This is a genomic window from Salinicola sp. V024 (genome assembly GCF_052645315.1).
In genome coordinates, this window is record NZ_JBQXYB010000005.1 from 57672 (window position 1) to 114923 (window position 57252).

General features: G+C 56.4%; 55 protein-coding genes (2 of these 55 running past the window's edge). 32 read left to right on the forward strand and 23 right to left on the reverse strand.

From position 1 onward, the window contains the following. From ACUN9V_RS09575 to ACUN9V_RS09650, 16 genes are all read left to right on the forward strand, one after another. On the forward strand, window positions 1–97 hold the end of the coding sequence (locus tag ACUN9V_RS09575; RefSeq protein ID WP_445511227.1) for a phage major capsid protein. The gene continues 1802 nt to the left of window position 1, outside the view; 97 of the gene's 1899 nt are visible here — the last part of the coding sequence; the start codon falls outside the window, past its left edge; the stop codon is at window positions 95–97. Window positions 98–199: 102 nt separating this feature from the next. Further along, window positions 200–1582, forward strand: coding sequence for a phage portal protein (locus tag ACUN9V_RS09580; RefSeq protein WP_445511228.1), 1383 nt, complete (start codon window positions 200–202; stop codon window positions 1580–1582). Continuing rightward, a complete protein-coding gene (locus ACUN9V_RS09585) occupies window positions 1582–1884 on the forward strand; it encodes a head-tail connector protein (RefSeq protein WP_445511229.1) in 303 nt (100 codons plus the stop codon). Before ACUN9V_RS09580 ends, ACUN9V_RS09585 begins: the two co-directional genes overlap by 1 nt. After that, complete coding sequence (locus ACUN9V_RS09590; protein ID WP_445511230.1) at window positions 1881–2225, forward strand: phage head closure protein; 345 nt, start codon at window positions 1881–1883, stop codon at window positions 2223–2225. Before ACUN9V_RS09585 ends, ACUN9V_RS09590 begins: the two co-directional genes overlap by 4 nt. Next, window positions 2218–2655, forward strand: a complete 438-nt coding sequence (locus ACUN9V_RS09595; RefSeq protein WP_445511231.1) for an HK97-gp10 family putative phage morphogenesis protein — start codon at window positions 2218–2220, stop codon at window positions 2653–2655. The genes ACUN9V_RS09590 and ACUN9V_RS09595 overlap by 8 nt, the downstream gene beginning before the upstream one ends. A 5-nt stretch (window positions 2656–2660) precedes the next feature. Then, window positions 2661–3050: a tail completion protein gp17 gene (gp17, locus tag ACUN9V_RS09600; protein WP_445511232.1), complete on the forward strand. Its 390-nt coding sequence runs from the start codon at window positions 2661–2663 to the stop codon at window positions 3048–3050. 48 nt (window positions 3051–3098) lie between these two features. Next, on the forward strand, window positions 3099–3581 hold the full coding sequence (locus tag ACUN9V_RS09605; RefSeq protein WP_445511233.1) for a phage tail tube protein: 483 nt from the start codon (window positions 3099–3101) through the stop codon (window positions 3579–3581). 69 nt (window positions 3582–3650) lie between these two features. Beyond that, window positions 3651–3995 (forward strand): hypothetical protein, encoded by a 345-nt coding sequence (locus tag ACUN9V_RS09610; RefSeq protein WP_445511234.1) that lies wholly within the window; start codon window positions 3651–3653, stop codon window positions 3993–3995. A gap of 74 nt (window positions 3996–4069) precedes the next feature. Next, window positions 4070–4297, forward strand: a complete 228-nt coding sequence (locus ACUN9V_RS09615) for a phage tail assembly protein T (RefSeq protein ID WP_445511235.1) — start codon at window positions 4070–4072, stop codon at window positions 4295–4297. A 220-nt stretch (window positions 4298–4517) separates the two neighbouring features. Then, window positions 4518–7286 (forward strand): phage tail length tape measure family protein, encoded by a 2769-nt coding sequence (locus ACUN9V_RS09620; RefSeq protein ID WP_445511236.1) that lies wholly within the window; start codon window positions 4518–4520, stop codon window positions 7284–7286. A gap of 24 nt (window positions 7287–7310) precedes the next feature. Next, window positions 7311–7664, forward strand: a complete 354-nt coding sequence (locus ACUN9V_RS09625) for a phage tail protein (protein ID WP_445511237.1) — start codon at window positions 7311–7313, stop codon at window positions 7662–7664. Next, the gene (locus tag ACUN9V_RS09630; RefSeq protein ID WP_445511238.1) at window positions 7661–8365 is read left to right on the forward strand and encodes a phage minor tail protein L; all 705 of its coding nucleotides are present in this window, start codon (window positions 7661–7663) and stop codon (window positions 8363–8365) included. The genes ACUN9V_RS09625 and ACUN9V_RS09630 overlap by 4 nt, the downstream gene beginning before the upstream one ends. Further along, on the forward strand, window positions 8295–9089 hold the full coding sequence (locus ACUN9V_RS09635; RefSeq protein ID WP_445511239.1) for an NlpC/P60 family protein: 795 nt from the start codon (window positions 8295–8297) through the stop codon (window positions 9087–9089). The genes ACUN9V_RS09630 and ACUN9V_RS09635 overlap by 71 nt, the downstream gene beginning before the upstream one ends. A gap of 32 nt (window positions 9090–9121) precedes the next feature. Then, window positions 9122–9697 carry a hypothetical protein gene (locus ACUN9V_RS09640; protein ID WP_445511240.1) on the forward strand — a complete coding sequence of 192 codons (576 nt, stop codon included), beginning with the start codon at window positions 9122–9124 and terminating at the stop codon, window positions 9695–9697. A 24-nt stretch (window positions 9698–9721) separates the two neighbouring features. Beyond that, a complete protein-coding gene (gene gpJ, locus ACUN9V_RS09645; protein WP_445511241.1) occupies window positions 9722–14107 on the forward strand; it encodes a TipJ family phage tail tip protein in 4386 nt (1461 codons plus the stop codon). A gap of 31 nt (window positions 14108–14138) precedes the next feature. Beyond that, window positions 14139–15410: a phage tail fiber protein gene (locus tag ACUN9V_RS09650; RefSeq protein WP_445511242.1), complete on the forward strand. Its 1272-nt coding sequence runs from the start codon at window positions 14139–14141 to the stop codon at window positions 15408–15410. 29 nt (window positions 15411–15439) lie between these two features. On the opposite strand, the gene ACUN9V_RS09655 is transcribed toward ACUN9V_RS09650, so the two are convergent. From ACUN9V_RS09655 to miaB, 9 genes are all read right to left on the reverse strand, one after another. Then, window positions 15440–16687 carry a hypothetical protein gene (locus tag ACUN9V_RS09655; RefSeq protein ID WP_445511243.1) on the reverse strand — a complete coding sequence of 416 codons (1248 nt, stop codon included), beginning with the start codon at window positions 16685–16687 and terminating at the stop codon, window positions 15440–15442. Window positions 16688–17102: 415 nt separating this feature from the next. Continuing rightward, complete coding sequence (locus tag ACUN9V_RS09660) at window positions 17103–17429, reverse strand: hypothetical protein (protein WP_445511244.1); 327 nt, start codon at window positions 17427–17429, stop codon at window positions 17103–17105. Then, a complete protein-coding gene (locus ACUN9V_RS09665; RefSeq protein WP_445511245.1) occupies window positions 17389–18300 on the reverse strand; it encodes an MFS transporter in 912 nt (303 codons plus the stop codon). Before ACUN9V_RS09665 ends, ACUN9V_RS09660 begins: the two co-directional genes overlap by 41 nt. A 128-nt stretch (window positions 18301–18428) precedes the next feature. Then, window positions 18429–19814: a 2-oxoadipate dioxygenase/decarboxylase HglS gene (hglS, locus tag ACUN9V_RS09670; RefSeq protein WP_445511246.1), complete on the reverse strand. Its 1386-nt coding sequence runs from the start codon at window positions 19812–19814 to the stop codon at window positions 18429–18431. A 189-nt stretch (window positions 19815–20003) separates the two neighbouring features. Then, the gene (gene lnt, locus ACUN9V_RS09675) at window positions 20004–21491 is read right to left on the reverse strand and encodes an apolipoprotein N-acyltransferase (protein WP_445511247.1); all 1488 of its coding nucleotides are present in this window, start codon (window positions 21489–21491) and stop codon (window positions 20004–20006) included. A 159-nt stretch (window positions 21492–21650) separates the two neighbouring features. Continuing rightward, complete coding sequence (locus ACUN9V_RS09680) at window positions 21651–22550, reverse strand: HlyC/CorC family transporter (protein ID WP_445511248.1); 900 nt, start codon at window positions 22548–22550, stop codon at window positions 21651–21653. A 288-nt stretch (window positions 22551–22838) separates the two neighbouring features. Further along, window positions 22839–23324, reverse strand: a complete 486-nt coding sequence (gene ybeY, locus ACUN9V_RS09685; RefSeq protein ID WP_445511249.1) for an rRNA maturation RNase YbeY — start codon at window positions 23322–23324, stop codon at window positions 22839–22841. Continuing rightward, window positions 23321–24388 (reverse strand): PhoH family protein, encoded by a 1068-nt coding sequence (locus ACUN9V_RS09690; protein WP_075561958.1) that lies wholly within the window; start codon window positions 24386–24388, stop codon window positions 23321–23323. Before ACUN9V_RS09690 ends, ybeY begins: the two co-directional genes overlap by 4 nt. 252 nt (window positions 24389–24640) lie before the next feature. Further along, entirely contained in the window at window positions 24641–25990 is a 1350-nt protein-coding gene (gene miaB / locus ACUN9V_RS09695; RefSeq protein WP_439286594.1) for a tRNA (N6-isopentenyl adenosine(37)-C2)-methylthiotransferase MiaB, read from the reverse strand. 296 nt (window positions 25991–26286) lie between these two features. Here miaB and ACUN9V_RS09700 point away from each other — a divergent pair, with 296 nt between their 5' ends. The 3 genes from ACUN9V_RS09700 (at window position 26287) to ACUN9V_RS09710 (ending at window position 28149) form a co-directional block, all read left to right on the forward strand. Continuing rightward, on the forward strand, window positions 26287–26616 hold the full coding sequence (locus ACUN9V_RS09700; RefSeq protein WP_075561960.1) for a DUF1820 family protein: 330 nt from the start codon (window positions 26287–26289) through the stop codon (window positions 26614–26616). 248 nt (window positions 26617–26864) lie between these two features. Next, a complete protein-coding gene (locus ACUN9V_RS09705; protein WP_075561961.1) occupies window positions 26865–27482 on the forward strand; it encodes a TIGR04211 family SH3 domain-containing protein in 618 nt (205 codons plus the stop codon). A 19-nt stretch (window positions 27483–27501) separates the two neighbouring features. Further along, window positions 27502–28149, forward strand: a complete 648-nt coding sequence (locus ACUN9V_RS09710) for a thiopurine S-methyltransferase (protein WP_445511250.1) — start codon at window positions 27502–27504, stop codon at window positions 28147–28149. A gap of 113 nt (window positions 28150–28262) precedes the next feature. On the opposite strand, the gene ACUN9V_RS09715 is transcribed toward ACUN9V_RS09710, so the two are convergent. From ACUN9V_RS09715 to ggt, 7 genes are all read right to left on the reverse strand, one after another. Next, on the reverse strand, window positions 28263–28856 hold the full coding sequence (locus tag ACUN9V_RS09715) for a YajG family lipoprotein (RefSeq protein WP_075561963.1): 594 nt from the start codon (window positions 28854–28856) through the stop codon (window positions 28263–28265). A 118-nt stretch (window positions 28857–28974) separates the two neighbouring features. Next, on the reverse strand, window positions 28975–30090 hold the full coding sequence (locus ACUN9V_RS09720) for a sulfate/molybdate ABC transporter ATP-binding protein (protein ID WP_445511251.1): 1116 nt from the start codon (window positions 30088–30090) through the stop codon (window positions 28975–28977). Continuing rightward, window positions 30087–30914: a sulfate ABC transporter permease subunit CysW gene (gene cysW / locus ACUN9V_RS09725; protein ID WP_445511252.1), complete on the reverse strand. Its 828-nt coding sequence runs from the start codon at window positions 30912–30914 to the stop codon at window positions 30087–30089. The genes ACUN9V_RS09720 and cysW overlap by 4 nt, the downstream gene beginning before the upstream one ends. After that, window positions 30914–31768 carry a sulfate/thiosulfate ABC transporter permease CysT gene (gene cysT / locus ACUN9V_RS09730; RefSeq protein ID WP_445511253.1) on the reverse strand — a complete coding sequence of 285 codons (855 nt, stop codon included), beginning with the start codon at window positions 31766–31768 and terminating at the stop codon, window positions 30914–30916. The genes cysW and cysT overlap by 1 nt, the downstream gene beginning before the upstream one ends. Beyond that, window positions 31765–32793: a thiosulfate ABC transporter substrate-binding protein CysP gene (gene cysP, locus ACUN9V_RS09735; protein WP_445511254.1), complete on the reverse strand. Its 1029-nt coding sequence runs from the start codon at window positions 32791–32793 to the stop codon at window positions 31765–31767. Before cysP ends, cysT begins: the two co-directional genes overlap by 4 nt. A gap of 149 nt (window positions 32794–32942) precedes the next feature. After that, complete coding sequence (locus tag ACUN9V_RS09740; RefSeq protein ID WP_445511255.1) at window positions 32943–34109, reverse strand: MFS transporter; 1167 nt, start codon at window positions 34107–34109, stop codon at window positions 32943–32945. Window positions 34110–34266: 157 nt separating this feature from the next. Then, a complete protein-coding gene (ggt, locus tag ACUN9V_RS09745; RefSeq protein ID WP_445511340.1) occupies window positions 34267–35946 on the reverse strand; it encodes a gamma-glutamyltransferase in 1680 nt (559 codons plus the stop codon). A 295-nt stretch (window positions 35947–36241) separates the two neighbouring features. Here ggt and rpe point away from each other — a divergent pair, with 295 nt between their 5' ends. The 5 genes from rpe to ACUN9V_RS09770 all read left to right on the forward strand — a co-directional run bounded on the left by rpe (window position 36242) and on the right by ACUN9V_RS09770 (window position 42231). Beyond that, window positions 36242–36928 carry a ribulose-phosphate 3-epimerase gene (gene rpe, locus ACUN9V_RS09750; RefSeq protein WP_075561969.1) on the forward strand — a complete coding sequence of 229 codons (687 nt, stop codon included), beginning with the start codon at window positions 36242–36244 and terminating at the stop codon, window positions 36926–36928. Window positions 36929–36934: 6 nt separating this feature from the next. Continuing rightward, the gene (locus tag ACUN9V_RS09755) at window positions 36935–37297 is read left to right on the forward strand and encodes a GIY-YIG nuclease family protein (RefSeq protein WP_445511256.1); all 363 of its coding nucleotides are present in this window, start codon (window positions 36935–36937) and stop codon (window positions 37295–37297) included. A 45-nt stretch (window positions 37298–37342) separates the two neighbouring features. After that, window positions 37343–38089 carry a ParA family protein gene (locus ACUN9V_RS09760; protein WP_075561971.1) on the forward strand — a complete coding sequence of 249 codons (747 nt, stop codon included), beginning with the start codon at window positions 37343–37345 and terminating at the stop codon, window positions 38087–38089. Between the two features lie 75 nt (window positions 38090–38164). Continuing rightward, window positions 38165–39904, forward strand: coding sequence for a VRR-NUC domain-containing protein (locus ACUN9V_RS09765; RefSeq protein WP_445511257.1), 1740 nt, complete (start codon window positions 38165–38167; stop codon window positions 39902–39904). Beyond that, a complete protein-coding gene (locus tag ACUN9V_RS09770) occupies window positions 39901–42231 on the forward strand; it encodes an ATP-dependent DNA helicase (protein ID WP_445511258.1) in 2331 nt (776 codons plus the stop codon). Before ACUN9V_RS09765 ends, ACUN9V_RS09770 begins: the two co-directional genes overlap by 4 nt. 198 nt (window positions 42232–42429) lie before the next feature. Here the strand turns inward: ACUN9V_RS09770 and ACUN9V_RS09775 are convergent, their stop codons facing one another. Together ACUN9V_RS09775 and ACUN9V_RS09780 are read right to left on the reverse strand one after the other, a co-directional pair. Then, window positions 42430–44082 carry a dihydroxyacetone kinase subunit DhaK gene (locus ACUN9V_RS09775; protein ID WP_445511259.1) on the reverse strand — a complete coding sequence of 551 codons (1653 nt, stop codon included), beginning with the start codon at window positions 44080–44082 and terminating at the stop codon, window positions 42430–42432. 40 nt (window positions 44083–44122) lie between these two features. Further along, window positions 44123–45421, reverse strand: coding sequence for an NAD(P)/FAD-dependent oxidoreductase (locus ACUN9V_RS09780; RefSeq protein ID WP_075571124.1), 1299 nt, complete (start codon window positions 45419–45421; stop codon window positions 44123–44125). Window positions 45422–45746: 325 nt separating this feature from the next. Between ACUN9V_RS09780 and ACUN9V_RS09785 the strand changes: the two genes are divergently transcribed. The 3 genes from ACUN9V_RS09785 (at window position 45747) to ACUN9V_RS09795 (ending at window position 48888) form a co-directional block, all read left to right on the forward strand. Further along, window positions 45747–46412: a phosphoglycolate phosphatase gene (locus ACUN9V_RS09785; protein ID WP_445511260.1), complete on the forward strand. Its 666-nt coding sequence runs from the start codon at window positions 45747–45749 to the stop codon at window positions 46410–46412. A gap of 222 nt (window positions 46413–46634) precedes the next feature. Beyond that, a complete protein-coding gene (gene trpE / locus ACUN9V_RS09790) occupies window positions 46635–48131 on the forward strand; it encodes an anthranilate synthase component I (protein ID WP_075562099.1) in 1497 nt (498 codons plus the stop codon). A gap of 136 nt (window positions 48132–48267) precedes the next feature. After that, on the forward strand, window positions 48268–48888 hold the full coding sequence (locus tag ACUN9V_RS09795) for a TVP38/TMEM64 family protein (RefSeq protein WP_445511261.1): 621 nt from the start codon (window positions 48268–48270) through the stop codon (window positions 48886–48888). A gap of 67 nt (window positions 48889–48955) precedes the next feature. Here ACUN9V_RS09795 and argF read toward each other — a convergent pair whose 3' ends face one another. After that, entirely contained in the window at window positions 48956–49873 is a 918-nt protein-coding gene (gene argF, locus ACUN9V_RS09800; protein WP_445511262.1) for an ornithine carbamoyltransferase, read from the reverse strand. A 410-nt stretch (window positions 49874–50283) separates the two neighbouring features. On the opposite strand from argF, the gene grxD reads away from it, so the two are divergent. After that, the gene (gene grxD / locus ACUN9V_RS09805; protein WP_075561978.1) at window positions 50284–50631 is read left to right on the forward strand and encodes a Grx4 family monothiol glutaredoxin; all 348 of its coding nucleotides are present in this window, start codon (window positions 50284–50286) and stop codon (window positions 50629–50631) included. A 114-nt stretch (window positions 50632–50745) separates the two neighbouring features. On the opposite strand, the gene rnt is transcribed toward grxD, so the two are convergent. Further along, a complete protein-coding gene (gene rnt / locus ACUN9V_RS09810) occupies window positions 50746–51411 on the reverse strand; it encodes a ribonuclease T (RefSeq protein WP_075561979.1) in 666 nt (221 codons plus the stop codon). Between the two features lie 211 nt (window positions 51412–51622). Between rnt and ACUN9V_RS09815 the strand changes: the two genes are divergently transcribed. From ACUN9V_RS09815 to ACUN9V_RS09830, 4 genes are all read left to right on the forward strand, one after another. After that, window positions 51623–52843: an argininosuccinate synthase gene (locus ACUN9V_RS09815; RefSeq protein ID WP_075561980.1), complete on the forward strand. Its 1221-nt coding sequence runs from the start codon at window positions 51623–51625 to the stop codon at window positions 52841–52843. Window positions 52844–52910: 67 nt separating this feature from the next. Further along, window positions 52911–53216, forward strand: a complete 306-nt coding sequence (locus tag ACUN9V_RS09820; RefSeq protein WP_439286611.1) for an HlyU family transcriptional regulator — start codon at window positions 52911–52913, stop codon at window positions 53214–53216. A 152-nt stretch (window positions 53217–53368) separates the two neighbouring features. Then, entirely contained in the window at window positions 53369–54031 is a 663-nt protein-coding gene (locus ACUN9V_RS09825; RefSeq protein WP_110691647.1) for a glutathione S-transferase family protein, read from the forward strand. 119 nt (window positions 54032–54150) lie between these two features. Next, window positions 54151–54663, forward strand: coding sequence for a DUF1161 domain-containing protein (locus ACUN9V_RS09830; protein ID WP_445511263.1), 513 nt, complete (start codon window positions 54151–54153; stop codon window positions 54661–54663). A 138-nt stretch (window positions 54664–54801) separates the two neighbouring features. Here ACUN9V_RS09830 and nth read toward each other — a convergent pair whose 3' ends face one another. The 3 genes from nth to metG form a co-directional block, all read right to left on the reverse strand. Further along, window positions 54802–55440, reverse strand: coding sequence for an endonuclease III (gene nth / locus ACUN9V_RS09835; RefSeq protein ID WP_445511264.1), 639 nt, complete (start codon window positions 55438–55440; stop codon window positions 54802–54804). Beyond that, window positions 55437–56480, reverse strand: coding sequence for an RnfABCDGE type electron transport complex subunit B (locus tag ACUN9V_RS09840; protein WP_445511265.1), 1044 nt, complete (start codon window positions 56478–56480; stop codon window positions 55437–55439). Before ACUN9V_RS09840 ends, nth begins: the two co-directional genes overlap by 4 nt. A 302-nt stretch (window positions 56481–56782) precedes the next feature. Continuing rightward, window positions 56783–57252 carry the end of a methionine--tRNA ligase gene (gene metG, locus ACUN9V_RS09845; RefSeq protein ID WP_445511266.1) on the reverse strand. The gene runs 1594 nt beyond the window's last position, so 470 of the gene's 2064 nt are visible here — the last part of the coding sequence; its start codon lies off the right edge, out of view — the gene reads right to left on this strand; it ends in the stop codon at window positions 56783–56785.

A 57252-nucleotide genomic window follows, 5' to 3' on the forward strand; every position in this document is an offset into this window, starting at 1 on the left:
CCGCGCAGAACAGTACGTTAACTGGTCTCGTCGTCGTGACGTAGCAGTTCAGTACATTTCAGGTGCAAACTACGGTGGTGTTGACGCTGCTGAATAAGTAATACCTTAGCAATAAGAATAATAATAGCTAAGTTTGAAACCCTCAATTGAGGGTTTCTTTTTTGCTAAATAATTATAATAAGAAGGAATAACAATAATAATGAAATTCTTTGGAAAAATGTTCAGTAGCAATGATGAAACCAAAAGCGACACGACTACTGAAAAAACACTTCAACACGTATCTTCAAATGAATCTGTAGCGTCAGGTTGGTGGTCGAGAATTCAGGAACCGTTCCTCGGCGCATTCGAACGAAATCAGGATATCTCACGTAAAGACGCTTTGTCTTTCTATGCTGTTTCTGCGTGTATTACTCATATATCAGATGACATATCAAAATTAAATGTCAATCTGATGCAACGTAATTCGTCAGACATTCTACAGAAAACAACTAATCCGGCATTCTCTCCAGTTCTACGCAAACCCAATCGATATCAATCAATGAAGCAGTTTCTACAGGCATGGTTAATATCGAAATTGAAAACTGGTAACGCATACATTATCAAGATTCGAGACGCTCGCGGCGTAGTAACTGAGATGCATGTGATAGACCCTGATCGAGTTCAAGTTCTAATAGATAACGAGTCAGGCGAGATATTCTATAAAATTTCTGGCGAATCTCAGTCACTCGATACAGTTTCAAATTCCGGTATCACTATCGCGCAACGTGACATGATACATGATCGAATGAATACGATTTTTCACCCTCTCATCGGGACTAGTCCGCTTTACGCGTGCGCTGCTGGTACTAACGCTGGTACAGCAATGCTCAATAATAGCGCAGCATTTTTCAAGAATATGTCTCGCCCAGCGTCTGTGATTTCTGGTGATAAAGCGATCCCAGCGCAACACGCTAAAGCGCTTGCTGAAGGCGTTAAGGCAAGCCATGGCGGTGGTAATCTCGGTAGTGTCATGGTTCTAGGTGACGGTCTCACGTACACACCAATTACCACAATATCAGCGAATGACAGTCAGCTAGTTCAGCAGCTACAGCTATCAGAAAAACAGGTTTGCGCAGTGTTTCACGTTCCACACGACATTATTTCTAGTGATACAAACTCGACTTACAGCAACATACAGACGCGCTATCAGCAGTACTATCAGCAAGCTCTACAGTCACACATCATCGATATAGAAAATGCTCTAGAAGAGGGTCTAGGCATAGGTGAAGGTTCAGCTACAGGATACGAAATAAAATTCGATTTGAATGATCTAATGAAAATGGATTCTGCAACACTCGTTAATTTCCTAAAAGAATCCGTTGGTGCTGGAATCATGACGCCGAATGAAGCGCGTCAACGTCTAAGTTTGACTCCCATTGAAGGTGGTAATTCTGTCTATCTACAGCAGCAGAACTATTCACTACAAGCGCTAGCACGTCGTGATAATTCAGATGATCCTTTTAATACTAAAAAAACATCAGTAGCAAATGCAAAAATAGGAAATGCAACAATTGGTTCGGATGATGCAGAGGGCGAAGAATAATGTTTGTGACATTAGAAGAAGCGAAAAATCATTTGCTTGTCGATCATGATGAAGACGATGCAGACATTCAATTAAAAATTCTCGGTGCATCTGCTGCTATCAGTAATTACATCACAGAGCCAGCATATGTTGACGATGAAGAAACTGAAGTGAAACCTATAATAAAAATCGCCACTTTGGTTTATGTCGGGATTTTATATAGAGATAGAGATTCAGAGAAAGCGAGTGAATATGATAACTCATATCCGCCCAGTTTTGTCTGTTCGATCTTGCATTCTCTCAGACAGAGTACACTAGTATGAGAGCCGGAAGATTACGACACAGAATCACATTTCAGAAAAAAATGAAAACTCGTGAACCAGCTACGGGCGCGGTTATATACGCTTGGACAGATATAGACGAGCTGGTAAACGTTCCCGCTGATGTTCAGTTTTTATCAGCTAAAGAATTAATGTCATCAGACGCTTTACAGTCTAGCGTTTCAGCTCGAATCATTATCAGATATAGATCATATGATTTCGACTCATCAATGCGTATCGTCTATAAAAATAAAATCTACGACATTTTAGGCGTAATACCTGATAACGAGACCGGTCGAACTCATATCACGTTTCCGGTGAAACAGGGGCCGACGGATGGCTAAAGGATACAAAATCACAGGGATGGATGATCTATTTAAAAATATTACGCGTGTTAAATCTGCAATCGTCCGAGATTCAGCGAGATCAGCAGGACGCGCAGCGATGAAGATAGTACAGCAGGACGCGCAGCGTAGAGCGCAAGCGATAGATGATCCAAAGACGCCGACGCATATTTATCAGAATATCGCCATGACTACCCGATGGGATAAATCTACTGGCATCATGCGTGTGAAAGTTGGCGTTAGAGGCGGTGCACGCTACCGGAAAGGCGATAAAGATAAATTATTGACGACCTATTTCCGGTTCGTAGAGCTTGGCACAGAACGCAGTAGAGCTAGACCTTTCTTACGCCCAGCTTTAAAAAATAATCATCAAGCGGTACTCAAACAATTTTTAGATGAGATGAATAGACAATTAGATAGAAGAATATAATAAAAATGCTAACCGACTTTTACGTAAGATGCGCTCAGAGCGAAGGCTTCAAATTACTATTAAATGATTCAGACGATAAAACATCTAGCGATGATCTCCGAATATATCCAGTAGTTGCACCTGAAGGCGTAGCTTATCCCTACATCGTTTATAACACAATAACAAGTAATCCGTTTAATGTATTAAAAGGAAAGCCGGTAGCAGAGGCGGTATCAGTTCAGGTTGATATTTACGCGAAAGACTACGTTTCATGTCTCATGTTAGCTCAGGTTTTACGCGAAGAATTAATTGATCAATGTTATATGCAATTGAATCTTGAGACGTTTGACGACGAGACTAAATCTTATCGCATTTCTCACGATCTTGATTTCATTACATCAACAGATTTTAGATAAATAATATTGCAAGTATTATAATTATAATAATAAAGGAAAATAATAAAAATGGCTAAGAAATTCGTATTTACGCAGGGCACAGACGCTTATGTTCATAAAATTGGCGCTACTGATGTCATCGATTTAGCATGTATCGAATCAGTCGACCCCGGCACTACCTCACGCGGGCAGGTCGCTTTAACATGTCTACAAGACCAAGAAGCACAATTCGCGCCCGGCTTAGACACTCCCGGAACCGCTAATTTTGTTCTAATAGTTGATCCACAATCTACAGTTCAAACAGAGCTATATCAGATGTATAACGACCGCGAAACAATCGAGTTCGTGATAGGCTGGGCTGATGGTACTGCTGCACCGACAGTTGACGCTGAAACTAGTGAATTAGATTTTAGTTCTGCTGACCGCTCATTCATTGTGACTGAATGCTATATCTCAGAATTTAATTTCACTTTTGAGGCTGATAACGTTGTCAAAGCAAACGTTACTCTACAGCTCAGCGGTAAAACTATGTTTTCTCCAAAAGCCGCTTGATATTTCACTAAATATCATTAAGGCATTTGAGCCCCGCAATGGGGCTTTTTTATTTTGGAGAAAATAATAATGAAATTACTTGAAAAAGCTAAAACTTACGACACTAAAACAAACTACATTCTATCGTCAGTAGAGTACGATGATGAAAATATTGAGTTTTATGTAGCAGATAGAATGACTGCATCAGACTATGAATTCGTGTACATGAAGGGTGACGAAAACGGATCGTGGATGGGTAGACTAGTTCATCGCTGTACACGTGATATCGACGAAAAGGGCAAGCAGGCGCGTATCGATCTAGAACAATGTGAAGCTTTCCCGACACCATTACTGTCCTTGCTGTGTGCGAAAATTAATGAAATACAAGAACCGTTAGAAATAGCTGAAAATGAGGACGAAGCAAAAAACGTTTAAAAGACCGCGAGATTTGGCATGAGCTGGTTCTGGCGGGTGTCGGCGGTCGCACTATAGAAGAAGCTAAAGAGAGCATGACATATCAAGAATTTATCGATTGGGTCGAATATCGCTCTATTAGAGGTCCGCTTATCTCTATTCAACGTTTAGAGCAACAGATAGCACAACAGACGCTCGTACATTTAAGAATGAACGGAGATAAAGAAACTACGCTTTACGATCTATTGCCGTTCGAAGAGAAACCCAAAGAAAACGTCGAATTATCGTTCGATCAATTCAGGACAATGATGCAAGGTCTCTAAATCGCTCTATAAGGCTCTCTATTCAATTTTAGGTCAAAGTGACCCTATGGCCTTGGTTGATGTGAGAACGCTCAACACAGCGCATCACAGAGAGTCGATTTCTACTCAGCTCGATTAAAATCTAAATAAAATCACCATCAAGCCCCTAGCGGGGCTTTTTCATTGTCTGAACAACACTAAATATCAATATAACAAAAACAATAAATGGAACAAAAATACAATGGCGACAAATTCACGAAATCTTGGTTCATTAACAGTTGATCTAGAAGCCCGTACAGGTCGATTTACCGATGGTATGTCTAAAGCGGAACGCGCAGCTAAGAAACTCGAAGACTCTAACAAACGTCAACAAAGAGAGCTAGACAGACTCGTTTCTAAAATCGATCCAGTTGTCGGGAAGCTCGGCGAGCTGGATAGAATGGAACAACAGCTAGCCAAACATCGAAAATCTGGCAAATTAGATACTGAAACATATGACGTTCTAAACAAAAAAATCAACGAACAGCGTAACGCGCTTGCGGGTTCATCATCTGCAATGCAGAAAAACGCTAAAACTGCTGGCGAACTCAGATTCGCGACTCGCGGACTACCTGCACAGTTCACAGACATCGCGGTTTCACTTCAAGGCGGTCAACGTCCGCTGACTGTTCTTCTACAGCAGGGCGGCCAGTTGAAAGATATGTTCGGCGGGATTTTACCCGCGATCAGAGCGATGGGAACTTACGTAGTCGGGTTAATTAACCCATTAACAATAGTAGCTGCTGCCCTAGGTACGTTCGCTATCGCCGCTTATGCCGGTGCTGATGAATCGGATAAATTGACAAAATCACTAGCTCAAACAGGCAACATGTCAGGCGCTACTACTGATGAGCTAATCATGACTGCTAGAGCGTTAGATAATCTATCAGGTGTCACACAGCGTAGAGCAGTTAACGCACTTAACGAAATCGTCAAATCTGGTAAATTCACATCAGATCAATTCACTGATATAGCTGCTGCTGCAATAGCTATGCAAGACAGTATAGGACAAGCGATTGATGAAACGATATCACAATTCGCTAAAATTGCTGATGATCCTGTAGAAGCAGTTACAACATTAAATGAAAAATACAATTTTCTAACTGCTGACATCTATAAACAAATTACGGCGTTAGTAGAGCAAGGGCGTACTGTTGATGCTCAACGTCTAGCAATGCAGACTTATTCAGACACTATTCAGGATCGTGCAAAAGATGTCGCATCGTCACTAGGAACGATAGAAACAGTTTGGAAAAATATCAAAATAGCTGCATCTGAAGGCTGGGACGCGATACTAGATATCGGTCGTCAATCAACTATTGATGACAAAATATCTGATGTTCAGTCTCAGTTAGCAGCAGCTAGAGAACGAGCAGAATCAGGACGATCATCAAAAACAGGAGGTGTAGCAGCAGCGCAAGCACAAGTAGCGAATCTAACGATTCAGCTATCACTATTAGAATCACAGAAAATTGCTACACAACAGCAGGCTAAAGCTGAAGCTGATAAACAAAAAATTCAGAACAGAGCTATTTCAGCAATATCATCTGTCAATAAACTCATCGATGACGGACGTTCAAAAGCAGAACAGCAAGCGAAAGCTTATAAAGATTTAGAGAAAAATATTCAAGCTGCTGCAAAAGCAGGTACGCCGTTTTCAGCCGAAGAAATTGATAAAGCTCGCGCAGCGATCAAAGATAAATTTAAAGAGACAAAAAAAGAGGCGTCTTATCGTGAAGATGCAGCGACTCGCTATCTCGATAAACTACGTGAACAACAGTCATCGCTACAACAGCAGTCAGAGACATCTGACAAAATTGGTTCAGCTCAACGTGAGCTAATAAAATTTAATCAACAGATTGCCGACATTAAATCGAAATCACAGCTAACAGCAGAGCAGCAATCACTGTTGAATAATGAATCAGCTATTCGTAAACAATTATCTATCAATACTGCATTAGAAAAACAGATTGAAGCGCAAAAATCTCTTGAGACTTTAGAGAAGAGTCGAGAAAAACTAGTCGTCTCATTAATGACAAAAAGAGAGCAAGCGCTAGCTACAACGAAAGAGCAAGTAAAAGAGATTCAAAAATTACGTGAAGCCAATCTGTTAACGTCAGATCAATCAGCTAACTTAACGACTGCTGCGAATCGCGGTGCTCAATCTGACGCGCCTCAATTTTCTGGATTATCCCCAGAAATCGGTGGTGCTGCTGGTGATCTACAAAAAATCTCTGAATACAAATCAAAATTAGAAGAGTATTTCAAAGACGAAACTAAATTGAATGAATCGCAGTACGACGAAAAACTTAAATCCGTCGAAGATTATCTAACACGTAAAAACGAGCTCGAAGCATTATCAGCACAAAAGACGCAACAGATAGCGCAAGCGTCGAGTCAGGCACAGCTATCAGTCATGTCATCTCTAGCTTCAAGTACAGCAGACATCATCGCGACTATTGGAGACAAATCGAGCGCAGCGTATAAAACGATGTTCTTAATATCGAAAGCGGCACAAATGGCTCAGGCGATAGTGAACACAGAGACAGCAGCAACGCTAGCGCTCGCTCAAGGTGGGGGCATAGCGGGTATCCCCATGGCTACCATAGTGCGTGCGACGGGTTACGCGTCAGTGGCCGCTATAGGGGCTACAGCCATATCAGGCGTAGTCGGACAGGCTCACGACGGCATCATGACGGTACCGAATTCAGGCACGTGGAATCTAGAAGCCGGTGAACGTGTATTACCACAAAAAACAGCCAAGACTTTGGATAACACATTATCGCGAATCGATGCATCTAAATCTTCAAATTCATCAATCGTTTACTCTCCAACGATAAACGTAGAATCGGGGGCTAATGCGGGTACTCAACAGGCATTTGAACAATATATGAAATCAGATAGAGCAAGATTCCTAGCTATGGTCAATCAAGAAAAGCGAAACGGTGGTGCGCTATCTAACTATAAATAATAAGAATAAGGAATAACAATAATAATGGCGTATGCAAAATTTCCAACTTTAAATCATCGGGCAGATGTCGATTACGGCGCATCTGATGAACTAGAGTTTTCAATAAAATCTGTCAATTTCGGCGATGGCTATGAACAGCTATCGCCAGCGGGCATTAATTCAATTCGTTCAACGTTTAACATCACGTTTTCAAATCTGACAATTGATGATGCTCAACTAGTTGAAGCATTTATTAGATCGAAAAAGGGAGTCGAACCATTTCTATTCGATTTCAATCGTGAAGAATCTAGAGCTGTCACGTGTTCGCAACTCTCACGCACAGTCGATAATTTTGAACGTATCACTATCAGTGCACAGTTTAGAGAGTCGCATCAATGAATAATATTATCGCGACTACAGCACAGCAATTAACGACAGACGCAGTTATCACACTGTATGAAATTGATGCTAAAAATTACGGGCAGGGCGTCTTACGTTTTCATGCGAACTCTAACGAAGTTTTGAATTTTAACGGCTACGACTACACACCATTTCCAATAAAATCTGAGGGTTTTGAGTATAACGGTAAGGGTTCGCTACCGACGCCAACGCTAACTGTTCCAGCTCAAGATTTGGCATTTATGTCTGTATTGATCGGATCAAATAACCTAGAAGGTTGTGACGTTCGACGTATTAGAACATTTGAAAAACATTTAGATAATGGCTCTGATCCAGACCCCAGCGCCACCTTTCCCATCGATCATTTTTATATCGATAGACGCTCTGCACAAACGTCAGTTTCTATCACGTTCGAACTAGCTAGCAAGCTCGATCAGCAGGGCAAACAGATTCCAAACAGGCAATGTATCAAAAACACTTGTACGCACAGCTACAGATTTTGGAATGCAGAGAATCAGGAATTTAGTTATGAAAACGTGACATGTCCCTATGCAAGCGATTCTTATTTTGATCGTGAGGGTAATAAAGTTATTGATCCTGCAAAAGATACATGCAGTAAAGATTTAGCGGATGGCTGTCGTAAACGTTTCGGAAATAACCCGCTGCCGTTCAGAGGCTTTCCGGGCTTACAGCGATATTAATATGATAACAATAGAACAAGAACAACAAATAAAAAATGAAGCGATAGACGGTTATCCGCTTGAGGTCGTTTGGCTATTAACTGAGAAAGCTGGACTCTATCAAGTTCGAAACGTCTCTGATGATCCTGAAAATCATTTTCACGTTAGTAAGAATGATATGATCAAAGCGACACGAGAAACGTTATTAGCTGTGATACATTCACATCCTGATTATCCTGCATGTCCTAGTGAAAGTGATATGCGAACACAACTAGCGTTAGATGTCCCCTTTGCGATTGTTGCGACTGACGGTAAAGACGCGTCAAATCTAACATGGTGGGGTAATAATATCGAAAAAGCTCCGCTTATCGGCAGGGGTTTCATTCATGGTGTTCAGGATTGCTATTCACTGATCAGAGACTACTACGAATCAGAGCTAAACGTTAAATTGCCAGAATATCCGCGAAGCTGGGAATGGTGGAAATCAGGACAAGATTTGTATTCTATGAATCATGAGAGTGCCGGATTCATAAGAGTCTATGAGCCGCAACGCGGCGATATGATCTATATGCAGCTCAGATCAAATGTACCCAATCACGGCGCTGTGTATGTTGGAAATAATTTAATTCTTCATCACGTCACAGCATCTAATCCGGTCGATACTACCCGAATATCTAGGCGTGAACCAATCGCCCGCTGGCTGCCTTACATTACCCACTACTACAGACATAAATCACAATTTTGATAAATATCTAAAACAAGGATATTTTTCAAATTATGGTCAATGTTCATCTTCACGGCTCATTAAAACAAAAATTTGGTGAGCTATATCAACTAGACATCATCGACGCAGCAGAAGCTATACGCGCACTGTCAGTACAGCTATCAGGATTTCAAACGGCTATACGCGCTGGCTCATGGCATGTGGTGCGCGGTAACTCATCTCTAGACGAATCATCATTAAACATCAAATTTGGTAGCGAATCAGAGCTACACATCATGCCAGCGATAGCCGGTTCCGGTAGCGGTACAGGTAAAACCATCCTCGGTGCTGCGCTTATAGGGGCTTCATTCTTCGTACCAGCAGCAGGCGTAGCGGGCATAGCCGCTCTATCTGGTGGTGCTGTAGCGGTAGCTGGTGCATCTCTTGTGCTATCAGGCATCTCTACGTCGCTCGCTACTCAGAACACAGCAGATTATGAATCTCAAGTTTCACCCGAAGAGCGTGCATCGTTTCTTTTTGATGGTCCCGTCAACCGCGCAGCGCAGGGTATCGCAGTTCCAATAATTATTGGCGAAGTCAAAACGGGTTCAGTTGTCGTTTCAGCGGGTCTATCTACAGAACAATTATAAAAATAAAAATGGATAAAAATAATAATGAATGAAGTAATTAATATTGTCGGTGCCAAAGGTGGCAAGGGCGGTGGTGGTTCTGGTCGGGTAGCTCAAGAAGATCCGAACACGTTGCAGAGTAACGCGACAGCGAAAATAATAGATTTGATCGGCGAGGGCGAAATTGTTGGTCTAGTCGACGGCGCTAAATCAATTTATATCGATGATACTCCGCTACAGAATGACGACGACTCTTTTAATTTTAGTGGAATCGAGTGGGATGAACGCGTCGGCTTAACGGAACAAGATTATGTTTCAGGCTTCGACGGCGTAGAAGCAACGACAGATGTATCAACTCAAGTCACGAAATCTGACGCGGTAGTCAGAGCAATTAACGATACAGATATTGATGCTGTACGCGTTACTATTCAAATTCCAGCACTAACTGAACAAGATAAAAAAACTGGGGATTTGCACGGTTCCAGCGTTCAGATTGCTATTGATGTCGCATCTGCTGATAGTTCATACACTGAAGTTAAAAAAGATACAATTTCAGGTAAAACGACTTCACCATATCAGCGCAGCTATAGAATACCGTTAACTGGTAATGGCCCGTGGAATATTCGTGTCAGACGTTTAACTGATGACAACGAAGACGATTCATCAATCAGAAATGACACCTATTGGTCAACTTATACCACTATTATTGATGGCAAGTTTGTCTATCCCGATTCCGCTTATTTGGCCTTAAAAGTAGACGCTTCAAGATTCGGTGATTCAATACCTGATCGTGCATATCAGGTCAGAGGTTTGATAGTTCAAATCCCATCAAATTATGATCCTGAATCCCGTGAATATTCGGGCATATGGGATGGTACGTTTAAACGATCTTGGACAAATAACCCCGCATGGATTTTTTACGATTTATGTACAAATAAAAGATATGGCGCTGGCATTGATGCTCAACACGTTGATAAATGGTCACTATATCAAATTGGTGTGTATTGTGATGAATACGTAGATGACGGATACGGCGACACAGAACCCCGCTTCACAGTTAACACTGTTTTAAATTCACGTTCTGAAGTCTTTGACGTATTAAACAGCCTTGCCGGGGCATTTCGCGGGATGATGTACTGGTCAACCGGACTAGTAACGGCCGTTCAAGATGCGCCGTCTGATTCATCACGTTTTTTCAATACTTCAAATATAGTCGATGGTGAGTTCAAATATTCAGCATCTAAACTCAGCACTAGACACACTGTATGCGCGGTCAGTTGGAATGATCCTGACGATAATTATCGAAAGACTGTTGAGCTAGTCGAAGATCAGGAAGCAATACAAAAATATGGATTCAATCAAACTGATATTACCGCTTTTGGATGTACATCTAGGGGGCAAGCTCGCAGGCTCGGACTCTGGACACTATACACTGAACAGAGTGAGACAGAGTTACTAGAATTTTCAACCGGTTTTGCTGATGCAGATTTGAGACCCGGCGAAATAATATCGATAAGCGATCCTAATTACGTTGGCGCTAGAATCGGCGGTCGTTTGGTTGGGAATCTCTCAACTCAAACAACGCTCTATATCGATAAACAACCTGAACATTTTGACGGTGCTAATCGTGTTATTTCTGTTCGTTTACCGTCCGGGTCGACTGAACATGTCAGCGTTTCGTCAATCAATGATGACGTAATCACTCTAGCAACATCTCTCAGTGAAACCCCGCTAGCAAATGCACCTTGGATGCTTTCCAGTGCTGACGTTTCAGCGAGAACGTTTCGAGTGTTGAGCGTTACAGACAATGATGACAACAGCTATACGATTTCAGCAATCGAACACAATAAAAATAAATTTGCGCAGATAGAGCAGGGTCTAAAAATACCTGAAAGCCCAACAACTCTACTACCTACAGGCAGACTCAATCCACCGCTAGATATATCAATAGAATCATATACTTATATAGCTGGTGGACAGTCGCATCAGGGTCTAACTATAAGCTGGACGCCAGCAGATGACCCTAGAGTACGTAGCTACGTTGTAGAAGCGATGAGCCCGACACAGAGCGCTTATGAACCGGTCGGGGGCACAGCGTTAACGTCTATCGATCTACGCGACACCGTTGGAGGCCAATGGTCAGTACGTGTAGCAGCAGTAGACAGCATCGGGAACCGATCAGCGTGGTCAGTGCGTACCACTACGATTTCGGCATTATTGCTACCTGTAGGCCCTGATTCTGTCGCTATGACGCTTGGCACGTTCGATATCACCTTGATCCCCAGCAGCAGCAGACCCGGCCAGCTTTTCGAATATCGACGCTCAAATACTGCGCTTGATACGTCTGAAATCGAATCTAACGCGGTATTTCTCGGGTACTCAACGACTCTCGTCGATACGTCTCTAAAATCCGGCACTACCTATTATTATTACATTCGAGGCTACAACGCGTACGGCGTTAGCGTCTGGTATCCGGTATCAGGCACTACTGGCACGAACGTTTCAGACATCACTGATGCAGTTTTAGATGATCTAACGAAACCCGGCGCATTGCTTGATCAGTTTGAAAATGGCATTAAAGACAATGCAGACGCGATTGATGCTGCACAGAATCAGATTGATACAGCAATCAGCGATATTTCAGCTATTACTGTCAATGTTGATCAAGCTCTAGCAGATTCTCAAACTGCGTTAGATACTGCTAAAAATGTCAAAACGGATTTCAATTCGTTAGAGAGCACTGTTGATAATCGTGTGTCTAGCGTAGAAACGACAGTACAAACGCTCTCTGACGATACACAAGCTATAGCTAATTCTGTCACTGAACTAACGTCATCAGTCAACGATAACAGCGCTACTATATCTAATCTAGATCGAACTATTGCGCTCGATCACATGCTGCTGGCGATTCATGAGTCAGTACAACAGACCCAATCTGCTGTTGGTTCAGCATCGATTACTGTTGAAAATATTACGCGTGTTACTGAAGACGAATCATTAGCACAACGTATTGTAGAATTGAATACGACATTTCAAGACAATTCAGCGAATGTTTCTACTCAACTACTCGCGTTGAGTGATGCTGATAGAACGCTGACTAACTCGCTAACAGATTTACGTTCAGATTTTAATTCGAATTCATCGTCTGTCAGTTCGCAGTTGTCTACGCTAACAGATGCTAATCAATCTTTAGCGTCTGATATCAGCTCACTTGAATCTGAATATAATTCGAACAAATCTAGTGTTAGTTCTAAGCTCTCTACATTGACTAATAAAGATGCGTCATTAGCTAGTGATATAAGCTCTTTAGAATCTTCGTTCAATTCGAACAAGTCATCTGTTAGCTCTCAGATATCAGCGTTAACAAGCAAAGACAATGCGATTTCTCAACGTATTGATAGATACGAAGTTGAGGTTGACGACCAGTTCGCATCTGTCGAATCGTCTGTTAGTGCTGTTTACGATAAAAATAATGGTGCTGTTGCTCAGTCAATACAGACAGTAAACGTGAACGGCAAAAAAGCGATGATAGGTATGCAAGTCGGCGGGGGCACTGCAACTATTGCCGCTGTTGCTGATACGTTCGCGATTATTAACGAATCAAATAATAATTTTACTATTCCTTTCGTCGTGACAGGCGGTCAGACTGTTATCGATAATGCTCTGATTCGAAACCTTAAAGCGACTAATATTGATGTCGACGATTTGACATCGAAAATATCATCGACCGGTGAGCTTCGCGTAGGATTTAGGCAAGTCGACGAGATCGGGAACGTAGCTAGGTGGAATACTGTCGGACTCAACGATATTAACGGCGGCACATTATCTAACGGTACTATCGGTGATAGTGTCGGGGTACAGGGCGGCGATGAGGGTACATTTAAAGAGTTAAGAGAGCGAGCTTATGACGGCTTAAAAGCTAAAGAAAGTACTGATAGGTGGACACGTACCGGAACTACGTTGATAGATGGCGGGTCAATCTATGCAGATGATGCGTTCATTGTGCGAGGCATGTTTAGGGATGCGGTCGTTGGTACTCTACAGTTAGAAAACGAAGCTGTTTTCATTCCCCGATCTACATACGAGCGATCCGGTAAAACATTATCGACTAGTTGGCAAACTGTCGCAGAACTAGATATTGATGATCTAGATTTTGAAACCGATTTTCAAATATCAGTTTCATGGCGTATCGATACTAATTTGTTTAGCGGTACATATCAAGTGAATGCTTATATAGGTTCAGATAATTTATTCAGAATTGACAACGGCCCGGCACACTCTAATGGGCAAGACCCGAAAGCGCAGATAGTAAACCGGAAATCGTTTGGAGGCGAACGTATAACAGTTGCTATGAAAAAAAGCGGTGATGCATCAGGTACTATCGTTGCATCGTATCGCGGGATTAGCGTGATGGGTATCAAATACTCCTAAATAATTATAATAATAAGGAATAACAATAAAAATGGCAGATACAATTAATGTTCAAAATGCGAACGATTGGCTTGGAGAGGTCGAATCTAGAGCGCATGAGTTAGTCGACGTATTGAAAGCGGGCGTAGATGTTGCTAATGCTGGAAAGCTTGGCAATCTATCGCTGTTCGATTCGCTGTCATCCGCGCCTGTCGGTTCAGCATCTACACTACGTTCTAAAATCGGTTTTGAAAGCTCTGTTTTAACTGAGATCCAAAAATTCGGGATTGGATCCGCTGATGGTAAAATTATATCTGTTTTGAGTGATGCAAAAACGCCCGGCATATACGCGATTGATAGCGCGACTACTGATCCTGATATTAGTCGAAAAGATATCTATAGTTGCTTATTAGCTACAAAACGCTACGGCGATTTCCGTTATCTGTGGCTATCTAACAACGGTAATGAACCAGAGGCCCGAATTCAGACGACGTATAATGGGTCTTTAGGACCGAATCGCGAATTGTGGCATACCGGTAATGCCGGTGAATGGAATGAGTATCTGAAAGGGCGGGTTTCAATAACATCTACTGTTGATCCGTTCTGGGGTGATCAGATCACGACATGTGGGAAATATAATATTTCCTCTTCATATACTGACACACCACTATTTACTAATATGCCTTTCAATTGGGCGCAGATAATTTCTCTAGCGCGTTCTCCTAATCGTGCGGGATATCTAGCGGTGAATTCGTTAGGTAGCAATCCGCGACTAGCAGTAGGTATATTGAATTCCGATGTTGATACCGGGGCTACTGACATTCCGTCAAATGCTTATGTGTGGGCAGAGGTTCTATCTAGCAATAATACGACTACTGATTCAAATGGTTTTATAAAATCTGCGTCCCCGATTTTCAGGTTAGCTAATGACGCATTAGATGCGGCGGGTGATGGGTTCACTCTTGATAATTGCGGTGCATACAATAGCGAGGCACAAGGCGTAAGCGCATCACATGATGACGTAGGTGTATATACGGTTTCAGGGTCTCTAGGGTTCGCATCTGACGGCTGGACAATCGAAATACCACAGGACGTGAATGGAAATCGTTTATGTTTTGTAGAAACCGAAACAGCAGAAGATAAGACTATTACTGTGAGAACATTTAGCCGGAAGTTCGATTTTAATACAGCAATGATAGTCGCAGGTGATCCCGTAGATATACCTGATGGCCGTTGGATCGATCTACGATTGTCTATGCCTGTTGACGAGCCCGAAGAATCTGCCGAAATTCATGAGTCAGAGGGTAGAGCGCCGGATTCTTGACGCTCAGTCTCTAGAAGAATTGGAAAGCATTAGTTGGGCTTTCGACGGATTAAATTACCAAACAGTGCATTATTGATATTATCCAATAGCAAGTGATATTGTTCTGTATAATAGTCTTTTCGCACAAATCCAGGTTGGTTCATTAGTTGCTGGAGATAATCAGTGAAGGCTTTGTCCATATGTGTGCTAGATAAAAGTTCTTTTGTCCAAAACTTTTCATTTAGCCTTTCGGTTAGTTTTTGTTCTATTTCATTTTTCTCTTCACCCAACTTTATTAGGTGTTCTCTCACTTCATACATTTTTCTTATCCTTGGGTTTTCGTCGGTAATGCTTATGATTTCATCTCTAACTTTATTCTCATAAAGTTGCTTTAGTATTTCAGTGGTTTTCGTATAGTTAAATTGAAGTATTATTGCATGGTTGAATTGGATGCCGCCATATACATATATGGACTTTATTATATCTTCAATTATTGCGTTTCCCATGTTCTCGACAAGGACATTTAGACAAAGTTTTCTCGCGTATGTGTAAACGTCCCCATCGCTTGCTGCTGTTGTTACTTTTATATCAAGAAGTCCATGCAGCTTACTATAATTGAAAATTATAGTATTTGCCGTTTCTGCGTCAACGACTCGCATCGATCTTATTGTCGACATAGATTCTTCAATTTCTCTAATAATTGAGCCGTGATGATCTTTAAGCTTTACCTTGCATAAGCTTGGGCTGTTCTCTGGATATAGTCGTTCATACAGGTTTTCTTTATCTCTGAACAGAATATTGCCTTTGTACTTTTCGGCTAGATAATCTATTCGTTCGAAAAATATTCTTCTATGTTTGTCGTATCTCTCAAATTCCAAAGATTCAATTTGTTTTTCGTTTATGTTTTGTTGTTGTCTAACTTGCATCAAGAATTGAGCCTTTTGTTCTTTTAGCTGTCTCTGAAAATAGATCATTGTAATCAATATTGAAAATGCCGCAGCAGGTGCAAAAAAGCCTGATAATACTGATCCCAGCGCATCCCATCTCGCAATAATATCTTGCGATTCGCTGTTTACTTGAGACGCATAAAAATAAAAAGATACTGAGATGGCTATTGCGGCGACAATAGTAAATATTATTGAAACAGTTAATACTGAGAATTTTTCCCAAAATGGAGAGTCGCCTATAAGTTCAACTTTGCTAAAGAGATAGTAAATTGTTAAAATCGCACCTAATAACATTGTAATTAATGTTAGTGTTATGATTACTCCAATGCCGTTAGCTATCAATGTTTCCACTTCGTCCCCCTAAATTTCTTTTTAATTTCTATGCAGCATTCTATCAGCGTGGAGAATGTACACACGCCAGACGACAGCGTTTATATTGCCATTATCTCGATTCAACAAAAAGAATGTATGCGTCCCCGCTCGGTGGGTATCGCCAAACGGTTGATCATTCAGGACACATCGCCCGCTATAGATACTGTACCTGTAGCTAGCATGATACTCGATCATCACGCCCGGTGGCGGTAGACGCTGGCGAGCATCGATCCAGCCCATCATCTGCAAGCGCTGTTTCCAGCGGCGACACTTCGTGATCGAATCAGAGCGACGGTCAAAAAACGCTTTCTTTGGAGTGTCCATAGCAGCCTCTCAAGTACTGTTCATACATACAGTATATCGAGAGGCTGACAATCGGTGGAAGAGGGTAAGGTTAACGGCCTAGTTTCTCGTCGACAAGTTGCTGATTCTCAATACAAAATTGATCCCAAACCATCCGACCTAGATCGTTTTTGATGTCCTCGAATTTCTGAAAAATAGATGGGCTAGCGATTCGTATCAATGGTTTCCTAACAAAATCAATTAGATATTCGTTGTCTGTGATCGTGATTTTCAGTTCATAGTTTGCTATCGCAGTGTGTAGCGTCTCACGCTCAGTGATAGCAACCTCTGTCGCGAGATACAGCGAACGCCCAGCAGACAGCAGGCGTAGGGCTGGATCAGTTATTGTGATGTCGAAATCGTTTGCGGTCAGTGACATGCGTGTTCGTTCCCATCGTTCTAGTCGTTAACGACACCTCACCTTTTATGGTCGTGAAGTAGGTGGTGAACATGTAGAACGATAGCGCCGTGACCGAAATGAAAGCGCTCAGACTGACAATGGTCGCGCCGTGCGCCCGGACGGTTTCTTTCAATGGTGCCTGCGGCACGGCATGTTGTGCTTTCAGGGCCTGGAAAGCGGGGGATTCGTCCAGTCGCAGGCGCATGTAGAGCCCGATCAGCCCCAGCGGCGCGGCGACCAGAAACGGAATACGCCAGCCCCAGGCGTTCAGAGCCTCTTCGGACATAATGGTGCTGATGACGAAGGTCAGCGCCGCCGCGGTGGCAAAAGCCATAAAGGTGGAAACCGGCACGAAGCTGCCGTAGCGGGCCTTGCGGTGCGTCGGCGCGTGTTCCATCACGAAGGCGCAGGCGCCGGCATACTCGCCGCCAGCGGAGAATCCCTGAATGCAACGCGCCAGTGCCAACGCCAGCGGGGCAAACAGCCCGACGCTTGCGTAAGTCGGCAGCACGCCGATCAGTGTCGTGGCCCCGGCCATCAGCAGCACGGTCACGGCAAGGATGCGCTTGCGCCCGATCCTGTCGCCCAGCATGCCGAAGAAGATGCCCCCGAGCGGGCGCAGTGCGAACGACACGGCAAAAACCGCGAACGTCTGCAGCAGTGCCAACGAATCGTCGCCGGGCGGGAAGAAGTGCTGCGAGATGATCACGGCCAGAAAGCCGTAGACGGCAAAATCGAACCACTCGACGAAGTTACCGATCGCCGAGGCCGCGATCACCTTGCGTAGCGTTGAAAGGTCGACATCGGTCGAAAGTGAGGCGGTCGCATTATTGTTGTTGACCGTGGCCATTGCCTGTCTCCGTGGGGTCTCGAGAGGGAAGCTCTCAGCCTAGGGTGACAGGCGATGTGCTATCGGCATTCAGGCGACGAGAAGTGTTCTGGCTGCGACGAGCTTCGCGGGTCGGCGACGAAAAAACTTCAATCCTCGATGCCGAGCTGCTGTTGCACTCGTTCCAGCGAGTCCTGCTGCAGACGTCCGTAGAGTTCGAATTCGTCGTGAACCGGCCGACCCAATGCCAGCTCGAAGGCGCTCTGGTTGGATTCGCTGCGAGACTCGCTGGCCCGCGCCTGCTGCTGGGTGTCACCGAGGTTCGACTGGAAGATGCCGGCGGCGCTGACCGGCAGAAAATCCTCGTATGTGATCGGGGTGGCATCGATCCAGCCCGTCCCCACCGCCTCGTCGAGGGAAGCCGGGGCCGACTCGCCGCTGGCCAGGCGCTCGCGCCCGCTGTCGCTGAGCTGATAGCGAAAGTACGCCAGCGCTTCACGCCGCAGCGTTGCCGCGTCATCGGGGAAGGCAGCGAAGACTTCGCCCAGCTGGCGTTGATGAGCGAGATTGTCGGCGGCGGCTGGCGCCTGGCGGGATTGGGCCAGCAGCTCGTCATATCGCGCGCGTCCCTTGGGTGTCAGTGCGACACCGCGCTGTTCGATCTCGCCGAAACGCGCGGTGTGAGTGCCTCCATCGCTGTCGGCGAACCGTACCGATTCTTCCAGGGCCTTGAAGCTGGTCTGGCGCAGCAGGATCGGCCACTGGCGCCGGGGCGGCCCCTCGATCACGGCCTTGGGCGTGATGCCATAGTCCGGCATCGCGGTCTGGGCGGCGTCGATATCCAGCGTTCGCGGCGTCAGATGGTTGATATGCGGACCGCGGAAGCAGACCACGTCCGCCACCAGTCTGTGGGCCGCGTGCAACGCATGGTACGTGTCATGGTCGACCGTCGCGTCGCGGTGCCAGCGAAAGGTTTCCAGAATCTCGGTCACGAAACGCGCGGCCTGGTCAAGATCGAAGCCACCCTGGCGCTCACCCAGTTCGACCAGTTCGCGCGCCCCGGGGGTGAAGATGTCGCGTTCGGCGAGAATCGAGGCGGCCTGACGTCGCAGGCCGGCATCCTCGATCAATTCCAGGCGCAGCAGCGACGTGAAGATCCGGAAAGGGTTGCGCTGAAGCGAGCTCTCGTCGATGGGGCGGAAAGCCGTGGAGTGAACCGGCACGCCGGCCTCGGAAAGATCGTAGTAGCTGACGGGATACATCCCCATCAGCGCGAATACGCGTCTCAGCGTCGACAGCTCATCGGCGGTGCCGACGCGAATCGCCCCGTGACGCTCGACGCCCAGGCGCGAGGTCTCGTTCTGCGCGTCGAGCCGAGCGGCCAGCGCCGGATCCGAGTCGAGCGTCGTCTGATTGATATTGGCGACCAGTTCGAGCAGATCGCCATATTGCGGCACTTCCTGCCGGTACATGTCCGACATGGCTTGGGAGAAGGCGCTGCGGATATCGTCGGGGGAGACCTGAGACAGTGTCATGACATACTCGATGACCGGAAATGAAGAGCTCCATCCAACGCTATCGTCAGGCGGGAGGCAAGCCTCGAATGCCGGCTCGGAACCATTCGATAAACCGGCGTCGCATATCCGGAAATGACACAGGGTCGAAAATCGTGACGCCACGCCCGTTGGCTGGAGTGCCAGGGCGTGGCGGCATACGGCGGGGTGTTACCTGGGCTGGCGGGCCTTCCACACCAGTGCCGGCGCCAGCAGTAACAATGACAGCAGCCACGTCGGCCAGCTGCCGGTGCGGGTGAACGGCGTCTGTCCGGTCATGGGGACGATATCGCCGACGACGCTGGCGGTTTCGAACTGCGGCGCTCGCTCGCGCAGGCGGCCGTGATCGTCGATGATCGCCGTGACCCCGTTACTGGTAGCACGAACGACGTAGCGGCCGTTCTCCAAGGCACGCAGTTGCGCCATCTGCAGATGCTGCAGCGGTCCGATCGAGCGGCCGAACCAGGTGTCGTTGGAAACCGTCAGCAGCACGTTGGCATTTCGCGCGCGTTCTGCGACCAGATCGGGGTAGACGATCTCGTAGCAGATGGCGCTGCCGATGGCGATGCCATGGGTCAGGATCGGAGGCTGGGAATCGTCCCCAGCGGCAAAGTCGGACATCGGCAGGTCGAAGAAATCGATGACCCCGCGCAGCAGGAAATCCAGCGGCAGGAATTCGCCGAACGGCACCAGATGGCTCTTGCGGTATTCGCCGCGGGTATCGCCGACGCCGGTGATGGCGTTGTAGTAACGCCCTTCGGCGTCACGCTGGACGACGCCGGTCAGCAGTGAAGTGTCGCTGGGCAGCGTCGACTGCAAGCGCGCCATGAACGGACGCGCCTGCTGTTCGAGCATCGGCAGGGCGGTTTCCGGCCAGACGATGATGTCGACGTCGTCAGGCACCTGACGCGTCAGGCGAGAGTAAGTGTTGACTGCATCACGCTGGCCATCGGCGCTCCATTTGGCGAGTTGCGGCAGATTGCCCTGCAGCAAGGCGACGCGCAGCGGGTCGGCGGCCGGTGTCGTCCACTGGGCGGGTAGCGCCAGCGGCACCAGCCAGAGCAGTGCGATAGGAGCGATGGCCCACCAGCGACGATGACAAAATTCGACCAGGAGTGTGCCGGTGAGCGCGACGATCAACGACAGCAGATAGACGCCGCCGATAGGCGCCCAAGGTGCCAGCGGCGAATCGACCTGGGCGCTGCCCAGCAGCAGCCAAGGGAAACCGGTGAACGCCCAGCTGCGGAAGGCCTCGCCCAGTACCCAGATCCCCGCGAAGCTGAGAAAGGCCAGTCGCGGCGAAGTGAAACGACGATAGAGCCCGAAGACGAGCGCCGGGAATAAAGCCAGCGTGCCGACGAAAAGCGCGGTCAGAAACAGCGCCAGCGGTACGCCGGTATAGCCGTAGTCGTGAATCGAGACATAGACCCAGGAAGTGCCGCTTCCGAACAGGCCAACGCCGAACACCCAGCCGCGAAGCGCGCTTTGGCCCACGCTCAAGCGATGCTGGCCGAGATACATCAGGGCAACCGCTACCGGTCCCAACCACCACAGATGGAAGGGTGCGAAAGAGAGCGTGGCAAACCCGCCGGCAATCAGCGCAGCGAGATAACCCGGCCAAGGGCGGCGGGCGGAAATCAACGGCTTGGCTTGCGGCATGTCAGGGGCGCTCCTTGCGAAAAGTGCCCCTTATACCAAAGTTGCTGAATGAATGCGTTAAGTGCTTTCAACCGCGCTGACCTGCGCCTAGAGTCCCGAGCCTACAGTCCCGCACCTACAGTTCCGACTCAGACGCCCGAGCCTCGAATCAGGCATCGCTCAGCTTTCGATGCGCCGTGCCGGTTCGTTTTCGTTTTCGACTTCGGTCGGTACCGGTTTGGCCTGGAGCAGGCGAATGCGTCGATTGTCGGCATTGAGGATGGTGAAGCGCCACTCGCCGAGATCGGTATGCTCGTGGCGACCCGGGAGGTGGCCGAAGCGCTGCATGATCAGCCCGCCGACGGTATCGAACTCCTCGTCGGAGAACTCGGTGTCGAAGTGGTCGTTGAAGTCTTCGATCGGCGTCAAGGCGCGAACGGCATAGGTGCCGTCGCCCATGTCGCGGATATCCTCTTCCTCGTCGGTGTCGTGCTCGTCCTCGATATCGCCGACGATCTGCTCGAGAATATCCTCGATCGTGACGATACCGGCGGTGCCGCCATACTCGTCGACCACGATCGCCATGTGATTATGGGTATCGCGGAACTCCTTGAGCAGGCTGTTGAGACGCTTGGATTCGGGCACGAACATCGCCGGGCGCAGCACGTCGCGCAGGGCGAAAGCCTCGCGCTCCTGAGTGTTGCCCTTGAGTAGCGGGAGCAGATCCTTGACCAGCATGATGCCGAGCACGTCGTCCAGATTGTCGTCGATGACCGGATAGCGCGAATGCGCGGTTTCCAGAATGATCGGCAGGCAGTCTTCCGGGCGCTGAGTCACGCTGATGGCGGTGACCTGAGAGCGCGGGATCATCACCTCGCGCACCTGCTGATCGCTGATCTGGAATGCGCCTTCGATGATCGTCAACGCATCCTGATCGAGGTTCAGGCGTGGGCCGGCCTCGCGCAGAAAGGTGAGCAGCTCTTCACGCGAGCTGGGTTCATCGAAATCGCTGGAGAAGGTACTGATCAGTTTTTCAAGCCAGGATCGACTGCTCTGGCTACTCGATCGGTCTTCGCTCATGACTGTGGTCTCTTATCCTCGAATGACACACGGAAGGGAAAAGGACTATCGCTCCATCGCAATGCCCGTAGGCGACACGATGCCTTCGCGGCGCGCTCGAAAGAGAGTCGCGGCGAATCGATGATCGATATCCAAAAGGGGCCAACCGCGATTCGGGCGCGGCTTGGCGGAGGCTCGTCAGGCGCTTCGGCCATCAGGCTTGGGGTCTCGCTGGATGCTTCCCCATGACCGCAGGAAGATCTCGTCGGTATCGGCATGATGCTGGATGTTGACGCTTTGAGTCGGAGTTTAGGCATCGGGTTTCGAATCGACGACGCGATACGGGTCCTCAATGCCAAACTGGGTGAGCAGAACTCTCTCGAGAGTTTCCATCTGCTCGGCTTCATCATCATCTATATGGTCATAGCCGAGCAAATGCAAGCAGCCGTGTATTACCAGATGGGCGTAGTGATCGTGGATTGACTTTTGCTGTTCCTGCGCTTCGTTGGCTACCACGTCGTGGCAGATCACCAGGTCGCCGAGCAGAGGCAGTTCGATCCCTGGCGGGGATTCGAACGGAAAAGAGAGCACGTTGGTCGGCTTGTCCTTGCCGCGATAGTCCCGGTTGAGCTGTTGGCTCTCGTCACGTTCGACAACGCGAATCGTCAATTCGTGGCGAGTATCGCCCTCATGAGCGAGTACCGCACCGACCCAGTCTTCGAGATCCGACTGGCTCGGGAGAGCCGTTTCGGCTTCGTCGCCGACGGCGATCTGGAGATCGATCTCCGGGGTCATGAGTCGTCGTGGCCCCGGTGGGTCTCGGTCTCGAGCCGCGCCTGACGGCGATCTTCCCGACGCTGTCGCTGGGCCGCTTCTTCGGTCGCCTCGTGAATGTCGTAGGCCTCGATGATGCGCTGCACCAGCGGGTGGCGGACGACGTCCTTGGGCGCGAACTGGGTGATTCCGATGCCGGCCGTATCGCGCAACACCTCTAGCACGTGAATCAACCCCGAGCTCGTGCCACGCGGCAGGTCGACCTGGGTCGCGTCGCCGGTGATCACCGCCGTCGAGCCGAAGCCGATACGCGTCAGAAACATCTTCATCTGCTCGCGCGTGGTGTTCTGGCTCTCATCCAGAATGATGAAGGCGTTATTGAGCGTACGCCCGCGCATGTAGGCGAGCGGGGCGATCTCGATGATCTGGCGCTCGATCAGCTTGTTGACCTGCTCGAAGCCCAGCATCTCGTAGAGGGCGTCGTAGAGCGGGCGCAGATAGGGATCGATCTTCTGCGCCAGGTCGCCGGGCAGGAAGCCGAGCTTCTCGCCGGCCTCGACCGCCGGGCGCACCAGCAGAATGCGCCTGACCTCCTGACGATTGAGCGCTTCCACGGCCGCTGCCACCGCCAGATACGTCTTGCCGGTACCCGCGGGGCCGATCCCGAAGTTGATATCGTGACGGCGAATGCTGGCGACGTAGCCCTGCTGATTGAAGCCGCGCGGCTTGATCAGCGTTCGCGGCGTGCGGATGAGCAGGCCACCGGCTTCGATATCGCCGATCTCCTCTTCCATCGCCTCGACCCCCGACTCCTGGAGATAGAGATGGACAGTGTCCGGGGTCAGTTCGTCGGCTTCGGTCTCGCGGTAGAGATGCTCGAGCACGTTGGCCGCTGCCTTGACGCCAGCGTCGGGGCCGGCCATCTGGAAGACGTTGCCGCGGTTGCGCAGCGTGACGCCGAGCCGTGCCTCGACCAGTTTCAAGTGTTCGTCGCGCTGACCGCAGAGATTGGCCAGACGCATGGGATCGTTGGGTTCGAGCGTCAAGGAGACGACGCGATTGTCAGACTGTTGGTCTTGGGTCAACGCAAAGAGGTCCGTTGTTTTGAAAAAATGGATTTGAAAATATGGCTTTGGAAAAAGCGCAGCACGACTGCCATATCGCCAGCTTACTGCGCAGTTTCCTGTCGGAGCAATGCTTGAGGTTAACCAGTGTCAGCCACCGGCTTCGCGTCACCCGTTAGCGCTGAAGCAGGGCAACGCCGCATCTCTCTGACGGAATGTCGCATGCGTCTCGCGGCATTGCGTCTGAGTTCAGGTGGGGAGGCCGAGACAAGCTCAATGGCGCTCGCCGGAAACCAGCTCGCCGCGCAGCGAATTGGGCAGCGCTTCTGTGATACTGACATCGACGAAATAGCCGATCAGCGACGTCGGATCGTCGGCCCGGAAATTGACCACCCGATTGTTCTCGGTTCGGCCTGAGAGCTGCCCTGGGTCCCTGGGCGAGAAGCCGGTGACCAGAATTCGTTCGACGTTGCCGACCATACGGCGGCCGATCTGGGCAGTCTGCTGATTGAGTCGATCCTGCAGGATCGCCAGCCGCTGCTTTTTCGTTTCCGCCGAAGTCTCGTCGGGAAGGCTGGACGCCGGCGTTCCCGGTCGCTTCGAGTAGATGAAACTGAAAGAGGCATCGAAACCGATACGATGGATCAGGTCCATGGTGTCTTCGAAGTCGGCATCGGTCTCGCCAGGGAAGCCGATGATGAAGTCCGAGGAAAAACTGATGTCCGGACGCAGGGCACGAATGCGCTCGAGCTTGTCGATGTACATGTCGCGATCGTGGCCGCGCTTCATGGCGGCGAGGATACGATCCGAGCCTGATTGAACGGGCAGATGCAGGTGGCTTACCAGCTCCGGTATCTCGCCATAGGCTTCAATCAGGCTGTCGGAAAACTCGACCGGGTGCGAGGTCGTGAAGCGGATGCGGTCGATACCGTCGACCGCCGCCACGCAGGCGATCAGCTCGGCCAGATCGATCTCGTCGCCATCGGCATCCGGCCCGCGATAGGCGTTGACGTTCTGGCCCAGCAGGTTGATCTCGCGCACGCCCTGGTCGGCCAGATGAACGACTTCTTCCATCACCGATTCGAAAGGGCGCGAGACCTCTTCGCCACGGGTGTAGGGAACCACGCAGAAGGTGCAGTACTTCGAGCAGCCTTCCATCACCGACACGAATGCGGTCGCGCCGTCGGATTTCGGCTTGGGCAGATGATCGAACTTCTCGATCTCGGGGAACGTGACGTCCACCGTCTGGATCGGCGATGCGCCCTTGTTGCGGGCGTCCAGCATGGTTGGCAGCCGATGCAGCGTCTGCGGGCCGAATACCATGTCGACGTGGGGCGCACGCTTGCGGATATTCTCGCCTTCCTGGCTCGCAACGCAGCCGCCGACGCCGATGACCAGATCCGGCTTGGCGGCTTTCAACTTCTTCCAGCGTCCGAGCTGATGGAACACCTTCTCCTGTGCCTTCTCGCGAATCGAGCAGGTGTTGAGCAGAATGACGTCGGCATCACCCTCGTTGTCGGTCATTTCCAGACGATGAGATTCCCCGAGCAGATCCGCGATGCGAGCGGAGTCGTACTCGTTCATCTGACAGCCGTGGGTCTTGATGAAGAGCTTCTTCGTCATAGGTTGCGTTGCTGCGGCCATGCGCGCGTCACCGGTGCCCTGTCGTGGAAAAGAGAGGAGAAAAACAAGATGGAAAGCCTGCCTGAATGGATCTCCATCGAGCAGGCGTCCTTGAAAACGCGGCATTATACGGCCGTTGACCCGATACAGCCAACCCGCGTCGCTCGCATGGCGCGATGGCTGTGGTACCCTTGCGCCTATTTGCAATGCCACGCTGAGAGCCGAGAATCGGGGATGATGTCTCGAGTCGAAAGGCTCGGCAGCGTTGGCAAAGATATCGAGAGAGCCGTTCATCTATGCCCAGCAAGCCGATCTATCGGGTAGTGTTTCACAATCAGGGTGAAGTTTGGGAACTCTACGCTAGGGAGATCTTTCAAAGCGATCTGTGGGGCTTCATTGAAGTCGAAGCTTTCGTGTTCGAGGATCAGTCCAAGGTTGTCGTCGATCCCGGCGCGGAGAAGCTTCGACGCACCTTCGATGGCGTCAACCGCAGCTACATTCCCTACAGTGCCATCGTCCGTATCGACGAAGTGGAACGAGGGGGGATTGCCAAGGCCGTCAAGTCCGAAGGTAACGTCGCCGAATTCCCGCGGCCCATGGCGTGGCCGCCCCGGGATGATACCTGAGACGACCGGTTTCGAAGTTTCGGAAAGTTTTTGAAAAATCAGGGGTTGGTCAGATTTTCACCAATTTGTCGCAATGCCGAGACAGCCGGTGGATAGGCTCATCGATGCGCAGGTTGTCCAAATGGTTATCCACAGAAAGTGTGGATGATCGATTCACCGCCCTTGCAGGAAGCGAGGCGTGGTCTCATCGTCGCGTGAACCAGTCAATGTCCAACCGTTATCGATTAGCCACTTAAGATCACGACGATATGTTGAAAATTCGAAATGTAGTTCTGGGTTGCGCCTTGAGCGCGACCCTGTTTTCCGCTCCTGCCATCGCGCAGAACGGCCACTGGATCAGTGATTCGTTGACCACGTTCGTGCGCAGCGGTCCAACCGATGGCTACCGCATTGTGGGTACGCTGACCAGTGGCGATCCGGTCACCGTGCTGCAGACGCAGGGCGACTATACCCAGGTTCGCGGCCCCGATGGGGACGAGGTCTGGGTTCAGTCCCAGTTCGTGCAGGACGAGCCCAGTGCCCAGCAGCAGCTGCCGGCGTTGCAGAAAAAAGTCGATCAGCTGACCACGCGGCTCGACGGCATCGACGACGAGTGGAACCAGCGAGTGGCCGATATGCGCAACGAACTGCAAAGCCGTGAGGCGCAGGTCGATGAACTCCAGACCACCAACAATCAGCTCGACGAGTCCTACTCTCAGGCCGAGAGCAGGATGCGCGAGATGCAGGCACGTCTGGATACGCAGAAGGAGGACCTGTTGATGCGCTACTTCATGTATGGCGGTGGTGTCGCGGCTGCGGGTTTGATCGTCGGACTGATCGTGCCGCATCTGCCGCGTCGTCGGCGCAAGCGCGACCGTTGGTTCTGAGTCTCGCGGGGAGTGCCTCGTGACCGCAGCGGATTGGCTCGAACGGTGGCAACAGGGGCGCATCGGGTTTCATCGCGAGGCGCCTCATCCGGCTTTGACGGCTCACTGGCCGGCGATCGGTCTGGAGGCCGAGGCCAGGATTCTGGTGCCGCTATGTGGCAAGAGCCGGGATATGCGCTGGTTGGCCGAGCATGGTCATCCGGTGCTGGGGATCGAACTCTCGCCGCTGGCCATCGAGCAGTTCGTCGCCCAGAGTGCTCAGCCTGTACTGCGTTATCGTCAGCCAGAGTCCGGGAAGTCAGGGTTCGATTGCACCCGCCAGGGCAATATCGAACTGTGGTGCGGCGATGTGTTCCGATTTCAGGTCGACCATGCCGCCGAGTTGGCGGGCTTTTACGATCGTGCCGCTCTCGTCGCGCTACCGCTGGCGGCGCGACAGCGCTACGCCCATCATCTGGCCCAGCTGTTGCTGCCGGGCGGGCGGGGGCTGCTGATCACCCTGACCCACGACGATCCCGAGCGCGGCCCGCCGTTCAGCGTGACGCACGAGGAAGTGGAGTCGCTGATGTCGCCCAACTTCGAGCTGACGCTGTGTGACGTCTCGCCAGCCGAGGATGGCCTGACCGAAAGCGTGTGGAAGATGGTGAGGCGAGGTCCCGCGAACTAGCGGCGTACCGTCACGATCATCGAAACACCGACCGTGTTGGATCGAATAACAAAACCGCCCGCTACGTTGCCGTAGCAGGCGGTTTTTCATTTCCGGTCAAGGCTGTCGACGTATCAGCGCGCCAGCAGATTGGCCAGCTGCTGATCGCGGAAGGTGCGGTCGAGAGCGTTGCTCAACAGTTCGCTCACCATGCGGTTGTTGGTATCCCAGTCCGGCTTGAGCGCGTAGCTCTGCGAACGTTTGGCCGTGTAGCGACCCTTATAGGTATTGTTGCCATTGGCGACATCGGCCTGGATGATCGCCTGCAGCTGAGAGGCGCCCAACATCGGCTGCTCGGCGGTGCCCCGGGCGTAATCGAGCTCGGCCAGCGTCAGTGTCAGCGAGGGGCCGCCATTGTTCTGGCTGGTCGGGTTGAAGCCCATGCCGCGCAGAGCATTTTCCGCTTGCGAGCGGATCTTGGGAATCACGTCGTTGGCTTCGACGGTGATCGTCGAGGTTGCCGATGCCGTGCCGGATCGGGTGCCGATGACGCTACTGTCGCGGCCGTCGACCACCTCGAGCGAGACAGACTGGCCATTGCCGGCTTGCGGGAACCCGCCGCTGACCTTGGGGCTCACGGAAAGAATCTGCGGGCTCTGAGCGCAGGCCGTCAGCAGGCCAAGCAGTAGCAACGTGGCGGTACATTTGAGCGCAAACCATTGACGCATAACGCTAACCTCTCGAATCGTGGGGGCGGATGCGCCCATTATAGACACTGTCCGCCACTTTCCGGAACGCGGGCAAGCGCCGAACGGAAATTCCGAAGGCGAATCGGGCGATCTCCTCTCACGAAACCGATAACGGCGCCAGTGTCTGCGGGCGCGGCGTATCGAAGCGATGCAGACGGCTGGGTTGCGCGAATAGTCGTTTGCCGCGGGTGATCGCCAGACGTTCGAAATCGGCATGACTGATCGTCGCCAGCCACGGTTCGCCGAGCCAGTCCGCCTCCAGCTCGATCCGCACCTCGGCACCGACCGGCACTACCGCAGTGACGCTGACCGGCAAGTGCGCGCGGGCGCTGGGCTGTTCGTCCAGGCGAACCTCATGGGGGCGCAGCAGCAGTTCCCGGCGGCCATTCTCGACGCCGGGCACCGCCACTCGCGCATTGCCGCAGGTCAGTACTTGGTTCTCGATATCGCCTTCGAGCCGGTTGACGTCGCCCAGGAACTCGAACACGAAACGGTTGGCGGGCTGGCGATAGAGCGTATCCGGCGTCGCGATCTGCTCGACCCGGCCATTGCTCATCACCACCACGCGATCCGACAGCTCCAACGCCTCTTCCTGGTCATGCGTCACGAACAGGCTGGTGAAGTGCAGCTCCTCGTGGAGATGGCGCAGCCAGCGACGCAGCTCCTGGCGGACCTTGGCGTCCAGGGCACCGAACGGCTCGTCGAGCAGCAGGACGTCGGGCTTCAGGGCCAGGGCGCGTGCCAGCGACACGCGCTGCTGCTGGCCACCGGAAAGTTGAGAGGGAAAACGCTCGGCCAGATCTTGCAGGCGAACCATCTCGAGCAGCTGCATCACCCGGGTGCGGATTTCGCCGGTCGAGGGCCGCTGCGAACGCGGCATGGCGTTGAGACCGAAGGCGACGTTGTCGAACACGCTCATGTGACGAAACAGCGCATAGTGCTGGAACACGAAACCGATACGCCGATCGCGCACGTGAACGTGGGTCACGTCGCGCTCGCCGAAGTGGATCGATCCGCCGTCGGCCTGCTCCAGTCCGGCGACGATACGCAGCAGCGTGGTCTTGCCGGAGCCGGAGGGGCCGAGCAGCCCGATCAGCTCGCCATCGTGAATGTCGAGGTCGATGGGCTCCAGGGCGCGGGTGCGGCCGTCGGCCTTATGACCCTGGCCCTTATTGCCATAGGTCTTGTCGATCTGCGAGATGCGAATACTCATGTCGCGGTCTCCCGGCGCGCGGCGCGCCATTCGAGTGCCGCCTTGGCGGCCAACGTCAGCAGTGCCAACAGCGCCAGCAGCGAGGCGCTGGTGAAGGCGCCGACGGTGTTGTAGTCCTGATAGAGCTGTTCGACTTGCAGCGGCAACGTGTTGGTCTCGCCGCGGATCGCCCCGGCGACCACCGAGACGGCACCGAACTCGCCGACCGCGCGGGCATTGGTCAGGATCACGCCGTAGAGCAGCGCGTGGCGAATGTTCGGCAGTGTGACGCGACGGAAGATCGTCCAGCCGGAGGCACCGAGCGTCACCGCGGCTTCCTCTTCACGCGAACCCTGGGCCTGCATCAGCGGAATCAGTTCACGGGCGACGAACGGGCAGGTGACGAACACCGTCACCAGCACGATCCCCGGCCAGGCGAACATGATCTGGATATCGTGGGCGTCGAGCCAGCCGCCGAGCCAGCCATTGCGTCCGTAGAGCAGCAGGTAGACCAGGCCGGCGACGACGGGCGATACGGCAAACGGGATATCGATCAGCGTCTGCAGCAGGCGTCGCCCCGGGAACGCGAAGCGAGTCACCAGCCAGGCCAGAAACACCCCGAAGATCAGATTGACCGGCACCGTGATCACCGCGACCAGCAGCGTCAGGCCGATCGCAGCCAGGGTGTAGGTGTCGCTCAGATTCTGCCAGTAGACATCGATGCCGCTCATCAACGCCTGGGCGAAGATTGCCACCAAGGGCAGCAGCAGGAACAGTGCCGTCAGCGCAAGCGCCACGCCGATCAACAAACGGCGGACGCGCGGTGCATCACCGATTCGGATCATCAGCCGCGCCCTCCATGCAGTCGCTTGATGAAACGTCCCTGCCACAGGTTGATCGCGAGCAGTAGGGCAAGCGAGGTCGCGAGCACGATCGAGGCGACCGCCGAAGCGCCGGCGTAGTCGTACTCCTGCAGCTTGACGAAGATCATCAGCGAGGTGATTTCGGTCTCGTAGGGTTTGCCGCCGGCGATGAAGATCACCGCGCCGAATTCCCCCAGCGAGCGTACGAAGGCGAGGCCGGTACCCGTCACCAGCGCCGGCCACAGGTAGGGCAGAATCACCCGGCGAAACGCTAGGCCATCGCTGGCGCCGAGGGTCATCGCGGCTTCGTCCACTTCGGCCGGCAGGTCCTCGAGCACCGGCTGAACGGTACGGACCACGAACGGGATGCTGGTAAAGGCCATCGCCAGCGCGATGCCGATCCAGGTGTAGGAAACCGAAAGGCCCAGCGGCTCCAGCAGCCGGCCTATCCAGCCGTTACTGGAGTAGAGCGTTGCCAGCGTGATCCCCGCCACCGCCGTCGGCAGCGCGAACGGCAGATCCATCAGCGCATCGACCAGACGTTTGCCGGGGAATTCGTAGCGCACCAGCACCCATGCCATCAGCAGCCCGAAGACCGCATTGAACAGGGCGGCCACCGCTGCGGCGAGGAGCGTGACCGTGTAACTCGCCAGCAGGCGCGGGTCGGTGATCAGAAACCAGTACTGCGACCAGCTCAGCTGCGAAAGCTGCCCCACCAGACTGGTCAGGGGCAGCAGCAGAACCAGCGAGACGAAGGTCAGCGAGATGCCGAGCGACAGGCCGAAGCCCGGCAGTACTCGGCGTTCGCGACGTCGCGTGAGAGCCTGGGCGATCATCGGCGCTGGAGTTGATCCAGTTCACCGCCGCTGGCGAAGTGCGTCTTCATCGCTTCCGGCCAGCTGCCGAAGACATCTTCGACGCGCAGCAGTTCGGTTTGCGGGAAGCGGTCGCTGAATTCTTCGGCAACCTTCTCGTCGTTGACGCGGTAGTTGAACCCGGCCAGTAGGCGCTGCGCTTCCTCGGTATAGAGATAATCGAGATAGCCCTTGGCCAGATCTTCGTTGCCGTTACGCTCGGCATACTCGTCGACCACGGCCACCGGAAATTCGGCCAGGATACTCACCGGCGGTACCACCACCTCGTAGTCGTCCTTGCCGTATTCGTTGCGGATGTTATTGACCTCGGACTCGAACGTAATCAGCACGTCGCCGATATCGCGTTCGACGAAGGTTGTGGTTGCGCCACGCCCGCCGGTATCGAACACCTCGACGTTGCCGAGGAACGTCTTCATGAAGTCCTCGATCTTGCTCTCGTCGCCGTCGAAGGTCTTGTCGGCGTAGCCCCAGGCAGCGAGATAGGTGTAGCGGCCGTTACCCGAGGTCTTGGGGTTGGGAAAGACCAGCGACACATCGTCGCCAGCCAGGTCGTCCCAGTTCTCGATGTGCTTGGGATTACCCTTGCGCACCAGAAACGCGATGGTCGAGTAGTAGGGCGAGGCGTGGTTGGGATAACGATCCTGCCAGTCCTTGGCGACCAGGCCGGCGTCGGCCAGTACGTTGACGTCGGTGACCTGGTTGAACGTCACCACGTCGGCGCGCATCCCCTGCATGATCGAACGCGCCTGGGTCGATGAACCGCCGTGGGACTGCTTCACGCTGACGGTCTCGTCGTGCTGGGCCTGCCACCAGTCGATGAACTTCGGATTGACCGCGGCGAAGAGCTCGCGGGCAATATCATAGGAGGAGTTGAGCAGCTCCCGCGGTTCTTCCTGGGCCTGCGCAGGCGACAGGGCGCCTAGCGCCAGGGTCAGTCCGAAGGCGGAGGCGGCGAATAGCGAGCGAGGTCTGGAAAGCCCGAACATGTGTCAGTTCCCTACGAATTATTAGCGATAGTGGCAAGGCTAAATAAACCCGAATGGAATGACAATTCGTTTTGATAGAACCTTTTATTATATATTGGCGCGGTTATTCCATAAGGCTCCACCCAAGAACCCAAGAAGAGATGCGCTTCCTAGACTGGCTCGAGGTGAGCCCTGCGAGACGGCTTGCCGATCCGGTAAAGTCCGACCAGACCCAGCAGTGGCCCGGGCAGCAACCACCAGGCAATCGTCGCCCCCCAGGTGGAGAGCGCCGGGACCAGCAGGCCAATCGAGGCGGCCGAGATGGCGAAGCCGATGGCGTTCTGCAGCGTCAGCGCGCTACCGACCAGTGTCGGTGGACAGGCGCCGGCGGATAGCGCCGAGAACTGCGGCGAGTCGATTACCGCGAGCAGGCTCCACAGGCCCAGAAATCCGACTAGCGGGGCGTAGCCGATATGAGGCGCCAGCCAGGGATACGCCAGACAGCAAAGCGCCGAGCCCGTCAGTCCTGCGGCGGCGACTCGGCGGCTGCCAAGGTACTGGCTCATCCAGCCGCCGAACCAGCAGCCGGGAGCGCCGATTGCGATCAGGGCAAACGAGGTCAGCGCCAGCGTTCTCGAGGAGATCGTCGGATCTACGGCTATCAGTAGCAATGGGATGAGCGTCCAGAGGGTGTAGAGCTCCCACATGTGGCCGAAGTAGGCGCCGGCCGCACGACGGAAATCAGCGATGCGGAACGCCCCCAGCCCGGCCAGGTGCGATGATGTGGCGGGAGATGCCTTCGACCCGCTCGGGGCATCACCCAGTCGCCACACGGCGATACCAGCGATTAGCGCCAGCAGCGAGGCGAGCCAGAGCGTCAGCCAGTGCATCCCGGCCAGCAGATGCGGCATCGCGGTACCCAGGACCAGCATGCCGACCAGCCATGCCAGGCCCAGGCCCAGGCCGGTGCGATTCGGAGCCCAGCCCACCATCAATTTCATACCGATGGGGTAGATGCCGGCGAGCGATAGCCCGGTCACCACGCGCAGCCCGACCGCCGACCCCAGGCCGTTGGCGTAGGGCAGCAACGCGTTGGAAAGGGCGCCGATCAGACATGCCAGCGCGAATAGCCGGCTGGCCCGCGTGCGATCGGCAAGGCCGCTGAGACCGAGAGCCAGCGTGCCGAGCAGAAACCCGAACTGCACCGCGCCGGTCAGCCAGCCCAGGTCGCCGGAAGAAAGCTGCCACAGGCGCTGGAGATCGTCGATCACCGCATTGGGCGTGAACCACAGTGCGGTGCCGAACCATTCGGCGATGGCAATGATGACAATCGGCATCGGGACTCCTGTGCGCATGCGGCGTTCCCGGCGGCATGATACTGAATCGACGCCAGCGATCCGCCGCACCTCGAAACCCTCGATGGCGCTGCAGATCGTTGGCGTCGGATCAGAGGTTCATTCAGAGACTCATTCAAAGACCCGTTCAAAGACCCATTCAAAGACCCATGGCCGATGACGTCGAGCGTCGCGGATCGGCGCCGCCGGTGAAGGTGCCGTCATCCTCGATCAGGATGGATTGCGCCGCGCCCATTGCTTCCTGCTGGCTCACCTTGTGGCCCATCGCTTCGAGCAGAGCGATGGTATCCGGGCTGATGCCGTCCTCGATGCGGATCTCGTCCGGCAGCCACTGGTCGTGAATCCGGGGGGCGCTGACCGCGCTCTGGATATTCATGCCATGGTCGATCACGTTCATCACCACCTGGAGCGTAGTGGTGATAATGCGTGAGCCGCCCGGGCTACCGGTCACCAGGAAGTTCTTGCCATCCTTCTTGACGATGGTCGGCGTCATCGAGGAGAGCATGCGCTTCTCCGGTTCGACCTTGTTGGCCTCGCCGCCGATCAGGCCGTAGGCGTTGGGCGTGCCGGGCTTGGCCGAGAAATCGTCCATTTCGTTGTTGAGCAGAAAGCCGGCGCCGTCGACGACGATGCCCGAGCCGTAGCTGAAATTGATGGTGTAGGTATTGGAAACGGCCAGGCCGCTATCGTCGGCGATCGAGAAATGCGTGGTCTCGTTGGACTCATAGGGCAGCGGATGACCGGCGGCGATCTCCTTGCTCGGCGTGGCGTGGTCGAGATCGATTTGCGCGCGCAGTTCTTCGGCGTAAGCCTTCGACGTGATGCCCTTCAACGGCACATCGACGAAATCGGTATCCCCGAGATACTCGGCCCGGTCGGCATAAGCGCGCTTCATCGTCTCGCTCATGACATGGATCGTCCGCGCCGAATTGAAGCCCATGGCGTGAATGTCGTAGCCCTCAAGGATGTTGAGCATCTGGACGATATGCGCGCCGCCGGACGAGGGCGGGCTCATGGCGTAGATGTCGTAACCGCGATAGGTGCCGTGCACCGGCTCGCGAATCGTCGGCTGGTAATCGGCCAGATCCTTCGCCGTCATCAGGCCACCGTGGTTCTTCATTTCTGTGGCGATCAGCTCGGCTGTCTTGCCTTCGTAAAACTCCCGCGGGCCCTTGTCGGCAATGCGCTTGAGCGTCGCGGCGAGGTCAGGCTGACGGAATCGCTCGCCGGCACGATAGAGCGAACCGTCCGACTTGTAGAACACCTTGCGGGTGGAGTCCCACTGCTTGAGTCGATCCTGAGCTTCGTCCAGCCCCTCCGCGAAGCGCGGCGGAATGACGAAGCCTTCGTCGGCCAGCTTGATCGCCGGGGCGAGCGACTGCGCCAGCGTGAGCGTGCCGTATTGGTCCAGCGCCAGGGCCAGCCCGGCAACCGTGCCAGGCACGCCGGACGCGTTGTGGGTGTAGCGCGAAAGCTCGGAGACGGCCTCTCCCTGTTCGTTCTGGAACATGGTTTCGTAGGCCGCGGCGGGTGCCTTCTCGCGATAGTCGATGGCGATGACCTTGTCGCTTTTTTCGTCAGAAATCAGCATGAATCCGCCGCCACCGATATTACCCGAGCGGGGTTGTGTCACCGCCAACGCGAATCCGGCAGTAACGGCCGCATCGACGGCATTGCCACCGCCTTCGAGCACGTCGTGCGCGATCTGCGAAGCCAGATAATGGCTGGTCGCCACCATGGCGTGTTCGCCGACCTGGGGATGGAAGCGCTCGCCCTCGAGGATCGCCGACTGGGCCAGTGCAGGCGTCGAAAACGCCATCGAGAATGTCGCCGAGACAGCGGTGGTCAGGCAGAAAACGGAGAGCGCAATGACCCGGCGAGCGGGCAGCGCGGGAGCAATGAAGCGAGGCATGAAATGTCCCCCAGAAGCGTCGTTGTTGTATGTGACCGACGGGATACGCGCGGTCAAGGCCAGATGCAGTATAGAAAGAGTCGACGCCAACCGCGTCATCGTCTTCGGTGGCGCAGTGGTTTTACGTCCGGCGGCGCCAAAGATCGCAAAGCGTGCGCTAGAATGAGCGCCAGAAGCCAGCCTGCATAAGGATTTTTCGCTCATGCGCGATTTCAAGATTGCCCCCTCGATTCTGTCCGCCAACTTCGCCTGTCTGGGACAGGAGGTCGAAGACGTGGTGGCATCGGGCGCCGACATCATCCATTTCGACGTCATGGACAACCACTACGTACCCAACCTGACGATGGGGCCGATGGTGTGCGAGGCGCTGCGCAAGCATGGCATCACCGCGCCGATCGACTGCCATTTGATGGTCAAGCCGGTAGATCGGCTGATCGGCGATTTCATCGATGCCGGGGCCAGCTACGTGACATTCCACCCGGAGGCGTCCGAGCATATCGACCGCTCGCTGCAGCTCATTCGCAGCCACGGCTGCAAGGCGGGGCTGGTGTTCAACCCGGCAACGCCGCTTTCCCATCTGGATTACGTCATGGACAAGGTCGACATGATCCTGATCATGAGCGTCAACCCCGGCTTCGGTGGACAGTCCTTCATTCCCGCGGCGCTCGACAAGCTGCGCGAGGCGCGCCGGCGCATCGACGCCAGCGGCCTGCCAATCCGGCTGGAAGTCGACGGGGGCGTGGGCCCGGACAATATCGCCGAGATCGCCAGAGCGGGGGCCGATACGTTCGTCGCCGGCTCGGCGATCTTCAAGGCGCGAAATCTCGATGATCCCAGTCGCTACGACGGCGTGATCGGCAAGATGCGCTCGGCCCTGGCCGCGAGCTGACAGCGCATGTCGACGACCGCCGACCCGTCGGCGCCACCGGTCGAGCCATCGGCGCCACCCGTCGAGCCGCGCCAGTGGTATCTCTATCTGGTCGAGATGGCCAATGGCGCGCTCTACACCGGCATCACCACCGATGTCGCCCGACGAGTCGATCAGCACGCCCGCGGTCGTGGCGCCCGGGCGCTGCGCGGCAAGGGGCCATTGACTCTGCGCCACGCCCAGGTGGTCGGCAACCACAGTGATGCGCTCAAGCTCGAGGCGTCGATCAAACGGCTGAGCGCCGAGAGCAAGCGCCGCTGGATCGAGCGCCATCGACTGTCATCGTTATGTCACCAGATTGTCATCGCTCCCGATCCCGCGGCACCGTAGAATTCCCGTCACCGTCCGACGACGTCGACCCGGAACGCTTCGATCATGAAAGTGGTGGCACTGCACAATCTCAAGGGCGGCGTCGGCAAGAGCTCGGCCGCCGTCAATCTGGCCCGCGAAGCCAATCGTGATGGCCTGCCTGTACTGTTGTGGGATCTCGACGCCCAGGGGGCCTCGACCTGGATACTGGGCGGAGAGAACGGCATGAGCCGCAAGGTCGGCAAGCTGCTGTCGGGGAAGTCCCCGCTGGGTGAGCAGGTCCAGCATACCCCCTGGGAGCGTTTCGATCTGCTGCCGGCGGACATGCGTTTGCGCGAGCTCGACCGGATCCTCGAGGACAAGGCCGAGGGCGACAAGCATCTCAAACGGTTGATCGAGCCATTCAGCGAGGAGTACGCGCTGATGATTCTGGACTGCCCGCCCGGGCTCTCCACTCTGGCCGAACAGCTGATTCGCGCCGCCGATCGCATCCTGGTGCCGACGATTCCCAGCCCGCTGTCGGTGCAGGCGTTCTCCCGGATGCTGACACATCTCGATCTCAAGAAGCGCCAGCGCGAACGCGTCCTGCCGTTCTTCAATCTGGTCGATCGGCGTCGGCGCCTGCACTGCGACTGGATCGATTCGCCGCCCGAGGCCCTGGGGCGGACGCTGGAGAACTGGATCCCCTACGCCAGCGACATCGAGCGGATGAGTCTCGAAAACCGGCCGCTGGCGGACCTGGCACCTCGCAGCCGTGCCACTCACGCCTATCGCCGTCTGTGGCAGGAACTCAAGACGGAATTGGGGGAGTAGCCGCGCCAAGGCTTCGAACGTTCGCGCAGGGTCTGTATACTTACCCAGTGTTTTGAGTCCGACGCTGGGGACCCCATGGCGCTGCCGACGCTCGAAGATCCGCTTTACTATCTCGCCAACTTCCGCCGCGTGCTCGACTGGTTGACGTCGCGCTACGCGGATCTGCTGAGCGCCGAAGAATCGGCGTTCATTGCCGCTTTCGAATGCTTGCCTCAAGCCTCTCAGGCGCTGCTGGTGCGGATGGTCATGCGCAAGGGCGCCGATTTTCGCGCCAGTCGCCTGGTCTATGCCGAGATCGGCGACAGCCATCACGCGGCAGGCCCGCTGCTCGAGGCCGGCTTGATCGAGGAGGGCGCGCCGCTGACGCTGGAAACCCTGTTCACGCTGGTGACTCGAGCGGAAATCGCCGCCGACATGGCCCCGTGGTTTGCGGAACTCGGTATCGGCAAGAGTGCCGGCAAGCGTGTCTGGCTTTTGGCGTTGCAGGCGGAGTCGCCGGATCCTCGTCCGCTGGCCGAGTGGCTGCCGACGCTGGAAGAGCGTCACTATCGTTTGAACGTCGACGCCATGTGCGAGCGGTTCCGGCTGATGTTTTTCGGCAACCTGCGTCAGCACTGGTCGGAATTCGTCCTGGCGGAACTCGGCGTCTATCGCTTCGAGGCCGTCGAGCTGGATGCCGCCTCGCGAGCGTTCTCCCGGCGTGAGGAACTTGAGGCCTATCATCATCTTCACCGCTGTCGCGAGCGCTTCGACGCCGACGAGCCGATGGAGTCGTTGTTGCCGGATATCCCGCGAATCGCGTTCGACAACGACTGGCTAGAGCGCCGGCGAGGCCGGCTGATCTACAAGCTGGCCTATCGTCTCGAGCGTCAGGGCGAGCTCGATCAGGCCTTGGCGCTCTATCGAGACTGCTCGGCGCCGGAAGCTCGGCTCCGTCAGATTCGCGTGCTCGAAGCGCAGCAGGAACTGAACGATGCGCTGACACTGGCCAGGGAGGCCGAGACAGCGCCCGTCAGCGCCGCGGAGAGTCAGGCGCTGGAACGCGTGCTGCCGCGGCTGCGGCGCAAACTGGGCGTGGCTTCAGCGAGACGCACGAAGGCACCGGAACCACCGCGTCTCGATCTGGTACTGCCTCGGGCATCCAGCGTCGAGCTGGCGGTGGCCCGGCATCTCACCCGCGACGAGGCGCCGGTCTGCTATGTGGAGAACGTGCTCGTCAACGGCCTGTTCGGGCTGCTCTGCTGGGAGGCGATCTTCGCGCCGCTGCCAGGGGCATTCTTCCACCCGTTTCATAGCGGGCCGACCGATCTGTTCGAGATGGACTTTCAGGCCCGTCGTCGCGAACTGATCGATGGCTGCCTGGAGACGCTTGAACGGGGCGATCATGCGGAGATCATCCGCCGCCGCTATCACGACAAACGCGGCATCCAGTCACCGTTCGTGTTCTGGGAGGCGCTCGACGAGCGCGTGCTGGAGCTGGCTCTGCAGTGCATTCCCGCCAGTCATCTTCGCCTCTGGTTCGAGCGTCTGCTCGGCGATATTCGCGCCAATCGCGCCGGGATGCCGGACCTGATCCAGTTCTGGCCGGCCGCTGTCGATGACTCGCCGGACGCCCGCACGAGCGAGTCGCCGGCGTATCGCATGATCGAGGTCAAAGGCCCCGGCGATCGCCTGCAGGACAATCAGAAACGCTGGCTTCAGTTCTTCGCCCGTCACGATATGCCAGTCAGCGTCTGCTACGTCACCTGGGAGGCCCGAAACGGCGAAACGGCAGCCGCGAGCGACGATGAGAGCATGGCGGGAGTGCTTTCTTGAGCTACCGGATCGCCGTTCGCGCGCTGTGTGAATTCGCGGCCAAGCGCGGCGATCTCGATCTGCGCTTCACGCCGTCGCCCTCTGCGCAGGCGGGCATTGCCGGTCATCAACTGGTCGGGGAACGACGCGGCGAACGCTACGAACGTGAAGTCGCTCTGCGAGGTAGCTATCGCCATCTGGAGGTGCGCGGCCGCGCCGACGGCTACGATCCCGCCGCCAATCGGTTGGAGGAGATCAAGACGCATCGTGGCGATCTCTCCCGTCAGCCGGCCAACCAGCGCGCGCTGCACTGGGCGCAGGCCAAGGTCTACGGTCATTTGCTCTGTGCCGAGCGGGGCCTGGATCAACTGACGGTGACGCTTACCTACTTCGATATCGTCAGCCAGCGCGAAACCCCGTTGAGCGAGTCCTGTTCGGCGGATGAGCTGCGAGAGGTGTTCGAGACACTCTGTCAGGCGTTTCTGGCCTGGGCGCAACAGGAACTGGCCCACCGGCGGCGGCGTGATCGCGCGTTGCAGGCGCTGCGCTTCCCGTTCGCCGGATTTCGCGACGGTCAGCGGCCGCTGGCCGAAACGGTCTACAAGTCGATTCACACCCGACGCTGGCTGATGCTGCAGGCGCCCACCGGGATCGGCAAGACGCTGGGGACGCTATTCCCGATGCTCAAGGCGATGCCGGGCGAGCCGCTGGACAAGATCTTCTTTCTGACGGCGCGCAACACTGGCCAGCGCCTGGCGCTCGATGCATTGCGTTCATTGGGTGCCGAACGCCAAGGGCTCGTCGGGGCCGGCCCGGGCGAACCCTGGTGCGACGATATCGATAGCGCAGTCCAAGCGGTGCCCCTGCGCGTGTTGACGCTGACTTCCCGCGACAAGGCCTGCGAGCATCCGGACAAGGCCTGTCACGGTGACTCCTGCCCGCTGGCCGATGGTTTCTACGATCGGCTGCCCGAGGCGCGCGTGGCGGCGGTCGAGCGCGGCTGGCTGGATCGGGCCGGCTTGCGAGACATCGCGCTCGGCCATGAAATCTGCCCCTACTATCTGGGTCAGGAGATGGCACGCTGGGCCGACGTCGTCATCGGCGACGTCAACTACTGGTTCGATTTTCACGCCATGCTCTACGCCCTGAGTCAGCAGCAGCAGTTGCAGGTCGGGCTGCTCGTCGACGAGGCGCACAATCTGGTCGAGCGGGGGCGGGGCATGTATAGCGCGACGCTCGATCATGCCGCCTTCCGGCGGCTGAAGCCGACGCTGCCGGCGGCGCTCAAGAGGCCGCTGTCGCGAGTGGCGTCCGTCTGGCAAGCGCTGGCGGAGGAAAGTGACGTCGAATATCGCGTGCTCGAGACGCTGCCCGGCAAGTTGATCAATGCACTGCAACAGGCCGTCTCGCAGATCGTCGAGTATCAGAGCGAGCAGCCGATCGCGCTGGATAGCGAGCTGCAACGGTTCGCGTTCGACGCCCAGCACTTCTGTCGCGTCGCCGACGTGTTCGGCGATCACTCGATCTGCGACGTGACGCGGCAGTCTCCCCGTGGCCGCCAGCGCAATACCGGCGCCCGGGTGACGTTACGCAACGTGGTGCCGGCGCCGTTCCTGGCGCCGCGTTTTGCCGCAGCCCATGGCGGCACCCTGTTTTCCGCGACCCTGGCACCCGAAGCCTACTATCGTGACCTGCTGGGCGTACCCGACGATGCCCTCTGGATGACGCTGGCATCGCCGTTTCAGGATTCGCAGCTGAGGGTCACAATCGCCGCGCGATTATCGACCCGCTACACCGACCGCGAGTCATCCCTGACGCCGCTGGCGGATCGCATCGCCGATCAGTTCCGGGCAACCCGCGGTAACTATCTGGCATTCTTCTCGAGTTTCGCCTATCTGGAGCAGGTCGCCGACCGGCTGGCCGAGCGTCACCCCGAGGTTCCGATATGGCGTCAGGCGTCACGTATGGACGATGACGCCCGCGAGGCGTTTCTGGGGCGGTTCGAGACGAGCGGGGAAGGCGTGGGATTCGCGGTGCTGGGCGGGATCTTCGGCGAGGGCATCGATCTGCCGGGCGATCGCCTGATCGGGGCGTTCGTGGCCACGCTGGGGCTACCCCAGGTCAACCCGGTCAACGAGCAGATGCGTGCCCGGCTGCAGACGCTCTACGGCCATGGCTACGACTACGCCTACTTTTTCCCCGGCATGCAGAAGGTGGTGCAGGCGGCCGGTCGCGTGATCCGCTCCGGAACGGATGAAGGGGTGATTCATCTGCTCGACGATCGGTTTGCCCGGCGAGAGGCCCAGGCGTTGCTGCCGGAATGGTGGCCTCCAGCAACGTTGGATTGAGGCAGTGGGAAATGAGTCTGTGCGTATCCTGCCGCCACCATCCGGCGCCTATTCAGCATCATGCTGGATGGCTCGGACGCAGCCGGGTCTTGCGATATGGATGTCGCAAGAGGCGTGCCTGGGCAGGGATGCCCTTGCACGCCGACCCGAAGCTGAGTTCGTGACATTCAAGATTTCGTCATGCTGGGCTCCAAGCCGCTATTGCTCTCTCGCCAATGCCTCGAACACTCTTGCCACGGCTTCAGCGCCGGGATCGACGATACCCTTGAGCGCGCTTTCCGGCACGTAGGCGGAGCGTCCGGCATTGGCGCGGGTCAGCGCGGCGGTGGCCTGGGCGCCGTCGCGGGCGGCCTGCGCGGCCTGGGTGAGCGATTCACCCCGTTGCAACGATTCGATGGCGGGAATCAGGGCGTCGAGCATGGTGCGGTCGCCGAGTCCGGCACCACCGTAGGCCTGCATCTTTTCGACACCCGCGGCCAGCGCGTTGGCGAGTTCGCCGCGCCGATCCAGTGACGAGCCAGCCGTAGTGAACAGGATCGACAGCAGCACGCCGCTGGAGCCGCCCATGTCCCGCGCCAGCAGCTGGCCGATGCCGGCGAATAGCTGAGGCAGTGCGGCGGTATTCAGGCGCCCGGCCTGCAGTGCCCTGGCGATCGCGTCGGCGCCGCTCTGCATGCTGGCGCCAGCATCGCCATCGCCACTTTTGGCATCCAGCGCGTCGAGTTCCTTACGCGACTGGCGCAGGGCGTCGATGATCCGTTGGAGGGCGGCGGCAGTGGTGGCGTCCTGCGGGGCATCCTCGACCAGCGCTTCATGATCCTGACGGGTATCCGGCGAAAAATGCGCAGGCGTCTGGATGGCCCGTAATCCGGGCCAGCCGGGAGCGCTCGTCGGCGCCGATAGCGCGGTGACGATGTCGTCATCTGCCGGCAGCAGCGTGAGCGAGAAACCGTGCATATCCAGCGAGGTCATCAGCGGCGCCGGGCCAATCAAGTGCGCTACCTGATCGATGCCAAGTTGACGCAGCAGGCTGGCAGCGAGTACGCCCATCTCCTGGGTGGAGCAACTGCCGAGGTCGTTGAGCATCGCGATCCAGGGCCCGGCGAGCTGACGATCGGCAAGCGCGTTGTGCAACGGGTCCAGAACCAGGGTCATGGCGTCGTCGGCGCTTTTCGGATCGACCTCTCGCGTGCCGGTCTCGTTGTGAATCCCTAGCCCCAGCTCCGGGGAGCGCGCGGCGGCGTCCTGACCTGGCTGTGCCGCGGCGCTCAGCGCCATGCCCAGCGATGCCATTTGGCGGCACAGCGCTCCAGCGCGTTCGCGGATGGTGTCGAGCGGCGTTGCCTGGCTGGCGAGATAACCGCTCAGCTTGTGCACCAGCACGGTACCGGCGATGCCTCGGGGCTGCGGGGCGTTCTCGATGGCCACGTCGTCGGCGACGATGACCATCGCGACGTTCAACCCTTCACTCCTGGCGCGCTCGGCAGCGAGCCCGAAGTTGAGCCGGTCGCCGGTGTAGTTCTTGACCACCAGCAGGCAGCCGGCATCGCCACAGACTTCACGAATCGCGGCCAGCACGGCCTCGACGCTGGGCGATGCGAACAGACTCCCGGAGATTGCGCCGGTCAGCATGCCTTCGCCGATATATCCTGCGTGAGCGGGTTCGTGACCCGCGCCGCCGCCGGAGAGAACCGCGACCTGGCGCCGCCCTTGAGCGTGCTTGTCCCAGTCGCTGCGAACCAGAATGCGCAAGCCGCTATCCGGCTCGGCGACGCGCAGCGGGGCAGTCGCTGCCGCGGCATAGAGAATGTCGTCGACGACATCGCCGGGGGCATTGTAGAAACGATCCATGTTGTCTCTCCGCTGGTGTATCGAATTCGGGGTCAACGCATCAGTGCAATTTCATTTTCGGGCGGATGTAGCGGTTGAGGCCATCGACGATGACGGTCATGCCGGTCTTGAAGATGCCGTGAATCGCCATCTGATGCATGCGATAGAGAGAAGCGTAGAACAACTTGGCAAGCCGGCCCTCGATGAACAGGCTGCGCGCCGACGCGCCACGCATGAGGCTACCGACCGCCTCGAAATGGGCCAGCGAGATCAACGAGCCCCGATCCCGGTAGACGAAGGGCTTGAGCGGTTTGCCGTCCATCGCCGCGCGCAGATTGTGATAGCAGTGGGTCGCCTGTTGGTGGGCGGCCTGAGCGCGCGGGGGAACGCGCTTGTCGTCGGGCTGAGGGCAGGAGGCGCAGTCGCCGAAGGAGAAGATCCGCTCGTCGTCCAGACTCTGCAGCGTCTGGCTGACCTTGATCTGGTGATTGCGCTCGGTGGCGAGACCCAGGTTCGACAGGAATTCGGGCGCGCGGATGCCGGCGGCCCAGACGCTGAGATCCGTTTCCAGCGGCTCGCCATCGGCGGTGATGAAGCCGTTGGCGTTGGCCTCGGTGACTCGGGTATCGACGTGAATCTTGACCCCCAGACGTTCGAGTTCGCCGTGAACGGCGCGGCTGATCCGCTCGGGCAGCGCCGGCAGAATGCGTGGCGCCGCCTCGATCAGGTGAACCTCGAGCTTGCCGCTATCCATCGCGGTGAAGCCGTAGCTGTGCAGCATGCGCGATGCGCCGAAGAGTTCGGCTGCCAGCTCGACACCGGTGGCGCCCGCACCGACCAGTCCCACGGTCAGCTTGGGGTGCGTCCTGCGCTCGGGGTCGCTGTAGCGCAGGAAGGTATTGAGCATGTTGCGGCGAAAGCTCTCCGCCTGCTGCGGGCTGTCGATGAAGTGGCAGTGCCTGGCAACGCCGGGGGTACCGAAGTCGTTGGAGACGCTGCCCACCGACAGGACCAGATAGTCATATTCAAGCTGGCGGGCCGGCAGCACGACCACGTCTTCGTGATCGTGAATCGCCTCTAGCGTGAGGGTCCGGTTGTCGCGATCGATGGCACTCAGCGTGCCGCGCTGGAAGCGATAGCCGTGACTCTTCGAGTGGCCCTGGTAGGAAACTTCATCGAGTCCGGAGTCGAGCGTGCCGGTCGCGATCTCGTGCAGCAGCGGTTTCCAGATGTGGGTCGGATTGCGATCTACGAGGACGATATCGGCACGCCGGGACTTGCCGAGCTTGCGACCCAGACGGGTCGCCAGCTCGAGTCCACCCGCACCGCCACCGACCACGACGATACGTGGTGTGGTCATGGGAAGCTCCAGACGGAAAATCGGAAAGGAAAGAAACCAGAACATTCGAGGAAAACGAGCATTGTCGAATCGGGAAGTCGCGTTGAATGTCCGCAAAGCCGGTAACCGGCGAAAAGTAGGCACAGCAAGAGCCGAGTGATGACGATATCGGACTGTGAGACTGCGCATTCACGGAAAACGGCACCCGTCGATTCGACGAAAGATAGGCCAAAGGATACGCCGATCAGTGCCGCTTGGCATCCGTGGGTTGCGTAAACTTACGCCGTCTTGGGTAAGCTGGTGCCCGCACGCCTATCTTCCGGCCCGTTCTCACAAGGGAGCTCTCATGCATCCGCTGCTTCACGATATTCGCCTGGTGGCATTCGACCTCGACGGAACGCTGATCGACTCCGTCCCTGATCTGGCTGCGGCAGTGGATGGCATGCTCGTCGAGCAGGGCTTCGAGCCGGTGGGCGAGGCCAGGGTTCGCGATTGGGTCGGCAATGGATCCCGCAAGCTGGTCGAGCGCGCGCTGGCCAGTGTCGTGGGCGAGGCGCCAGATGCGTCACTGATCGAAGCGAGTCACGATCACTTTCTGCGCCATTATCACGCGGCGCCCTGCGAGCAGACCCGCGTGTATCCCGGCGTGCGAGAGGCGCTGGATGCCCTCGAGGCGGGCGGGTTCATCGTTACCCTGATCACCAACAAGCCGGCGGCGTTCATCGACCCGATTCTCGAAGCGCTGGATTTGCGCCGCTATTTTCGTACCACGCTGGGTGGGGATTCGCTGCCGCAGCAAAAGCCGCATCCGGCGCCGTTACTGCATCTGGTGAGGCAGTACGGGGTCGATCCCGCGCAGTGTCTGATGGTGGGGGATTCGCGCCATGACGTGGAGGCGGGGAGGCGCGCGGGCTTTCGCACGCTGGCCGTGCCCTATGGGTACAACCACGGCGAGCCGGTGGCCTCCAGCCGCCCGGATGGCGTAGTTGAATCGCTCCGGGAACTCGTTTAGGGTTTCCGAATCGGCGCCACGGCAGATGTGGCGCCGGTTTTGTGTACCTCCCCGGTGTTTTCCCGTTTCTCCTTCGACCGAGCTTTGACATGCGACCGGATACCCAACGTCTTTTCAGCCCCAGCGCGTCGATTCGCCACGTCACGTGTTGGCGATGGTGACTGTCAGCCGATTCCCTCGATTGCCGATTGCTGATTTTCACTGCTGGAGCCCGGTCCCATGATGACCCCTGATCGCTTTGCCGAGCTGGCACAAGCCGGCTACAACCGTATTCCGGTCACCCGAGAGGTGCTGGCCGATCTGGATACGCCGCTTTCCACCTATCTCAAACTGGCCGACGCGCCCTGGACCTTTCTGCTCGAGTCGGTGCAGGGCGGAGAGAAGTGGGGCCGTTACTCGATCATCGGTCTGCCCAGCCGGGAGCGCATCGAGGTTCGTGGCTTTACCGTTCGACATATCGTCGACGGAGAACAGCACGGCGCCAGCGAGGTCGAGGATCCGTTGGCGTGGATCGAGCGGTTCCAGTCACGTTTCAAGGTGCCCCAGCTCGACGATCAGCCGCGCTTCGATGGCGGCCTGGTCGGTTATTTCGGCTACGACACCATCCGCTACATAGAGCCCAAGCTGCGCACCTCGCTTGCCGCCGAAAAGCCAGACCCCATCGGGGTGCCGGATATTCTGCTGATGGTGTGCGACGATCTGGTCGTCTTCGATAATCTCTCGGGTCGTCTTCAGCTGTGGACGCATGCCGACCCGGAGACGCCACACGCCTACGCCAACGCCGTCGAGCGTCTCGAGACGCTGGAACTGAAGCTCCGCAGTGCCACTGTCAATACGCTGAGCCCGGGAACGGGGCGTGCTGACGTCGCCGAAGACGATTTTCACGCCAGTTTCAGCGAGCAGGGTTACAAGGACGCGGTCGCCAGGATCAAGGAGTACGTGCTGGCGGGCGATGTGATGCAGTGCGTGCCGTCCCAGCGCATGTCGATCCCTTATCAGGCGCCGCCGCTGGATCTCTACCGTGCGCTGCGCAGTCTCAACCCGTCTCCCTACATGTTTTTCCTGAATCTCGACGATCATCATGTGATCGGTTCCTCGCCGGAAATTCTGACCCGGCTGGAAGATGGCGAAGTGACCGTGCGCCCCATTGCGGGCACGCGGCCGCGCGGCGCCACGCCGGAACAGGACAAGGCACTGGAAGAGGAGCTGCTGGCCGATCCCAAGGAGATTGCCGAGCACCTGATGCTGATCGACCTGGGACGCAACGATATCGGCCGCATCAGCCAGGTCGGAACCGTCGAATTGACCGACAAGATGGCGATCGAGCGCTATTCCCACGTCATGCACATCGTCTCCAACGTCACCGGCAAGCTCAGCGACGGCATGTCGGCGATGGACGTGCTGCGAGCAACTTTCCCGGCGGGTACGCTTTCGGGCGCGCCCAAGATCCGGGCGATGGAGATCATCGACGAACTCGAACCAGTCAAGCGCGGCGTCTATTCCGGGGCGGTCGGGTATCTTTCCTGGCACGGCAACATGGACATGGCGATCGCCATTCGTACCGCCGTGCTGAAGGATGGCGAGCTCCACGTGCAGGCGGGCGGCGGGATCGTGGCCGACTCCAACCCCGACGACGAATGGAACGAGACGCTCAACAAGCGTCGCGCGCTGTTCCGCGCCGTGGCGATGGCCGAGAAAGGGCTCGATAATCTGGAGTAGGTAGCGGCTCGGCCGGGTTGTCATCACCCGGTCACGATGATCGGTTTAGATCGGGGGCATGCGACAGACTGCCTCCGATCGATTTCCTGCCAATACCGACCTGGTGCCCGGGCGAGCTCGCGTGAGGCGACGGGCCGTGATTCTCGCCCTCGCGTCGCTCGTTGCGGTTCTCATTGCCTGGAGCGGCGTCTCGCGGGAAGCGCTCGAGGCGCTGCACCCACTGGCATTGCTGATTGCCATGGCGGGCTTGCCGGCGCTGGGTATCCCGATGACGCCTTTCTACATTCTCGCCGGATTGCGCTTCGGCGTGCCGACCGGGCTGATGTTCTCGGCGACGGCGACGCTGCTCAACCTGCTGCTCTGCTATGCGATCGCCAGCGGCCAACTGCGGCCGGTTCTGCGTGCCTCCATCGAACGGCGTTTCCCGGCGCTGGCAGGACTGGATGATGCTCGCCAGGATGCCTGGCGCGTCACATTCCTGATCAAGCTCGTTCCCGGCGTCCCGATGTTTCTCAAGCACTACGCGCTGGGGATTGCCGGCGTCCCGCTGTCGATCTACCTGAGCGTTGCCCTGTTGACCACCGGCCCTTACGCTGTGGCTTTCGTGGTGCTGGGGCAGTCCGCGCTGACCGGTAACGTCGGCCAGGCACTGGTCGCGGCAGGAGTACTGGCGTTATTCATCGTGACGCTGAAAATGGCGATGGGATACCGGGCGCGATGCCGTCTCCCGCAGCCGGCGGAGTCGCGAGAAGGGTAGCGATCGAGCGAGCGGAAACTGGCGCCGCGATCCTCGAGATGGATCGCGGCGTCTTTCTATCGACAGATCAGTCGACCTGGCCCAGCAGCAGAAATTCGATCAGCGCTTTCTGAGCGTGAAGCCGGTTGCCCGCTTCCTGCCAGATCACCGCGCGGGGATCGTCGAGTAGCGTGGTGCTGATCTCTTCGCCGCGATGGGCCGGCAGGCAGTGCAGGAAGATCGCCTCGCTCAAGGCCTGGTCGAGCAGTGCTTCGGTGACCTGAAAACCGGCGAAATCGCGCTCGCGCTTGGCCTGTTCCTCTTCCTGACCCATCGAGGCCCACACATCGGTCGTGATCAGGTCGGCGCCGCGAACGGCGTCGCTCGGGTCGCGGACGATGACAGCATTCTGGCCTGCAGCGTCGAGGATGTCCTGGCGCGGCTCGTAGCCTTCCGGGCAGCAGATGCGCAGCTGGAAATCGAACTGGCGCGCGGCGTTGATCCAGGAGTGGCACATGTTGTTGCCATCACCGATCCACACCGCGGTCTTGCCCTTGACGGGCCCACGACACTCGGTCCAGGTCATGACATCGGCCAGCAGCTGGCAGGGATGGTAATCGTCGGTCAGCGCGTTGATTACCGGCACTGAACTGGCGGCGGCGAATTGCTCGAGTCCGGCGTGGGAGAAAGTCCGGATCATCACCGCATCGACCATTTCCGAGAGCACCCGAGCGGTGTCGCCAATCGGTTCGCCGCGGCCGAGCTGAGTGTCGCGTGACGACAGAAACAGCGCATGACCGCCGAACTGCGCCATGGCGGTCTCGAACGACACGCGAGTCCGGGTGGACGATTTCTCGAAGATCATCGCCAAGGTGCGATTGCTGAACGGCGTGTAGGTCGGACCGTCGGCCTTCAGTCGATTCTTGATCGTGATCCCGCGCTGGATCAGGTAGGCCAGCTCGTCGGCGGAGAGATCCAGCAGGGTCAGAAAATGGCGTGCGCTCATGGGCGGCTTCCTGTCGTGGCTTGACGTTGAGACATTGGCTACAAGGCATGCGGCAATATCGAGGCGCGCCGCACGGCGAAATCGAGATCGTCGACCGCAATGGCGGGCTATCCACGGTAGGCGACTCGGAAACAATGAAAAAAGCGCCGCTTACCAGACGCCTGCAAAGGTGTCTGGCGAGACGGCGCCGTGATCGGCCGATGTTGCGTTTCTGCGGTCGTGGCCGATCCGCGCGAAAGCCAATTATCCTAACGAGAGGCTGCGGGCGGCGCAATGGCCCGGCGCGAGCCTGAATCGGCGGCAGGGGTGTTTTCAGTCGGTGTCATCAGTAGAATGGGAGTACGGTCATTCACACTCGCGTACACGCGAAGAGTCGGCATCGGCCCTCTCTTCCCGCTATAGGACGTCCCATGAGCGATACCATCGAAGCGATCAAGCAGCAGATCAACGACAACGCGATCCTGCTGTATATGAAAGGCTCGCCCCAGCTGCCGCAGTGCGGCTTCTCTGCTCAGGCGGTACAGGCGCTGATGGCCTGCGGCGAGAAGTTCGCCTTCGTCAACATTCTGGATAATCCGGATATTCGTACCGAGCTGCCGAAGTACGCCAGCTGGCCGACGTTCCCGCAACTGTGGGTCGACGGTGAGCTGGTAGGCGGCTGCGACATCATCGTCGAGATGTATCAGAACGGTGAACTGGAGCCGATGGTCAAGGCGGCTGCCGCAAAATCGGCCGAGGCTTCTCCCAGCGACAGCTGAGCCGTCCGTTCGAGTTTCGTTTCCGAGACGCCCCGTCATCGCACGGGGCGTTTTTTGTTTCGAAATGCAGTCGTTTCGAAATTCAGTCGTTTCTAAATACAGTCGTTTCGGAATTCAGAGCTCGTCGAGACCCTGTTCCTTCATCGCCAGATTCCAGCCGCCGAGATCCTTGAAGCGATTGATGATGGCGCAGAAGAGTTCTGCAGTGCGTTCGGTATCGTAGCTCGCCGAGTGGGCCGAGGAGTTGTCGAAATCGATACCGGCGGCCTGGCAGGCGCGTGCCAGAACCGTCTGGCCGTACGCCAGCGCCGAAAGGGTGGCGGTGTCGAAGCTGGAAAACGGGTGAAACGGATTGCGCTTGATGTTGCAGCGCTGGATCGCGGCGTTCAGGAACCCCTGGTCGAAGGAGGCGTTGTGGCCGACCAGGATGGCTCGCGTGCAGTCGTGGGATTTTATGGTCTTGCGAATCGGTTTGAAGATGCCGTCCAGGGCTTCACGTTCGCTGACCGCAATTTGCTGGCGGAAGGCGCTGGAGAGATCGATTCCCGTGAAGTCCAGGGCGGACTGCTCGACGTTGGCACCCTCGAAGGGCTCGACATGGAAAGCGATAGTGTCCATCGGCAGCAGATTGCCTTGCTCGTCCATCGTCAGCGGCACGGCGGCGATCTCCAGCATGGCGTCCGTGGCTGAATTGAATCCGCCGGTTTCGATGTCTACCACCACCGGGAGATACCCGCGAAAACGCTGCGCCATCAGCTCCCTCATGCTGGCGTCCGACATGCAATGACTCCCGTTCCCTTGACGTAATGACGATGACGTGATGACGAAATCGCGGTGATTAAACCGCGTAGAGTCTAGCAGTTTCGGCCATTGGCGTCCCGGCGGTTGGTGTTCGCGGCAGGCCCGGGGCGTTATAATCCATCGTTTGTTCGGTCGCCGACCGCCGTATGCCACCGAAACCTTGTCCAACGAAACTCGAAGGAGCTGTCGCATGTCCGATATCAAGAAGGTCGTCCTCGCCTATTCCGGCGGCCTCGACACTTCCGTGATCGTGAAGTGGCTGCAGGAAACCTACGACTGCGAAGTGGTCACCTTCACGGCCGATATCGGCCAGGGCGAAGAAGTCGAGCCGGCCCGATCCAAGGCGCAGGCGCTCGGCGTCAAGGAAATCTACATCGAGGATCTGCGGGAAGAGTTCGTCCGCGACTACGTCTACCCGATGTTCCGCGCCAATACGATCTACGAGGGCGAGTACCTGCTCGGCACGTCGATCGCGCGCCCGCTGATCGCCAAGCGGCTGATCGAGATCGCCAACGAGACCGGTGCCGATGCGATCTCCCACGGCGCCACCGGCAAGGGCAACGATCAGGTGCGCTTCGAGCTGGGCGCCTACGCTCTGAAGCCGGGCGTCAAGGTCATCGCGCCGTGGCGTGAATGGGATCTGACGTCTCGCGAGAAGCTGATGGCGTACTGCGAAGAGCATGACATCCCGGTCGATTTCTCCAAGAGCAAGAAGAAATCCCCATACTCGATGGATGCTAACCTGCTGCATATCTCCTACGAGGGCGGCATTCTCGAAGACCCTTGGGCCGAAGCCGAGGAAGACATGTGGCGCTGGAGCGTCTCGCCGGAAGCGGCGCCGGACCAGCCAACCTACATCGAGCTGACCTACGAGAAAGGCGATGTCGTGGCGATCGACGGCGAGCCGCTCAAGCCTCACGAGGTTCTGGCGAAGCTGAATAAGGTGGGCGGCGACAACGGCATCGGCCGTCTCGACATCGTCGAGAACCGCTATGTCGGCATGAAGTCCCGTGGTTGCTACGAGACACCGGGCGGCACCATCCTGCTGCGCGCGCACCGGGCGATCGAATCGCTGACGCTCGACCGCGAAGCAGCGCATCTCAAGGACGAGCTGATGCCCAAGTACGCCAAGGTCATCTACAACGGCTACTGGTGGAGCCCGGAGCGCCGCATGCTGCAGGCGGCGATCGATGAAACCCAGGAATTCGTCAACGGTGTGGTACGCCTGAAGCTCTACAAGGGCAATGCCATCGTGGTGGGGCGCCAATCCGAACAGTCGCTGTTCGACGAGTCGATCGCGACGTTCGAGGATGACGCCGGCGCCTACGATCAGAAAGACGCCGAAGGCTTCATCAAGCTCAATGCGCTGCGTCTGCGGATCGCCGCGGGCAAGGGCCGTTCGGCCAGCTAAAGTCGCTCGACGCCACGGCCAACCATCGATGCCACGGCTCATGTCGCAGGCATATCGGGAGCAACACATGTTCAAGAAACTGTTTTCCGGACTATTGGGCAGTGGCGATGCCAAGCCCGCCGCGCCTAAGAAAGAGCGGGAGGCGATCGAGTACAAGGGATTTTTGATCATCCCGGATCCGCAGGACGTCGGCGGCCAGCATCGGGTCAGCGGCTGGATTCGCAAACCGGTCGAAGGTGGCGAGACGCTGGAGCGCCGGTTCGAGCGCTCCGATGTCGTCCCCGGCGAAGATGCCTGCGTCGAGTTGACGGTCGCCAAGAGCCAGCGTTACATCGATGACATCGGCGACGAGATGTTCGAGCAGGAGCATTGACGACGCTCGGCTGATCTTATCCACGGCGCCTTTACGGCGCCGTTTTTGCGATTGGCGACTTTGTCGATCGCTCTCTATTGTTAACTGAACCCGAGAGCTCTATCGACCTATCCAGGTCGAAACCTTCGACTATCCGGCAAGGAAGCCCGCTCATGATCACGGTTCACCATCTCGAAAACTCGCGCTCGCAGCGTATTCTGTGGCTGCTGGAAGAGCTGGGCGTCGAGTATCGGATAAAGACCTACCGGCGTGATCCCGTCACCATGCTGGCGCCCCCCGAGCTGAAGAAAGTCCATCCGTTGGGCAAGGCGCCGGTGATCACCGACGAGGCTCATACGGTGGCCGAGTCCGGCGCGATCATCGAGTATCTCGTCGATCGTTATCACGGCGAGTCGCTGGTACCGCAAGCCGGCACGCCGGAGCGCTTGCGCTACACCCATTGGCTTCACTATGCCGAGGGCTCGGCGATGCCGTTGCTGGTGATGCGGCTGGTGTTCTCGAAACTGGGCAAGCCGCCGGTCCCGGCGATCATTCGTCCGATCGGCAAGTTGCTGGCCAATGGGGTTCGTCAGAAATTCCTCGATCCGCAGCTTCGCCTGCACTGTGACTACTGGGAGAGTGAACTCCGTCAACACGCCTGGTTCGCCGGGGACCAGTTCACGGCGGCGGATATTCAGATGAGTTTCCCGCTGCTGGCGGCAGAGAGCCGTACCGACCTTTCCGACTATCCCCAGATCCAGAAAGTGCTGCAGAACATGCGCGAGCGCCCGGCCTATCAGCGGGCGATCGAAAAAGGTGGTGAATTTCAGCTATGAAGCGTCCCGATACCGGGCACTATGTCCAGTCGATACGGCAACATGGCGTTCGAGATCACTAATACGCGAATGGCCAGCACGTCTGGTGATGTCGCGTTCAACGAGCTGAGGAATTAGCGATGCCATTCTCTACCTGGAAAGCCGCAGTAGTCGCGGGTCTGAGTGCTGCCGGTCTGGTCTCGTCGCTGAGCTGGGCGCAGGCACAGTCGGCAACTTCTCCGTTCGATCAACAGCCGCAAACCCGACTGGCCTGCGAGCGTCTGAAAGCGGAAATCGATCGCACGATCCGAGACAATGGCGCGCGGCACTTCCTGCTCGAGATCGTCGACAACGCCCAGGTGGAAGGCGACGTCGTCAGCGAAGGCGAGGCTTTCGCCGGTGCCGAGGTGGTCGGGAGCTGCGACGGGGGCACGCGCAAGGTGGTCTACAGTCGCGAGGGGGCGACCGAAATGAGTGCCAATGGCGCGCAGGAGATGTCATCGCCAGCGGGTGACGACGCGTTGGACAACTCTGAAGGAAGCCGTCTGCCGGAAACTGCACCCGCGGCGCCGGAATCCAGCGGGGAAGACGCCGTGCCGTCGGAGAATGGCGCCGATGACCACGGTGGTCAGGAACCGGAATCCAGCCCCTGAGTCCTAAGCCCCTGAACGTTGAGTCCCTGAACCCTGAATCCCTGAACTCTCGGCCCCTGAACTCTGGGCCCCTGAACCCTGGGACCCAGAGAATGCCCGCGTACGCCTGATCGTGACTCGCCGATTGTCGGTTCCGGGTCAGCTGATATCGATCTTGTCCGGATACTCGCACAGGTCCTCGATCACGCAGCTGCCGCAGCGCGGCTTGCGTGCCAGACAGGTGTAGCGGCCGTGCAGAATCAGCCAGTGGTGGGCGTCCTTGAGATAGGCCCGGGGCACGTGGCGTAGTAGCTGGCGTTCCACCTCCAGCACGTTCTTGCCCTTGGCGATTCGGGTGCGATTGGCGACGCGAAAGATATGCGTGTCGACCGCCATGGTGAGCTCGCCGAAGGCCGTGTTCAGGATCACGTTGGCGGTCTTGCGACCGACGCCCGGGAGCGCTTCCAGTTCTTCCCGCGTTCGCGGGATATCGCCGTCGTACTGCCCATCCAGGATATGACAGGTCTTCATCAGATTGTCGGCCTTGGTGTTATACAGGCCGATGGTCTTGATGTGCGTCTTCAGGCCATCGATGCCGAGATCGATGATCGCTCGCGGCGTATTGGCCACCGGAAACAGCTTTGCCGTCGCCTTGTTGACGCCCACATCCGTTGCCTGCGCCGATAGCAGTACCGCTGCCAATAGCTCGAAAGGCGTCGACCAGTTCAACTCGGTGGTCGGCGTAGGGTTGTCAGCCTTGAGGCGAGCGAAAATCTGTTCACGTTTGGTCGCGTTCATGAGGTCGTCCCGTCATCGTCGCCGCTGCTATCGGCGGGCGGATTGGTCATGGAGTGCCCAGCCTCGATTCGATCGGCCGGCGCGCCGTTGGCAAAAGCGAGCAGCCGCTCCGCCGCAAGTATCTTGTCTTGCGCCTGAGCGACGCCATCCTGATCGCCCTGGCGTTGGAAATGGGCCAGTTCCTGACGTGCCTTGCGCTTGGCCTCTTCGGCCGCGGCCACGGCAATATGCTGATGATCACGGGGGGGAGTTGACGACGATGCCGAGTCGAGCTGGCGATCGACGGCTTCGAGCTGGTGGTCGAAGCCCGCCAGGCGTTCGAGAAGCGCAGGGCGCTGCGCGTCGTCAGCTTTATCCAGCTGCCGGTGTAGGCGTTTCCGACGCGCCGTCAGTGTCGCCCGCTGCGCTTTCAGCGCCGTGGTGTCGATGGGGATGGGCTGGTGGTGTTCTTTTGGCGCTGCCTCGTCGGATGTCGTGCTGGCGCGAGCCGCGGCGGCGCGGCGTTCCCGCTGCTTGCGGCGCTTCTCCTCGGCCTTGCGTGCCAGGCGGGCGTTGCGTGCGACAAAGCGCTGGCGGCCGTTTTCGGCACGCCAGTCGAGATATCGCTGCTGCTCGGCGTCGTTTCGGGCATCTGCCCACTGGGGATGCTCGATGAGATCGATGCAGTCGACCGGGCAGGGCGCCACGCAGAGTTCGCAACCGGTGCACTCGGATTCGATCACCGTGTGCATCTGCTTGGCCGCGCCGAGAATGGCATCCACCGGGCAGGCCTGAATGCACTTGGTACAGCCGATGCATTCGGCTTCGCGAATCACCGCCATAAGCGGCGTCTGGGGCGGCTCGATCAGTTCGAGCGGGGGTTGGCCGGTGAGCGTTGCCAGTCGATCACGAGTCGTCTCGCCACCGGGCGGGCAGCGGTTGATCGCCTCTCCCTCGACGATCGCCTCCGCGTAGGGGCGACAGCCGTCGTGCCCGCACTTGCCGCATTGAGTCTGCGGCAATTCGGCATCGATGCGTTCAACGGTGATGGCGACTGTCATGAGATTTCCGAAAAGCGGGACGAACGGCCGCCCCCTGGCAGGGACAGCGCGGCATTATAGACGTTTGCCACGGGCGCTTCGAGATCGAGGCCTGCCATCAGGCCCAAGCAGAACGCGCGACCGGAGCCGCGCGTTCATCGAGTCTGGCGCTGCCGGCCAAGCTCTGTCTGAAGAATCGGCGAGCGATGGCCAGACTAGGCAAAATTGACGAAAAAGCGGAGTTTACGAGGTGTAAATGAGCATTTTGAGTCAATTTTTAACGCCGTATGGGCGAGCGCAGGCATTTTTCAGACAGAGCGTAATCAGGTGACTCGCTGGCCGGGCTTGGCGCCGCTATCCGGCGACATCAGATAGATCCCGCCTTCGTCGCCCGCGGCCAGCACCATGCCTTCCGAGACACCGAAGCGCATCTTGCGCGGCGCCAGGTTGGCGACCATCACCGTGAGCCGGCCCTCGAGTGCCTCGGGGGCGTAGGCCTTGCGAATGCCGGAAAAGACGGTGCGCGTCTCGCCGCCGAGATCGAGCGTCAGCTTGAGCAGCTTGTTGGAACCCTCGACGTACTCGGCCTGGTCGATCCGGGCGATTCGCAGATCGATCTTGATGAAATCGTCGAAGGCGATCTCGTCGCTGATGGGATCATCGGCCAGCGGCGTTTTCTGCTGGTCGTCGGCGGCGGGCGCCTTGCCGGTCAGTTTCTTCTCTTCCTCGAGCACTTCCTTGGAGGCCTCGATCATCGATGCGATCCGGTCGCTCTCGACACGGGTCATCAGCG

What these genes read in the sequence shown, in the direction of transcription:
- ACUN9V_RS09640 (WP_445511240.1), top strand. Translation starts at nt 9,122, where the DNA reads ATGGTCAATGTTCATCTTCACGGCTCATTAAAACAAAAATTTGGTGAG.
- ACUN9V_RS09595 (WP_445511231.1), top strand. Translation starts at nt 2,218, where the DNA reads ATGGCTAAAGGATACAAAATCACAGGGATGGATGATCTATTTAAAAAT.
- ACUN9V_RS09605 (WP_445511233.1), top strand. Translation starts at nt 3,099, where the DNA reads ATGGCTAAGAAATTCGTATTTACGCAGGGCACAGACGCTTATGTTCAT.
- ACUN9V_RS09580 (WP_445511228.1), top strand. Translation starts at nt 200, where the DNA reads ATGAAATTCTTTGGAAAAATGTTCAGTAGCAATGATGAAACCAAAAGC.
- ACUN9V_RS09715 (WP_075561963.1), bottom strand. Translation starts at nt 28,856, where the DNA reads ATGCGTCAATGGTTTGCGCTCAAATGTACCGCCACGTTGCTACTGCTT.
- ACUN9V_RS09625 (WP_445511237.1), top strand. Translation starts at nt 7,311, where the DNA reads ATGGCGTATGCAAAATTTCCAACTTTAAATCATCGGGCAGATGTCGAT.
- cysW (WP_445511252.1), bottom strand. Translation starts at nt 30,914, where the DNA reads ATGATCCGAATCGGTGATGCACCGCGCGTCCGCCGTTTGTTGATCGGC.
- miaB (WP_439286594.1), bottom strand. Translation starts at nt 25,990, where the DNA reads ATGACGAAGAAGCTCTTCATCAAGACCCACGGCTGTCAGATGAACGAG.
- ACUN9V_RS09785 (WP_445511260.1), top strand. Translation starts at nt 45,747, where the DNA reads ATGCATCCGCTGCTTCACGATATTCGCCTGGTGGCATTCGACCTCGAC.
- ACUN9V_RS09590 (WP_445511230.1), top strand. Translation starts at nt 1,881, where the DNA reads ATGAGAGCCGGAAGATTACGACACAGAATCACATTTCAGAAAAAAATG.
- grxD (WP_075561978.1), top strand. Translation starts at nt 50,284, where the DNA reads ATGAGCGATACCATCGAAGCGATCAAGCAGCAGATCAACGACAACGCG.
- ACUN9V_RS09665 (WP_445511245.1), bottom strand. Translation starts at nt 18,300, where the DNA reads ATGGCCACGGTCAACAACAATAATGCGACCGCCTCACTTTCGACCGAT.
- ACUN9V_RS09615 (WP_445511235.1), top strand. Translation starts at nt 4,070, where the DNA reads ATGACATATCAAGAATTTATCGATTGGGTCGAATATCGCTCTATTAGA.
- ACUN9V_RS09650 (WP_445511242.1), top strand. Translation starts at nt 14,139, where the DNA reads ATGGCAGATACAATTAATGTTCAAAATGCGAACGATTGGCTTGGAGAG.
- ACUN9V_RS09610 (WP_445511234.1), top strand. Translation starts at nt 3,651, where the DNA reads ATGAAATTACTTGAAAAAGCTAAAACTTACGACACTAAAACAAACTAC.
- ACUN9V_RS09740 (WP_445511255.1), bottom strand. Translation starts at nt 34,109, where the DNA reads ATGCCGATTGTCATCATTGCCATCGCCGAATGGTTCGGCACCGCACTG.
- ACUN9V_RS09585 (WP_445511229.1), top strand. Translation starts at nt 1,582, where the DNA reads ATGTTTGTGACATTAGAAGAAGCGAAAAATCATTTGCTTGTCGATCAT.
- trpE (WP_075562099.1), top strand. Translation starts at nt 46,635, where the DNA reads ATGACCCCTGATCGCTTTGCCGAGCTGGCACAAGCCGGCTACAACCGT.
- lnt (WP_445511247.1), bottom strand. Translation starts at nt 21,491, where the DNA reads ATGCCGCAAGCCAAGCCGTTGATTTCCGCCCGCCGCCCTTGGCCGGGT.
- ACUN9V_RS09825 (WP_110691647.1), top strand. Translation starts at nt 53,369, where the DNA reads ATGATCACGGTTCACCATCTCGAAAACTCGCGCTCGCAGCGTATTCTG.
- gpJ (WP_445511241.1), top strand. Translation starts at nt 9,722, where the DNA reads ATGAATGAAGTAATTAATATTGTCGGTGCCAAAGGTGGCAAGGGCGGT.
- gp17 (WP_445511232.1), top strand. Translation starts at nt 2,661, where the DNA reads ATGCTAACCGACTTTTACGTAAGATGCGCTCAGAGCGAAGGCTTCAAA.
- cysP (WP_445511254.1), bottom strand. Translation starts at nt 32,793, where the DNA reads ATGTTCGGGCTTTCCAGACCTCGCTCGCTATTCGCCGCCTCCGCCTTC.
- rnt (WP_075561979.1), bottom strand. Translation starts at nt 51,411, where the DNA reads ATGTCGGACGCCAGCATGAGGGAGCTGATGGCGCAGCGTTTTCGCGGG.
- ybeY (WP_445511249.1), bottom strand. Translation starts at nt 23,324, where the DNA reads ATGACCCCGGAGATCGATCTCCAGATCGCCGTCGGCGACGAAGCCGAA.
- ACUN9V_RS09680 (WP_445511248.1), bottom strand. Translation starts at nt 22,550, where the DNA reads ATGAGCGAAGACCGATCGAGTAGCCAGAGCAGTCGATCCTGGCTTGAA.
- ACUN9V_RS09755 (WP_445511256.1), top strand. Translation starts at nt 36,935, where the DNA reads ATGTCGACGACCGCCGACCCGTCGGCGCCACCGGTCGAGCCATCGGCG.
- cysT (WP_445511253.1), bottom strand. Translation starts at nt 31,768, where the DNA reads ATGATCGCCCAGGCTCTCACGCGACGTCGCGAACGCCGAGTACTGCCG.
- ACUN9V_RS09775 (WP_445511259.1), bottom strand. Translation starts at nt 44,082, where the DNA reads ATGGATCGTTTCTACAATGCCCCCGGCGATGTCGTCGACGACATTCTC.
- rpe (WP_075561969.1), top strand. Translation starts at nt 36,242, where the DNA reads ATGCGCGATTTCAAGATTGCCCCCTCGATTCTGTCCGCCAACTTCGCC.
- ACUN9V_RS09780 (WP_075571124.1), bottom strand. Translation starts at nt 45,421, where the DNA reads ATGACCACACCACGTATCGTCGTGGTCGGTGGCGGTGCGGGTGGACTC.
- nth (WP_445511264.1), bottom strand. Translation starts at nt 55,440, where the DNA reads ATGAACGCGACCAAACGTGAACAGATTTTCGCTCGCCTCAAGGCTGAC.
- ACUN9V_RS09660 (WP_445511244.1), bottom strand. Translation starts at nt 17,429, where the DNA reads ATGTCACTGACCGCAAACGATTTCGACATCACAATAACTGATCCAGCC.
- ACUN9V_RS09815 (WP_075561980.1), top strand. Translation starts at nt 51,623, where the DNA reads ATGTCCGATATCAAGAAGGTCGTCCTCGCCTATTCCGGCGGCCTCGAC.
- argF (WP_445511262.1), bottom strand. Translation starts at nt 49,873, where the DNA reads ATGAGCGCACGCCATTTTCTGACCCTGCTGGATCTCTCCGCCGACGAG.
- ACUN9V_RS09830 (WP_445511263.1), top strand. Translation starts at nt 54,151, where the DNA reads ATGCCATTCTCTACCTGGAAAGCCGCAGTAGTCGCGGGTCTGAGTGCT.
- ACUN9V_RS09705 (WP_075561961.1), top strand. Translation starts at nt 26,865, where the DNA reads ATGTTGAAAATTCGAAATGTAGTTCTGGGTTGCGCCTTGAGCGCGACC.
- ACUN9V_RS09765 (WP_445511257.1), top strand. Translation starts at nt 38,165, where the DNA reads ATGGCGCTGCCGACGCTCGAAGATCCGCTTTACTATCTCGCCAACTTC.
- ACUN9V_RS09840 (WP_445511265.1), bottom strand. Translation starts at nt 56,480, where the DNA reads ATGACAGTCGCCATCACCGTTGAACGCATCGATGCCGAATTGCCGCAG.
- ACUN9V_RS09720 (WP_445511251.1), bottom strand. Translation starts at nt 30,090, where the DNA reads ATGAGTATTCGCATCTCGCAGATCGACAAGACCTATGGCAATAAGGGC.
- ACUN9V_RS09620 (WP_445511236.1), top strand. Translation starts at nt 4,518, where the DNA reads ATGGCGACAAATTCACGAAATCTTGGTTCATTAACAGTTGATCTAGAA.
- hglS (WP_445511246.1), bottom strand. Translation starts at nt 19,814, where the DNA reads ATGACACTGTCTCAGGTCTCCCCCGACGATATCCGCAGCGCCTTCTCC.
- ggt (WP_445511340.1), bottom strand. Translation starts at nt 35,946, where the DNA reads ATGGCGTTTTCGACGCCTGCACTGGCCCAGTCGGCGATCCTCGAGGGC.
- ACUN9V_RS09700 (WP_075561960.1), top strand. Translation starts at nt 26,287, where the DNA reads ATGCCCAGCAAGCCGATCTATCGGGTAGTGTTTCACAATCAGGGTGAA.
- ACUN9V_RS09760 (WP_075561971.1), top strand. Translation starts at nt 37,343, where the DNA reads ATGAAAGTGGTGGCACTGCACAATCTCAAGGGCGGCGTCGGCAAGAGC.
- ACUN9V_RS09635 (WP_445511239.1), top strand. Translation starts at nt 8,295, where the DNA reads ATGGCTGTCGTAAACGTTTCGGAAATAACCCGCTGCCGTTCAGAGGCT.
- ACUN9V_RS09820 (WP_439286611.1), top strand. Translation starts at nt 52,911, where the DNA reads ATGTTCAAGAAACTGTTTTCCGGACTATTGGGCAGTGGCGATGCCAAG.
- ACUN9V_RS09630 (WP_445511238.1), top strand. Translation starts at nt 7,661, where the DNA reads ATGAATAATATTATCGCGACTACAGCACAGCAATTAACGACAGACGCA.